The organism is Leisingera sp. G5_S3_59_S7 (genome assembly GCF_054968485.1).
In genome coordinates this window covers 1-43,681 of record NZ_JBQKUH010000038.1, presented here as the reverse complement: position 1 = coordinate 43,681, position 43,681 = coordinate 1, and the positions used below count along the sequence as shown (strand labels likewise).

Here is a 43,681-nt window from a genome sequence, read left to right as displayed (position 1 = left end):
ATTCAAACGCTGAAACCGGGTCAGTTTTGAACGCTCATTGACAGTTTACTGAAGGATTCTTTGGGAAAAAACGCCAGAACAGGTTGCCTAATCAACAGCCAATGCAGTTCGGTACTCTTCCGAGGTGATCCAGCTGCCGAGCCGGTCGAGAATTCCGTCAAGCGTTGCAAGCTCCTGGTCCGACAGAGGTTCAGTCAGAATTACCTCAAGACGGTCAGATAACTGGCGGGCGATGCGACGAATATTCTGCCCTTTGGGCGTTGTAGTCAGCAGAAACACCCGGGCATCTTCAAGAGAGTTCTCCCTTACAATCAGGCCGTCGCCCAACAGGGTTCGAATGATCCTCGACGTAAGGCTGCGCTCCAATCCCGTCGCCTTGGCTATCTCCGCAAATGTGGTGCCAGGTGTGTCGTCAATTAGCCTTAAAACCCGCAATTCCCGGATCCGGAAGCCCGTTTCGCGCAAGAATATCTCGTCATTGGCACCGATCGCTTCCTGCGCCACGAGCTCGAGCCGGTAGGTCAATCTTTCGTTTCTGAAGGCTTTTTTCATCTTCATCTGGATCCGTTATTTACTGAGCCACGGTGCAGGAAAGGTATCAAGCGATACCCTGATTTCACCAAGCAATAATCTTAAACTATAACCACTTTGCAAATTTAATCTCACATCGCAACCATCTTGCCTTGAGACATAATGGAGGCCCGTCGCATGTTCGCAGAGTGGTATAGCATCCAGAAGCCCATTTCTGAGAGCTGGCTGCACGATCTTCACAGCCATCCCGAAACTGGCTTCGAAGAAACCAAGACCGCTGCCTTCGTAGCCAGCCGTCTAACGGAATTCGGCTATGAAGTTGCCACTGGCCTCGGCGGCACTGGTGTCGTCGGAACCTTGCACGGTGCAGGCGCCAGTGATGCTGCACCGGGCCGCCGCATCGGCTTTCGCGCCGAACTGGATGCACTGCCGATGGCAGAAGAGGCGGACGTGCCTTACCGTTCAAAAGTGGAGGGGAGATTCCACGGCTGCGGCCATGACGGCCACACCGTCACCGCGCTCACTGCGGCGGCCTATCTGGCGCACAGCCCAGATTTCGACGGCACCGTGCATTTCATCTTCCAGCCTGCCGAGGAATTGCTTACCGGTGCCCGCGCAATGCTGGCCGACGGCCTGTTCGAGCGTTTTCCCTGCGACGAGATCTACGCCCTGCACAACCTGCCCGGCCTGCCGGCGGGCAAAGTCAGCATACCATCAGCTGCAGCAATGGCCTCAGCTGACAACATCGACGTCACCATTCGCGCCAATGGTGCCCACGGTTCGATGCCGCATACTGGCGAGGACGCCATCGCGGCGGCCTCTGCCTTCATCGGTTTGGTACAGCAAACGTCGACCCGGGTCATCGATGCGCGGGAAGCCGGTGTGATCTCCTTTGGCGTTCTCACGGGGGGCACGGCTCGCAATGTGTTGCCTGCTGAGGTCTCCATCGAAGGAACAATGCGCACCAACGCGCCCGAGGTACGCGACAGGCTGGCCACCTTGCTTCAGGAAGCCGCCACTGCGGCCGAGCACCTCTACGGCGTCGCGGTAGAGCTTCAGGTCACCAAAGTTGCTCCTGTGACTTTCAACAATAGTGACGCCGTCGCCGCAGTGACGGCCTCGGCCAAACGGGTCGCCGGTGCAGACAAAGTTATTGCAGATGCCCGAAATCTGATGGCCTCCGAGGATTTCTCGGAATTTCTGAACCGGGTGCCGGGCAGCTACTTCTTCATCGGACAGGACGGCCGTGCACCGCACCACCCCGAATTCGTCTTCGACCCGGCGGTCATTCCGCTGGGTGCTGCGATTTTTGCCGACCTGGCCAAATGCCGGACCCGCAAGCCTGAATAACCACGATCATACATCCAAGGGAGGAAACAGATGATCAACCCTGCCATCAAACTGCTCAAGGGCGCCGCGGCGGCTGCCGTAATTCTGACCGCTACGGTTCAAGCCGCCAGCGCGGAAAACTTGACGATGTCGTCCTGGGTGCCGCCGACCCATTTCGTGCATACCGACTTTCTCGTGCCCTTTACCGAAAAAGTAGCTGAGGTCACAGAAGGCCGTGTCACCGTGACCATCCTGCCCGCGCCGCTGGCCAGCCCGCCGCAGCACTGGGAGCTGGCTCGCAATGGCGTCGCCGACATCACTTGGGGTAATTTCACTTACGAGCCGGAGCGTTTCGTACCGCTGTGGTTCGCGGAATTCCCCAACGCCGGCACCAACGCCGAGGCACAAAGCCGGGCGCTTTGGCAAACCTACGAGAAGTTTCTGGCCGGCAATCCTGCTTTTGACGGGGTCAAGATGCTGGCCGTAGGCATGTTTGGAGGCGGCCAACTGCACCACGGCAGCGCCGCTGTGACCACACCCGAGGATGTGAGCGGCCAGAAGTTCCGCATGGGAGGCCCGATCCAGGAGCAGCTGCTGACCAAACTGGGGGCGGTTCCGGTCGCGGCGCCCGCCACCAAAGCCTACGAAATGCTGGAAAGCGGAGTCATCGATGGCTCGCTGCACACCATGGAATCCGTGGTCAACTTCAGGCTCGAGGACAGCCTCAAGCATCACACAATTTTCCCCAACGGTTTTTATGACGCGACCTTCTTCGTGATCATGAACGGCGCCAAATGGGACCGGCTCAGCGATGCCGACAAAGCGGCGATCGAAGCCGTCACCGGTGAGGCCCTGTCGGCGGCATGGGGCAAGAACTTCGATCTCCAAAACCCAGCTGCATCGGAGAAGCTGGCTGCTGAAGGTCACGAAATTGCCGAAGCCGCACCCGAGCTGATTACCGCGGTGAACAATATCTACGACGAGATGGTGTCGGAGTGGACCGAGAAGGCAAAGGCTGCCGGCGTGGAAGACCCGGCTGCGATGCTTGGCTTCTACAGAGAGACCTACACCGAATTGGCTGCGGAATAACCCTCTCCGGGCAAACCACTCGGGGACGGTGCGGCCGTCCCCCTTTCTGCAATAGGAGGCCGCAGGATGCGCTCTTTGGCTTTGAAAATCCGCCGGACAGTAGAAACGGCAATGGCACTGTTTCTGCTGGCCATGGTGGCTCTCACCTTCACCGATGTGATCGGACGCCGCCTGTTCGGCGAACCGGTTTACGGCGCAAATGACATTACCGAACACCTGATGGCGCTGACAGTCTTTGCCGGCTTGCCTTTGGTGACCGCCGCGGGGGCGCACCTGACAATCGATCTTCTCGACAAACTGCTGGACCGCCCCGGGTTGGCATGGTGGCGCGTGCTGACCGGGCTTCTGGTGGCAGCTGTGCTCGGCATGATGGCCTGGTTGTTCGTCAAGCACGGCCTCAATGCCTCGAGCATTTCTGAGGTCAGTCAAGCGCTTCGCGTGCCGCGCGCACCGCTCTATTTCTTCATGGCACTGAGCTGCGCGCTGTCTGCAGTGGCCGCCTTTGCCGTGGTCCTCGGCAGGCCGCTGGCCGACGCCGAAAACACCCATAAGGAGGAAGTGTTATGATTGCCGGTTCTCTGTCCATGGCTGCGGCCATCCTGCTTGCCTTCCTCAGGATCCCGCTGGCCTTTTCGCTGCTCGCTGTTTCGGTCATAGGTATCGGGCTGGCGATTAACTGGAACATTGCGCTGCAGCTGGTGCCGCTGACGATCTCGGACGCAGTGCTGTCCTATGACCTTGCCGTAGTGCCTATGTTCATCCTGATGGGCAATGTCATCTCCAAAACCGGCATCGCCCACGATCTGTTCCGCGCCGCATATGCCTTTGTGGGCAACGTGCGCGGCGGGCTGGCGCTTTCCGCCATGGCCGCCTGCTCCGGCTTCTCCGCCGTCTGCGGCTCCAGCTATGCCACCGCCGCCACCATGGCCAAGGTGTCCTATCCCAGCATGAAAAAATACGGCTACTCCGACGAGCTGGCGGCCGGCACCATTGCCGCCGGCGGCACACTCGGCATCCTGATCCCGCCCTCGATCATCATGGTGGTCTACGGAATTCTGACCCAGACCAACATCGGCGACTTGTTTATTGCCGGAGTGGTGCCGGGGCTGATCGGTCTGGCCGCCTACATGGTGGCAATCCGCATCATTGCGGCCCTTGACCCAAGCCATGCCCCGCGCGGGGAAAGCACCCCCTGGCCGGAAAAGCTCCTGGCGCTGTCCGGCGTCTGGCCTTTCCTGCTGTTGTTCGGGCTGATCATCGGCGGGCTTTATGCCAAGCTGTTCACCCCCACTGAGGCCGCTGGCATGGGAGCTGGTCTTGCCATCCTGATCGCGGCCTTTCACGGGCGGCTCGGCTGGAGCGTGCTGCGCACCATCATCATCGATACCGCCTATACCTCGGTATCGCTTTACACTGTGCTTTTCGGCGCACTGATGCTGTCCAAGCTGCTCACTCTGTCCGGGCTTGCCGCGGGTGTTTTGGGGCTGGTCGAGTCGACCGGGCTCGAAGGCCTCGCGCTGATCTTCGTCATCATGGCGGTGTTCCTTGTTCTGGGCTGCGTGATGGATTCTATGGCCATCATTCTGATCTTCGTGCCCCTGTTCGCACCGGTGGTGGTTTCCCAAGGCTTTGACCTGGTCTGGTTCGGCATCATTGTGATCGTGGTGACCGAAATCGCCCTTGTCACGCCACCCGTCGGTATGAACGTCTTTGTTCTCAAGGCCGTGCTGCCAGAAGTCCCGGTGGTAAAGATCTTCAGAGGGCTGGTGCCGTTCATCATCGCCGATGTAGCCAGGCTGGCTCTGCTGATCGCCTTCCCTGCCCTGACGCTTTGGCTGGGAAGTACGGTAGGGTGAACTCCGAGACCCGTTCAGGTTCTCCTTGCCTGAACGGGACTTTTACTGTGGAAACTGCCGCAGGCCGGCCGCCAGCTTTGCAGCAATGTCAGCTCGAGGCACCAAGGTCTCTGCACAGCGAGAACAGCCCCGCACGCGAATTGATCCCCAGCTTGCCATAGGCGCGCTTACGGTAGGTGATCACGGTATTGGGCGCGACCTCCAGAGCCGCTGCGATCACCTCCGCCTTCTGCCCCGCCAGAATACCCAGGCAGACCGCCCGCTCCCGCTCACTCAACGCGTCCAGAGCCGGTGGAGTGGCGCTGCCGGCGGTACTTTCGAAATGCATCAGCGCCAACCGGCCTGCAATTCGTGCTAAATCCGCGTCGCAGTCCGGCTGTGCCCCGCCCGTCTGGTACAGGCTTACGAACAGCCTCAGCCGCACTCCGGCGGCCAGCACAGTGGTCTTGGCCCGCAGCCCCGGCGTGTCAAAGAATATCCGCCGGTAGTCGCTGCCCATCGTTTCAGCAATCGTCTCCAGCCGCCTCAGCCGGACTGTGCCTGGCTGCGCCTGCACCAGTTCAGGCAAAAGCGGATCCTGCAGATACCAGCCATCCAGATATTGCGCTGACAGTTCCTCGGCTAGCGCTGCACTTCGGTAATGGCGCGAGAACAGGCAGCGCGCATTCCCTTCAGTGATCGCAAATACCATGACCTGATCGGCCCCCAACGTTTCCATGAACTCTGAAAACGCCGGCGCAAAGCCGCCGCTGCCCAGCAGCGCAAGACAAGTATCGATATGCCGGATACAGGATGCCATCGCCACAAGCTATCATGTCCCCCCTCAAGGAGGACAGACAGGACACCTGCCGGGCAGCTATGTTTTTCCCAATCAAGGAGGAACTTACCTATGAGACCGGCAGGCCGCGGCGACACCGACTCGCTCTACTTCACGTACCCGCATTTTGATCCGCCGGAATACCGCAGCAATCTATCAGATGATGTTCCGGTCGCAATCGTGGGCGCCGGTCCTGTGGGCATGACAGCAGCACTCGCCCTGGCCCGCCACGGCGTGCCATCGGTGCTGTTTGACGCTAAGTCCACCTTCAACGACGGAAGCCGCGCCATCTGTGTCGCCCGCCACAGTTTTCGCATCTTCGAGCGCATCGGCGCAGTAACGCCCTTCCTGGAAAAAGCGCTGCCCTGGACCACAGGGCGCAGTTTCTACCGCGGCCGCCAGATCCTCGAGTTCGCAATGCCTGACAGCCGGGCCGAGAAGTACCGGCCGATGTACAACATCCAGCAGCAGTACATCGAGCAGTATCTTTGGGACGCCATCGCCCGCGAGCCGCTGATCGAAACCCGCTGGCAAAGCCGGATCACCGGGGCCAGTGATACCCGCGATGGCGTCACCCTAACGGTCGAAGACCCGCACGGCATCTATACGCTCAACGCGGCTTGGGTGCTGGCCGCGGACGGCGCCCGCAGTGCCATCCGCAAACTGCGCGGCCTTCGCCTGAAAGGTGAGAACTACGAGGGCCGCTATGTCATCGCCGATGTGCAGATGAAGCACGGTTACCCAACCATCCGCCGGGCACTGTTTGACCCTGACTGCCGCCGCGGCGGTACAGTCCTGGTACACAAGCAGCCAGATGATATCTGGCGCATCGACTACCAGCTTCACGATGGCGAGGATGAGAAGAAAGCCATCCGCGAGGAGACTGTGCGCGCCTCGGTCAGCGCAGTGCTGCGGGAGATTGGCCATGACGGCGACTGGGAGCTGGAATGGTGGAGCGTCTATTCCGCCAACACGCTGGCGCTGGATGACTACCGGGACGGACGCGTGTTCTTCGTCGGCGACAGCGCCCATATCGTGCCGATCTTCGGCGTGCGCGGCCTGAACAACGGCTTGGCCGACGCCTATGACATCGCATGGAAACTGGCCTGGGTGCTGCAAGGAAAAGCCGGGACAGCGCTTTTGGACAGCTACACGCCGGAACGCCGCGGCGCGACGCTGGATGTCTTCGCCAATGCATCCAAGTCGGCCCGATTCATGACCCCGCCCAGCCCCGGCTGGCAGTTGATGCGAGACACGGCGCTAAACCTCGCGCTAAGCCATCCGTTCGCAGGCGGGCTGGCCAACCCCCGGCAGATGACTCCCTACAGTTATGCCGCCAGCCCTGCCGTCTGGGCCGACGATACGGGCTTCGAAGGTGGCCCGCAGCCTGGCACGGTGTTGCCCGACGCCCGCACTTCAGACGGGTTTCTCTCCGGCCTTCTGGGCCCCGGCTTCAGTCTCGTCACCTTCGGGGAGGCGTTGGCCGAAACTGCTGCTGAGCTGGGCCTGACACATATCGTATTGCCACCGGGTTCCGACGCCGCGCGGTTGCTTTCTGCCTCTCCGGACAGCGCCTATCTCATCCGGCCCGACACCCATATTGCCGCCCGCTGGTGCCAAGCCACACCTGGAGCGCTGCGGCAGGCTTTCGCCCGCGCCACAGCAGGAGAAATCAAATGACACCGGAAGACCTCGAATCCGTTTTTGAAACCCTGGCCCGTGCGCTGGACGCCGCAGGAGAGGAACAGCACGCTGCACTGCTGGCGAAACTGGTTCTGCTGTTGTCCCGCGATTTGGATGACCCCGGCCTGGTCTGCCGGCGCATCATGGAAGCGGGCAAGAACCTTGCCGCTTAGCGCTGCCACCTTCAGTCCGGTGCGGTGCCCCCGCAGGCTGGCTTCGTCGCGCAGCCGGCGGGCATACTGGAATTTGCGAAATCAACGGGGACTCTGATCTTAACCGCATCACCTCTCGGCCCGGTTTCTACGCTGGGGAAGAGCAACCAGTAATAACAGCATGAATGCGCTGGCCAACCGGAATGGTATGTATACATACCTTACTTGAGGGGGGCGCTGAATAGTACAATCAGTAATAACCGTTCAGAAAGCGGTGAAGCGGAGAGTTGGCCATGCAGTACTACGTTGACGGGTTCAAACCTGGTGATCCCGATATCAAACCATCAGCACCAGGCCTTGGTCGTGCCACCTCGAACGCAAACGATATCCCGCAAAAGGTCGATGTACTGATTGCCGGGTGCGGACCCGCAGGGCTGTGCCTCGCGGCACAGTTGGCGGGTTTTCCGGAAATTTCGACCATGATTGTCGAACCAAAACACGGGCCTATGGAAAAAGGGCAAGCCGATGGCGTCAGCGTCCGCTCGATGGAAATGTTTCAGGCCTTTGGCTTTGCGGAAAAGGTAAAGCGCGAAGCCTACTGGGTGAACCAGACGGCGTTCTGGAAGCCCTCCCCCGCCGATCCGAGCCATATCCACCGCGTAGGGATCGCTCAGGACGTGGCCGATGATCAGTCAGAGATGCCGCATACAATCGTGAACCAGGCGAGGATACACCAGTTGTTCCTCGACGTGATGAAGAACGCCCCAACACGTTTGGAACCCCATTACGGGCTGCGCGTCAATGACCTGGCGATTGACAGCGGCAGCGACGATCACCCCGTTACTGTTACCTTGGAACACGTAGCCGAAGATGGCAGCGCAGGTGACACTGTTACAGTGCGCGCGAATTATGTGGTCGGTTGCGACGGCGCGCGCAGCACAGTGCGCAAATCAATCGGTGGCAAGTTACACGGCGATGCGGCGCATCAGGCCTGGGGGGTTATGGATATTCTGGCGAATTCAGATTTCCCGGATCTGCGCAGGAAGTGCCTGATCCAGTCAGCGAAGGAAGGCAATATCCTGATCATCCCGCGCGAAGGCGGCTATCTATTCCGGATGTATGTCGAACTCGACAAGCTCAATCCGGATGAACGGGTGTCGAACCGCAACCTGACAGCCGGCGATATTATCGCTGCGGCGAACCGGATCATGGCCCCCTACTCCATCGACGTCAAAGAGGTGGTCTGGTGGTCGGTCTACGAGATCGGCCACAGGCTGACCGACAAGTTCGATGATGTCCCCGCGGATGAGATTGCCCACCGGACACCCCGCGTTTTCACCGCCGGGGATGCCTGCCACACCCACAGCCCCAAGGCGGGGCAAGGTATGAATGTTTCCATGGGCGACACCTTCAACCTCGGTTGGAAACTTGCCCATGTTCTGACCGGCCGGTCAGACCCGGGCCTGCTGCATAGTTACTCGGCCGAACGTCAGCTGGAAGCCAAGCGGTTAGTTGAGACCGATCACAAGTGGGCGCGCATTATGAGCGCTCCGCCGGGCGAATCCGAACTTGATGGCAGCGAAATGCCCCGGTTTCAAAAGCAGTTCATCGAGAACCTGGAATTTACCGGCGGGCTTGCCGTTCACTACGAACCTTCAAGGATTATCGCCGCGTCGGCGCACCAGTCGCTTGCCACGGGCCAAATCGCGGGCAAGCGCTTCCATTCGGCGCCGGTTCTAAGGCTATCCGATGCGAAGCCCATGCAGCTGGGCCATGTTGCCGAAGCGGACGGGCGCTGGCGCATCTACGCCTTCGCAGGACAAGATGACGATGGAACCGAAGGCGGTGCGATTCATAACCTGTGCGCCTATCTGGAAAATGACCCTTCGTCACCGATCCGGCGGTATACCCGTGCAGCTGAAGATATCGATGCCCTGATCGACCTGCGCACCATCTTCCAGCAGGATTTCAAGGCGCTGAACTTTGAGGACATGCCGGGCCTGCTTCGGCCTGGAAAGGGCCGCTACGGGCTGCGCGACTTCGAGAAGATTTTCTGCGTCGATCACAAGCGGGGTGACGACATCTACGCGATGCGCGGCATTGACTGCAAACAGGGCTGCATGATCGTCGTCCGGCCGGACCAATACGTGGCGCACATCCTGCCGCTTGACGGCTTCGCTGCACTTTCAACCTTCTTCGACGGCGTCTTCAAACCGCAAGATGAACAATAAAGGGGCCGCCGCCGCCCACCGCGCCGCGCTTTTTCAAATGCAGCGCAGGCACCTTGGTGCCAGCTCCGACTCTGCGCCCGGCAACATGCACGCGCGCCCAAGCGGCGCCTTCCAGAGTGATTCGCCATGACCGATGTCCTGCTCCTAATGCTGCCGATCTTCACGATGATCGGGATCGGCAGCCTCTTCGTGTCCCGCAGATGGTTTCCCGCAGACGGCCTGCCGGTTCTGAACCGGTTCGTGATGAATGCCTGCATTCCAGTGCTGCTGTTTTCCGCCATCGCAAACGGCGAAACGCTGGCGGATTTCTCCTGGCTCAACGCATTCGTCTTTGGCGCCGCATCGCTAGTGTCGAGCGCGGTTCTGTGGGCCGTCCTGCGCTTTGCCCTGCACGAACCGGCCCCGCAGCGCATTATCCTGGCGCTCGGCGGGGCGGCCGCCAACACCATTTTTCTCGGCTTCCCGATTGCCTCGGCCTTCATACCCGGCAGCGCGGCCAAGGTCTTTTCCTGGGTCGTGTTCGCCGAAGTTGCGATCATCATCCCGGTCGTGACTACACTGGCGCTGCTGGCCGAGAACACATCCGGTCAGAACGCCTTTGGCGCCGCTTTGAAAGCACTGGCGCACAGCCCAGTCGTCTTGGGCCTGGCCGCCGGTTTCGCCTTCCTCGCGACCGGCCTCACCCTTCCGGAATGGTTGGACCGTGTGGTCACGTCAATCGTCGCCGCCGCACCGTTCATCGCGCTGTTCGTGATCGGGGGCAGTATCCTGCAATTCCGGGTGTCGCGCAGCGGACCGCGTGTCGCGGCCGTCACCGCGGCCAAGCTGATCATCCACCCGTTTGTGGTCGGCGGTGCCTTCTGCGCTGTATTCGGCTGGCAGGACCCGGTGGCGCGGGACGCGGTCCTGTTTTCATGCATGCCGCTGTTTCTATCCTATGCGGTGTTCTGCGGCCGCCACTCAGTCGGTGAAACCGGCGCGTCGGCCATTGTTCTGTCAACGCTTTTCGGGGCCGTCACGGTGCCCGTCATCCTTGCCCAGCTGTACTGAAACCGCAAGCAAAGGGGCCGCTCACGCCGCCAGCCGGTCCATCATCCAGCGGCCAAACCGCGTCAGGAAATGAAACACGATGCCCGCCACGACTCCCCAGAATGCCGCGCCGATCCCGAAGAGCGACACGCCGGATGCGGTGAAAATGAAGGTGAGCAGCCCAGCCTGGGCATCTTCGGACGCCATCATTGCGGCGGTAAATTTCAGGATCGGTTGCAGCAGCGCCAACCCCGCCAGCAGTGCGATGACGGAGGATGGCAGCATGATCAGGATGTCGACGATGCTCCCGGCAAAGAGCCCGCCGAGGCAGAAGAACAATCCGCAGGCAACACCCGCAATGTAGCGGCGCTCCGGGTTTTCGTGACTGTCTGGCCCTGCGCAGAAAGCTGCCGTGATTGACGCAAGCGCGGTGCTGATTCCACCGAACACCGCGGCGCCCGCGGAGGCAAGTCCTCCAAAGATCATGATCGGATTGGCCGAGACCGCGTAGCCGTTGGCCCTCAGAACCGCCATTCCTGGCAGAAATTGCCCGCTGAGAGTCGTTATTAGCAACGGCACTGCAAGACTGAGCATCGCAGACGTCGAGAATTGTGGCACTATTGCTTGCGGCTGCGCCATCGACAAGCTCACCGATGTGATCGATGTTTCATAAGCGATGGAGGTGAGCATAAGAGCCAGCCCCAGCAAGGCGAGCACGGCATAGCGCGGCACGGTGGCGGTGCAAATTGCGAAGGCTGCGATGAGAACGGAGACCACCACCGGATCTGTGGCCAGCCCGCCTGCAGCCTTGAGGCCGAAACCGAACAGGATACCCGCCATCATGCCGTTTGTTACGGCGGGAGGAAGAACTTTCACGAGCCGATCGAACAGGCCGGAAATACCGATGAGGATCAAAGCCGCCGCGACGGCAATGTAGGCCCCCGCCATCTCAGCAGCAGGCAGAGTAGGACCGAACCCGATCAGAAGCACGGTTCCAGGCGCGGACCAGGCCATAGCGACAGGGGCACGGAACCACAGGCTGAGGACGATGCTCGACAGGCCTGCCGCGATCGAGATTGCGAAGACCCAAGATGTGAATGCTGACCGGGAAATTTCCATGGCCTCGGCAGCACTGAGATAGATCAGCAGAGGACCGGAATAAGATACAAGGACTGCAAGGAAACCGGCCCCGACAGCGGAGCCGGAAATGTCCCCCAGGCGCAGTCGCTGGTATCCAGCCGTATCAGACAATTGTGGCCACCGCAGTATTTTCGGTCTCACCCCGGTTCATGCTGTCGGTGGGCAGGCGAAGCCCGAGGATGCGCCGCGCTTCCTGCCAGGTCGCGACGGGGCGGTTGTTCTTTGCGCAAATTTCCGCGGTTCGTCGAACCAGAGCGGCATTGGAGGGGGCCAGCGTGTTCCGGTCGAGGCGGACATTGTCCTCAAGCCCTGTACGCGCGTGCCCGCCCGCAGCAATCGCCCATTCATTCAGCGTGAGCTGATTGGCCCCGATGCCGGCCGCGCACCATGGCGCATCGTCACCGAAAAGACGGTGAACGGTGCGGATGTAGTAGTCAAACACATCCCGATCGACCGGCATGGCGTTCTTCACCCCCATCACGAACTGAATGTAGGGTGTGCCCGCAAGCTGGCCTTCATCGGCCATCTGTCTGGCTTTCAGGATGTGACTAAGATCGAACGCTTCGATCTCTGGCTTGACGTCGTAGGCCAGCATTTCCGAAGCCAGCCAGGCCACCAGATCCGGCGGATTCTCGTAGACACGGGTTGGGAAATTGTTCGACCCGACCGAAAGCGACGCCATGTCAGGCCGCAAGGGCAGCATCCCGCCGCGTGTCTTGCCCGCACCCGACCGCCCGCCGGTCGAGAACTGGATGATCATGCCCGGGCAGTGTTTCTCGATACCTTCCTTCAGGGCCGCGAATTTCTCAGGGTCCGATGAGGGCGTCTCATCCTCATTGCGCACATGCGCATGAACGATGGTGGCACCCGCCTCAAAGGCTTCGTGGGTCGATTCCACCTGCTCCGATACGATGATTGGAACAGCCGGATTGTTGGCTTTGGTCGGCAGGCTGCCGGTAATCGCCACGCAGATGATGCAGGGGTTTGTCATTGTTTTGTTCCGGTTTTGCCGCGTCACGGGAAATGCGGCACGTCAGGTTTGGATCCGTTCAGGAGCGTGCCTTGCGCGATGCGGAGGCCTTGCCGGCCTGCCTCATACTCTCGATGGCGGCGCGTTCTTCGTCGGTGAAGAACATCCATGCGGCCTCTGCCTTTTTGTGCTTCTTGCATCCTGGACAGGGGTTGTCGGCATTCTTGCACATGGCTCCTCCTCCCGTGCTGATTTGAGTGTCAGGCCGCCTTCGCAGCTGGTTTGGGCATTTTCCCAAGAGCTTCGACGAAGAAGGGACGGAACCCGTCCGGGTGTTCGCTCATCGGGAAATGTCCGAGCTTGTCCATCACAGCGAGCGTCGCGCCAGGGATCGCCTTGGCTGTCCGCTCGGCATCCTCGGGTGTGCATGTCAGGTCGTAAGCCCCGACGATGATGTGAACAGGGGTATTTGCCGTAGCGATCGTCGGCAAACGCGGGATCAGGCTGTCGTCCTTTGTGTAAAAACTCAGATCGCCACGGAAAACGCCGGGACCACTTTGCATGAACATCCACAATGTGTTCCAGCGCTCGGCATTTGGCGCGAAGGGGGAAATGTTGGCCGAAACAAGCGCTGCGCCCATCTCGCCGCCATGGGCATCCGGGCGGTGGAACCAGTCGATATCATACCAGGCGGGCTGGAAATCAGAGGCTTCTATTGCGATAAAACCGCTGAATTTCTCGGGATGCAAAGCCGCGAGTTGCAGCGCGATGCGCCCGCCCATAGAGCAGCCAGCCAGAACCGGGCATTCCAGCCCAAGACCGTCGATGACCGCGAGAACGGTCTCGATATAGGCTTCGGTGGTCAGCAGGTATTCCTGGGTCTCAAAGCCTTCAGGCGGCAGCGATTTTCCGTGCCATGGCATGTCAAAAGCGATCAGGCGGTTCGAAGCGGTGATCTCTGTGTCGTTCATCAGATGACGCCACTGGCGGGTATCAGCCCCGGCGGTGTGCAGACAGATGACCGGACGGCCCTGCCCTGCTTCCTCGAAATAGATCCGGCGGGGCGCGCCGCCCACGGTGACGGTGACATAGCGGCCGGTGATCGGTTCGATACTCATGCGGCCAGCTCCTTTTTTGCGCGTGCCAGCGTCAGCACTTCCTTGAAGAAGCGCAGGTTTTTGACGAGGCTCAGGATGTCGCCATCAATCCGGCCCCGGCCGATCTTCACCAGCCCGAAAATGTCGTGAAACCCCGGCTCGGGACGGGCCTGCCAGAACTTTTCCAGTGCTTCGGCATCTGTGCGCAGGGCAAATCGCCAGGGTGTCTTGCGGCTCGGACCTTCTACGACGGACACGATGAGCCCTTTATCGAAAGACAGGTAGTACTCGCTGCCGTCGATCTCGATCAGCACCGTTTCGGAAAACAGACAGCCGAGGCGCAGCAAGTGCGGCGTCGCCTCAAGGCTTTGCTGAATATGCTTGAAGGTATCGATCACCTCAGCCTCCCATGCGATAATTTACTGAAGCGTTGGTGCCACGAGCCAATACAGTGAAGCCATACCATCCCGGGTATGAGGCAATACTCTCAGGCCGGGCGCATCTTGAATGCCCTTATAACTGCTTGATTTAAAGGACACTCCGAGGGCTACAGCCGTTTGCGGTATTGCCCGATACCGCCCCAGGCATTGGGATGAGGAGCGATTGGGGGGAAGTTCGATCGCAGACGAGGGACGGTGGAGCGTCCTGTTTTCGAACCCCCAGACAGCCAGGAGGAGGAATTATCCATGGGCATCGTCAACCAAGAAAACATTACGGAGGTTGTGATCGGCAGCCTCGGCCAGCACGGCGATATCACCGACCGTGAACGCGAGATCGCGACAGGTATCATCAAGCACATGCATGCTTTCATCAAAGACGTGAAACTTCAGCATCACGAATTTCTGGCCGCCTGTGATTACCTTGCCCGCGCTGGACAGCTTTGCAACGACAATCGCCAGGAATTCATCCTGCTGGCCGATATCCTGGGCATCGAAGTCCTGGTCGACATGATGACCAACCCGGTCGAAGGCAACGAGAGTGAATCGACCGTGCTCGGACCGTTCTACCGCGAAAACCCGCCAGTCCTGCCCAAGGGCGCTTCGACCATTCAAAAGCACTTCGACAACGAAGAAACAGCCTACTACGAAGGTTACATCCGCGACGAGAACGGCAACGGCATTCCTGGTGTGACGCTCGATGTCTGGGAGGATGCACCGAACGGCATCTACGAGAACCTCGATCCTGACCAGCCCGAATACAACCTCCGCGGCCGGTTCGAAACTGACGATAACGGGCACTACGCCTTTGTTGCCGTCCGGCCTGTCCCCTACCCGATCCCCGACGACGAGACCGCAGGGGAACTGCTGCGCTTTATGGGCCACCACCCGAACCGCCCTGGCCACATGCATTTCATTATCTCCAAAGACGGTTACCGCCCGTTGATTAGCCAGATCTACGATGCCGACAGCGAATGGCTGGAGAACGACAGCGTGTTTGCCGTCAAAGAAAGCTTGATCGGCAAGTTCAAGCCGGCCCCCAAGGAACTGGGCACTGATCTGCACTTCGAGTTCGACTTTGTGCTTAAGACCGGTGCCGCCGAGCAGGCCGTAGCCGCCGAGTAAACCACTTCACCTCCCACCAAACTGACCCCCGATTTTCGGGGGTCTTTTTTCACTTGGAAGGATCGCCTAACGTGAAGACTTGGGGGAGTGCCTGAAAATGAACTTCAAACAGCTGTCCTATTTCATTGCGGTGGCAGAGGAATTGCATTTTGGGCGGGCAGCTGAGCGTCTCGACATGGCGCAACCACCACTCAGCCGCCAGATCAAGCAGTTGGAAGAAGAGCTTGGTGCGATCCTATTCAATCGCGGCCGCAGCGCGATAACGATGACCCAAGCAGGGGAAAGACTGCTTGAGCGCGGGAAATCAATCTTGGCCCAGATTGAAGATACCCAGCTGGAAGTGCGCCGCTTGGGCCAGGGAGCCGAGGGACGTCTGCGCATCGGCTTCGTTGGATCTGCAACCTTTGGCATTCTTCCGAACATCATTCGGTCATACCGGGCAAATTACCCGGAAGTGAACCTTAGCCTTATCCCCATGAACAATGCCGATCTGCATAGGGCTTTGGTATCGCGTGAACTCGACGCGGTTTTCGCCCGCCCAACGCTTAAGGATCCTGAGTTCCTTTCGAAACACCTGGTCGAAGAACGGCTAATCCTGGCCCTACCCGATATCGTGGACACGGGGGCACGCTCGGTCGCGAAGCTTGAGCGTCTGAAAACGCATCATCTGATCCTCTATCCCGAGAAACCCCGCCCGAGCTATGCGGACATGGTTCTAAAAGCTATCGAAGACGCCGGTTTCGAAGCGCCGCTACGCATCTGGTGCATGGATCTGCAAACCGCACTCGGCCTGGTTGCCGTCGGCGAGGGCGTTTGCATCGTGCCGGAGTCAGTTGCAAACGCCCCGCGGAAGGGCATGAAATTCCTCAGGATCGAACCCGAGTTCGCGCGCACCGAACTGTCTGTCAACTACCGGCTGGACGAGCAAGGCCTGCATGTGAAGAACTTCGTCAACATCGCGCAAAAGGTGGCCCGCAAGGTTTTCTAGTTGGACGGCCGGTGTACCAGGCGGCCCAATTACACACCAAGCCAGGTATGCTGCGCGTCCTCGTCTGCCTTGATCTCTTCTGCACTGCCAGTCCAGACGACCTGGCCTTTGCCAACCACCACCACGTCATCGGCAAGCGAGGTTGCAAAACCAAAGTTTTGCTCCACGATGATCATCGAAAGCCCGGCTGCCTTCAGGTCCTGGAGCTTGTCGTGGATCAGTTTCACAATGATCGGCGCCAGGCCCTCGGTCGGTTCATCGAGGATCAGGAGGCGGGGATTCATCAGCAAACCGCGTGCAATCGCCAGCATTTGCTGCTCGCCGCCTGACAGTTGGGTGCCGCCGTTGTCCATCCGCTCCCCAAGACGGGGAAAAAGATCCAGAACCCGTTCCATCGTCCATTCGGTCTTGGTTCCGCCAAATCGCTTAGCCGCTATCTCCAGGTTTTCGCGCACTGTCAAAGACGGGAAAATGTCACGCGTTTCAGGAACGTAAGCGATACCACTCTTGGCGATGTCGAATGGTTGCCTCGCGATCGGTTTACCCTCGAAGGCGATCTCACCGGACTTGATCGGAAGGAGACCCATGATGGTTTTCAGCGTGGTGGATTTTCCTGCGCCATTGCGGCCCAGGATGGCCAGCACCCTGCCCTTTTGCGCTTCCAGCGAAAGGCCATAGAGAACTTGCGTTTCGCCATAACCGGATTCGATTGCCCTCAGTTCAAGCATCTTCCCAGCTCCCCAAATAGATTTCCTTTAGCAGGCTTGACCCGCGGGCCTCCTCCGGCAAGCCGTCAAAGACAACTTCGCCGTAGTTGAGCACAGTGATCGTGTCCGCCACGTCGAAGGCGAGGTCCATGTCGTGCTCGATGATGAGCATTGTCAGGTCACGCGGCAGATTGTTCAGCAAGTCGTGAAACCCCTTCGACATCTCTGGCCCGACACCGCTAGTGGGTTCGTCCATCAGCAGAACAAGCGGCCTTGTGGCGAGCGCGACGCCAACTTCGAGCTGGCGGCGCACGCCGTAGCTGATCTCAGATACTTTGGCGTGAATGAACGGCATCAGGTTCACCTGTTCCGCCACCTCCTCGACGATCTCGCGAACGTCGGGCTTTGCCAGGCTATCTGCCCAAAGCTGCGTCGCGTTGCCGGTATGCACGGCAGCGGCAAGCCCAAGATTTTCCTCAACCGTCAGACCGTCGAACAGAGTATTCTTCTGGTAGCTGCGCGACAGGCCGCGGCGGGCGCGTTTAGCAACAGGCAAGGCGGTGACATCTTCGCCAGCGAGATGAACCGATCCGTTGTCGGGTGTGAGTTCACCCACCAGTTGGTTGAACAGCGTTGTCTTGCCTGCGCCATTGGGGCCCAGGATCACGCGGCGTTCTCCCCGCTCCAATTTCAGCGATACATCGCGGGTGACGTGGACGGCACCGAAGCTCTTGTCCAGATTACGCGTCTCAAGCATCGGTCAACACCTCCTCGGACTCCTGTTTGCGCGTTGCATCAGCCACACGGCGTTCGACCCGGGCACCCCAGCGGGCTTCGATCCAGCCGAAGATACCGTTTGCGCGGCTCATCACCACGGCGATCAGAATTACGCCGACAACAAGATGCCAGTGTGCCGTAAGCGAACTCAGTTCATGCTTGAGCAGCACAAAGGCGGCAGCGCCCACGAGCGGACCAACCAAAGTTCCTAAGCCGCCAAGGATAACGACAACCAGTGCCTCGCCGGACACAGTCCAGCTGAGAAGCCCGGGCGAGATATACATGATGTGCTGCGCAGCAAGCGCGCCGGCGAGGCCGGCAATCATGCCCGACAACCCAAACACATCCGCCTTGATCCGCCAGATCGTCAATCCAAGCGCGCGCATCCGCTGTTCGTTGTGCATGACGCCCGTCAGCGAACGGCCAAGCCCTGAACGCAGAATGAGAACAGATGCGCCATAGACCGCGCCAAGGATGGCTAGGCAGAAGAACGCAAAGCTGCGGCTGTCATTCAGATCAACTCCGATAAAGCTCAGATCCAACCGGGAAATACCACCTAACCCATCGTCTCCGCCAAAGATTGGGGCTTCGAACACGTAGGAATAGGCCATTTGGCCGAAGGCGAGTGTCGCCATGATGAAATAGATTCCATGGCTGCGTGAACAGATTGCGCCGATGATCCAGGCGGCGGAACCGGTCAAAGCGATGGCGCCAGCCATGGCCACGGGCGGCGCGAGGCCCGCCTTAGCAGACAGGATGGCGTAGGCATAAGCGCCAACACCCATCAGTGCGCCGTGGCAAAGCGATACCATGCCCCCAAAGCCCGCAACGATGTCGAGAGCCAGCACAAGCATGGCCAGGATCAAGATTTCGGTCAGGATTTCCAGCCCGAAGTACTCGGCGGTAAAGGCCTGAAAGAGGGCACCTGCGGCCAAAAGCACGAGGGCCATGTAGCGAAGAGCATTGTGACGAAACATCGGCTTATCCTTTCGCAGGAAACAGGCCCACGGGCTTGATCACGAGGACAGCAGCCAACAGGGCATAGATGAGGATAGAAGCGAGCTGCGGAGCCAAAACCGCGCCGAAGGTCTGAACGAAACCATAGATCAGCGACCCGGCGATTGCGCCTTTAAGCGAGCCCAGACCGCCTATGACAATCACGATCAAAGTCGGGATCAGGATCTGTAGACCCATATCCGGCGTAACGCTCAAGAGCGGCGCCGCGACGACCCCCGCAAGACCTGCCAGCGCACATCCGACGCAGAAAACGATGAAGAACAACCGTTCAACATTGATACCGAGACAAGACGCCATGGCATCGTTGTCGACACCGGCCCGGATCATCGCGCCGATTTGCGTACGGCTCAGCACAAATGCGAGCGCTGCGAAGATGGAAAGTCCGAGAACGATGATGAACAGCCGGTAGGCCGGATACTCGATGCCCAGGAACGTCAGCCGACCAGAAAGCAGCGCAGGCGCGTCGATAGCCAACGCCAGATCGCCCCAGAAAATCCGTGTCAGATCGAGCAGCACAAAGATAAGCCCAAAGGTCACGAGCACCTGGGCCATAGGACCGGACTTGCGCATCCGTTTGATAAGTCCGGAATAAAGCAAAATGCCAACCCCGGCCACGGCGACAGGCGCAAGAAAGAACCCCATCCAATATCCACCGATGGCGGCCAGAGAGGCGGCAAAGTATGCCCCCAGCGCATAGAGCGATCCATGAGCAAGATTGACGAAGTGCATCAGCCCGAAGATGACCGTCAGGCCGATGGAAAGCAGAAAGAGCAGCATGGACAGTTGCAGCGCATTCAGCGCCTGAAGCGTCCAGAAACCAAGATCATGTGCCATGAGAGGCCCTCCTCGGAATATGGGCCCGGCCACACGGGGGGCGGCCGGGCAGCATTGTCAGTTGGAGACAGGGGCCATCTCGCAGCCGTTGGCTGGGTCGGCCTCGGCGGGCAGCTCGGCCAGCACCTTCTGGGTCAGCCCGTTTTCACCAGCCACGGTTTCGTAGACGTAGACCGGCTGGACGATATTGTTGGTGGCCGGGTCGATCGACAGCTTGCCGCGCGGCCCGTCAAAGCTGACCTGGCGCAGGGCTTCAGCCAGCGATGCCCGGTCGTGAGCACCGGTTTTGGCCGCCTCGACCAGCGCCCGGGCCGCATCATACCCCTGCACGGCGAACTCCGACGGCAGACGACCGGTCTTGGCCTGGAATGCCGCGACAAAGGCGGCATTGGCCGCGTTGTCTAGCGTCGGCACGTAATGCAGCGCGGTGATTACACCCTCGGCGGCCGGGCCTTCGGCGTTGACATACAGCGGCGAGGTCAGGAAGCCGGAGCCATATAGCGGCAGATCCGCCTTCAGCCCGAAGCTATCGTACTGCTTGACGAAGGAGATCGCCTCGCCGCCAGCATAGAACACATAGACCGCATCGGCGCCGCTTGCTTTGGCTTGCGCCAGATAGGGACCGAAATCCTGGGTTTTCTGAAACGGGGTGAATTCCTGCCCGGCGATCTCTCCACCCGCGGCGGTGAAAGTCTCAACGAAGCCCCCGATCATCTGGCGGCCCGCCGCATAGTCCGGGGCCAGCGTATAGACTTTGCGGATGCCCTGATCGTACATCCATTGCCCCATCGGGCGGTTCACCTGGCCATTGGAAAATGACATGCGGGTGATATAGGGCGAGCAGCTTGCCCCGGTGGCATCATCATTACCGGCATTGGCCACGATCAGCGGCACACCGGCGCCATGCACCATGTCGCGCACGGCGCCCAGAACACCTGAGCTGACGATGCCCGCCACAACATCAACCTTGTCTTGCAGGATCAGCTTCTTGGCCTTGCCAAGCGCTACGGGCGGCTTCACTTCGGTGTCCTCGCGGACAATTTCGAAACCCGTGCCGGCTTCGCTGCCGAACTGTTCAAGGGCCACGGTAAAGCCCGCTTCGATATCATTGCCGAGCGCGGCATAGACGCCTGAAAACGGCAGCAGCAAGCCGACCTTGATGTCCTCTTCGGCGGCTGCGGGCACAGCAAGGCTGGTGGCGAGCCCGAGGGCCGCCAGGATTGCGCGTTTCATTGTAGTTTCCTCCTGTTGGTTCTTCCGGCCCCTCCTCAGGGCCTGTCCAGCTCGGCGCTAACCGAGATCACCGCCCCCCACCGGCACCGTTACACCGGTGATGTAGGATGCGTCATCCGACGCCAAGAACAGGATCGGACCGGCCTGTTCGTCGAGTGTTCCATAACGTTTCATCAGCGATGACTGCACCGTCTGGTCGACGATGGTCTTGTACCAGTCATCGCGCTGTTCTTCCTCGGCATTGGGATTGCGTGGCACTATGCGCGGCGGCGCCTCGGTGCCGCCGGGGGCGGCGGCAACCACACGGATGCCGCGCTCGGCCACTTCCCAGGCCAGGCTCGCCGTGATCGCATTCACACCGCCCTTGGCCGCCGCGTAAGGCACGCGGTTCAACCCGCGCGTGGCGATGGACGACACGTTGACGATCACGCCCGAGCCTTGCGGGAGCATGTGCTCAATCGCGGCCCGGCAGCAGTACAGCGTCGGGAAAAGCGACCGGCGCACCTCGGCGTCGATCTGCCCGGGCTCGTATTGCTCAAACGGCTTGGCCCAGATCGTTCCGCCTACATTGTTGACCAGGATGTCAATCCGGCCCCACAGGTCCATAGCGGCCTGCATCGCCTCCGCGCAGCCCTCCCAAGTCTCAAGGTCAACCGAGACTGCCTGCGCCGCACCACCCCCTCCGCGGATCGACTCCGCGGCCTCCTCGCGCGCGGGGGAACGGTCCACGATCAGCACCCGGGCGCCCTCGGCAGCTGCCCGTTCGGCAACCCGGCGGCCAATGCCCTGGGCCGCGCCGGTCACGACCATGACTTTTTCATCAAACCGGCGGCTCATGCGGCTTCCGCCTCTGCTTCGGTCGGGTTGAACTTCTCAAAGTAGAAATTCGCAGGCTCGACCCCCAGCTTGCTGAAGTGGCCCCGCACCGCATCGACCATCGGTGGCGGACCGCAGAGGTACACATCGCAATCGCCGCCGTTCAGATCGCCGGCAGTGACATGATCGGTGACAAAGCCCTTACGCTCATGTGCTTCTTCTTCGGCGGCCAGAATGGTAATGACGGTGACATTGCCGATCTTTGCAGCCAGGTCCTGCACGCGGTCCAGCTCCACCAGATCGGCAGCGCGGGTCACCGCGTAGTACAGCACAATGGGATGATCCGTCCCCTGTTCCGCCGCCTGCTCCAGCATCGACAGGAATGGTGCCAGGCCGGTGCCGCCGGCCAACCACAGCTGCGCGCGCTCCATGGGGCGCAAGTAAAACGCGCCCATCGGTCCGGTCAGCGTGACGCTGTCGCCGGCCTTGGCCTGTTCGCCCAGGTAGCTGCTCATCACGCCGCCGGGTAGATTGCGGATCAGGAACGTGGCCTCATCGGCACCGGGTGCGGAGGAGAAGGAATAAGAGCGGTGCTTGCCGGTCCCCGGAACGGTGACGTTCACATACTGGCCGGGTAGAAAGCTGACTGGTTTGGCCAGTTTCACTCGCAGCCCGAAGGAGGTCTCCGATAGGGTGTCGACGCCCAGCACCTCGCCTTCGACAGATTCCGGTGCGGTCTTGCAGGCAGCGGAGGGCACCGGGACGCGCACCACGCAGTCACTTTCCGGCGTCATCTGGCAGGTCAGCGCAAAGCCCTGTTCCGCCTCTTCGTCGCTCATGGACTCGTCCATATAGAATTCCAGCTCGTATTCGCCCTTTTCGACGAAGCACTTGCAGGTGCCACAGACGCCATCCCGGCAATCCATCGGCAGGTTGATCTTTTGACGGAAGGCCGCATCGGTCACCTTCTCGTCGTCATCGCACTGGATGACGCGGGTGACGCCATCCTCGAAATTCAGGGCAACGTTATAGGTCGTCATGGCATGCTCCTCCCTTGGCCGCGCACCCTGACGTGGATGCGCGGAGCTCTCTAAGTTCCCGAATTTCCCGGGATCAGATGTGGTAGACGTCGATCACGTGGTGAATGTGATCGTTCTTAAGGACCACCTTCTTGTCGGTGATAAGCGGATTTGGGCCGCTGCTGTCGATCGCGTAGAACGACGTGCCCCAGTGCTGGTCGGTTTTGCCGTAGCGATAGCTCAGCGTTTGCCAATTGAAGCGCACCTTGATCTGCGTGCCCTCCCGGCTCAGCACTTCAATCCCCGAAAGGTAATGGTTGGTACGCGGTTCAGGCAGCGATGTTGCAGAAGACCGGTCAGTCTTGATACGGAACACGCGGTCCTCAATGCCCTGTTTGTTGGGATAGTACATCAGCGACATCTCATTCTGCGGATCTTCCGTCAGATTGTCGTAGTCATCCCAGGCGGGCATCCAGAACGGGCAGTCCGCGTCATAGAATGTCAGCCAGGTGTCCCAGTCGCGGTCATCCAGCGCACGGGCCTCGGCATAGAGGAAGGCCTGGATGTCTTCAAAGCTCATCCCCGGGCTGGTGTTGGTGCGTTCAAGTGTTTCAGTGCTCATGTCTTTTCCTCCTCACTCAGCCGCGGTGCGTGCATCAGGCGCAGTGGCGCGTTCCTTGGCGATGGCTTCGCCCATGCGCTCGGACCAGTTGGTATGCTGAATGACAAATAGACCTTCGTCTTCGGTGCGGGCCCCGGAAAGAACCGGGTTGATCCCGAGGGCCTTGGCATCGTCATCAGGGCCCTCGATCCACTGGGTGGCGCCACGGGTCAAGTCATTCCATTTGGCATGTGCCGCGCCCGCGTAACCGCGCTGAGTGGCCCGGAATTCCTCGGTATCGTCCGGGGTCGCCATGCCGGAGGCGTTGAAGAAATCCTCGTACTGGCGAATACGGCGGCTGCGGGCCTCTTGGCTCTCGCCCTTGGGTGCAATGCAGTAGATCGTCACTTCAGTCTGATCGACACTGATCGGGCGGAAAACGCGGATCTGCGAGCTGAATTGATCCATCAGGAAGACATTCGGGTACAGGCAGAGGTTACGCAGAACGCCCACCATCCACTCTGCCTTGGTCTTCCCGTATTTCTCGGTCCATTCCTCGAGGCGCGGATAGTTCGGGCGGTTGGTCGGGTCCGCCCATTCGGTCCAAAGCAGGATATGGCCGTTCTCATATGCGTGGAAACCGCCGCGCTGCTTAGCCCATTTCGAGGCATCTGTCGCCTTGATGTTGTCTTCCTTGCCATCGTCGGTACGGTGCGCGGTGGTAGCGACGTAGTTCCAGTGGACAGCGGATACGTGATAGCCATCGGCGCCGTTCTCGGCCTGCAGCTTCCAGTTGCCGTCATAGGTATAGGTCGAGGACCCGCGCAGCACCTCAAGCCCTTCGTCAGCCTGGTCAACGATCACGTCGATCATCTTGCGCGCCTCGCCGAGATAGTCCTCAAGCGGCTGCACATCGGCGTTCAGCGAGCCGAACAGGAAGCCACGGTAGTTCTCGAACCGAGCAACCTTTGTCAGGTCGTGGCTTCCGTCCTTGTTGAACTGCTCGGGGTAACCCGCGCCCTTGGGGTCCTTGACCTTCAGAAGCTTGCCGGTGTTCGAGAACGTCCAGCCGTGGAAAGGACAGGTGAACGTTTTCTGGTTGCGGCGCTTAAACCGGCAGAGCTGCGCGCCACGGTGCGAACATGCATTGACCAGTGCGTGCAGTTCACCGTCCTTGTCGCGGGTGATAACGACGGGTGTGCGGCCCATGGTAAGTGTAAAGTAATCGCCCGGCTCTGGGATCTGGCTTTCATGGGCCATGTAGATCCAGTTGCCTTCAAAGATGTGCTTGATTTCAAGCTCGAACAGTTCTTCGTCGGTGAAGATATCCCGACGGCAGCGGAAGACGCCGTTTTCGGGATCATCTTGGATCGCACCGTCGAGGCGGGCCTCGAATTCCTCGAGATTGGATTGTGTGAACATCAGTCGTCCTCCTCCTGACAGCCGCAACGCTTTGGCAGCGTTTTGACTGGCTTTGATGTCATGCCGCTGGTTATTGCCCGGCGGCGGCTTTCATGTTCCGGCCGCCTTCACGGCGGAAAAATGCGACCTTGTCGGGGTCAAGCGTTGCGCCGATGCCGTTGCCTTTCGGGATTTCAACGCAAAAGTCGCGGTAAGTGATCGGTTCAGCCAGAACCTCGTCGGTCAGCAGCAAGGGGCCAAAGAATTCAGTGCCCCAGTGCAGGGTCTCAATGGTGGAAAAGAGCTGGAGAGCGGCTGCTGTCCCCAACCCGGTTTCCAGCATCGTGCCGCCATAGAGGCCGCGCCCTGCCGCCTGCGCGATGGCAATCACCTCAGACGCCCGCTTCAGTCCTCCGGACTGCGCCACTTTCACGGCAAACACATCCGCAGCATTCGCCTCGGCTACCGCCAGGGCATCCTCCGGACCATTCAGGGCCTCGTCTGCCATAACGGCAATCTCGTAGCCGCTGGTCAGTTCCGCCAAGGCGCGACGGTACCGGGCCGGAACAGGCTGTTCGACCAACTCGCAACCCGCGTCCTGAAGACCCTTCAGGCCCCATCGGGCGTCCTGCAGTGACCACGCAGTGTTCACATCGACGCGGATACTGGCGGCATCGCCAACGGCTTTCTTGATCCTGGCCACATGAGCCACGTCTTCCCGCACGGAGCGTTTGCCGATCTTCAGCTTGAAGATGTTGTGGCGGCGGGTCTCGATCATCTCCTGAGCTTCCGCGATATCCGTTTCGGAATTGCCGGAAGCAAGTGTCCATGCCACTGGGAGTTTGCCATGCACTGCACCCCCGAAGAGCTGCGAGACCGGGACGCCGAGACGCTTACCAAGCCCGTCCCAAAGCGCAATTTCCACCGCCGTCCTGGCGATGCGGTTGCCCTTGACAAATTTTTCGATCCGCTGCACCGCTCCGTTCACGTTGTCACCGTCGCAGCCCAGCAGCACGGGTGAGATATATGTGTCGATGGCAGACTGGATGCCCTCGGGGCTTTCGGCTCCATAGCTCAGACCGCCGATGGTGGTGCCTTCGCCAATTCCCTCGGAGCCGTCAGAGAACTTGATCTTAACCAGAACCGCCGTTTGGACCCGCATTGTAGCCATGGACAGCACGTGCCCCCGGATGGTCGGTATATCGAGGATCATCGTCTCGATCTGGTCGATCTTGGTCACGGGTTTCACCACATCTGCAAGTTACGTTGAGATGCAGGTTGCCCGCTGCGGCAAGATTCTGTCGATGATGAGTGGGGTCTCGAGTGATACCCTTCCGGCGACATTCATGTTTCGCAGCACGCTCGGTTGCAACTGCTGGTTTTGTCCAGCGCAGATTTCGCCAGTCGATCTCTTCCAGCAGGTATCCAAGATGGGCAGCGGAGATTTGCACCGCTTCGCCGGTCCCGCTGGCCGGCCAGTTTAACTTCCCCGCTTCCAGCCGTTTCGTGTAGAGCGACATGCCGACGCCATCGTGCCAAAGCAGTTTGACCAAGTCGCCCTAGCGCCCTCGGAAGTAGAAGATTTCACCCGCATGCGGGTCGCGTCCAGGACCCTGCTGCACTGTCAAAGCTAAGGTGTTCATGCCGCGCCTAATCTCGGTCACGGTGCCCCAGAAAGCTCTCCTCCACATTCCGGACCTTGTCGGCATCGCTCCAGTGCCGCCGACGCAGCGTGTTCGCGGCAGAAAGGACTTCGATCTTAGGCCTGAACTTATGGTCGGCCATAAGGTCGAATTTATCATCAGCGCCAAGATCTCGTCAGACGGCCTCCGCCGGAGGCATACGACAAGCGAGCTGCGCCGTCGCATCAAACTTCATAAGTCCTTGGCGCCTGAACTGAACGATCGCGCAGATCAGTGCTCAATAACCCGCATTTTCAAGTTCGCTCAACCTGGCCTTGGCGCGTAAGCGGCGATAAAGATCTCTACTGCAAGTTCCGCCCGCTTTACTGCCTCGTCGGCATTGGGTTTGCCTGCAGTGGCAAGCAGCCTGTCAACCATCAACCCGGAAAAGCTGAGCTGGATGAACTGCTCTGCCGCTGCGGCCGCGCAGTCGAGCAATAGCGCACCGCATAAAGTCTGCCGCTTCAAATAACGTTCAATTAAGCCGCGGGCAAAGCCTGGGCCTGCGGCATGAAACGCTCGGGCGATCTTTGGCTGGCGATGTGCTTCAGAAATGCAGATTCGATAAAGTGACAGAAAATCTTCATCGCAAGTAAAGTTGACTAAGCGGGTAGCCAGTTTTGTCAGGGTCAGCCGCAAGTCGTCGCAATCGGCAACGATACCTTCAACATCACTCATTAATTTTTTACAGTCTCGTTCAACAATCGCCGTAAACAAAGCTTCCTTACTGTCGTGATAGGCATAGATTGTAGCCTTGGACACTCTTGCGGTTTTTGCAATCTCGTCCATGCTAGCCCCAGCATAACCGCACGCAAAGAAAACCGCGCGCGCCCCATCGAGAACGGCTTTCCGCTTTCTTAATGCCATTTTGCTTGTCTCCACTTGAAATCAACAACCCAAGGGGATGGCGGGTCGCCTGGCCAAACAAATCGGGTAGTGCTTCACTTTCACAACCATCTGAAAACACAAAAAGTTTCCAGTACCGGCTGGAAGCTGGGCGCAAGCTCAACTGTCAGCAAGGCAAATTCCTTGCACTTAAAGCAGCAAATTATGCTGTTGTTGTTGCTGATTAGCATCTGCAGGATCACCGCTTCACATACTCACAGGCACTCTTGAGTACCTCCAGTTTGTTCTTGGCATGCCCAGCGTCAATGCTTTCAGCTGCCAGCGCCACACCGCCCTCCAGATCCTCGACTTTGCCAGAAATTTTCAGAGCAGCGGCGGCGTTCAAAAGCACTGCATCTCGGTAGCCCCCGCGCTCTCCACCAAGCAAGTCGGAAAGTTTTCTCGCATTGTGGATCGGGTTTCCGCCCTGGACCTCAGTAAAATCATGCACCGGAAGCCCGGCATCTTCCGGGTGTACCTCGAACTCAGATATTTCGCCGCCGTCAAAAGCGACGACGTGGCTCAGTCCGGCAATGGAAAGCTCATCCGTCCCGTCGCCTCCATGGACGAGCCAAGCGGCGTCCGAACCCAAATCGCGCAGCACCTCTGCCATTGGCCTAAGCCACTCGCTTGAAAAAGCACCCGTTAATTGCCGCTTGACCCCTGCAGGATTAGTCAGTGGCCCGACGATGTTAAAAATCGTTCGAGCACCGAGTTCCACGCGAACTGGTGACACATGATGCATCGCTGCGTGATGGAGTGGCGCCATCAAGAACGATATCCCGTGTTCTTCAAGCAGACGCTCTGAGACTTCTGCGCTCTGCATGAGGTCAATCCCCAAAGACGAGAGCGCGTCCGCCGCTCCGGATTTCGAGGAGAGCTTGCGATTTCCGTGCTTGGCGACGGGGACACCTGCCCCAGCCACTACGAAGGCCGTCGCTGTGGAAATGTTGAGGGTCCCTTTTCCATCTCCGCCAGTCCCGACAATGTCAATTGCACCGTCTGGTGCCCGAACGCGTTGCATTTTCGCACGCATAACGGATGCAGCGGCGGCAATCTCGGTGACTGTCTCGCCACGCGTTCGCAGGGCGATGAGAAAGCCGGCGATCTGCGCCGGTGAGGCCGCTCCTTCAAACAATGTAAGGAAAGCTTGTTCCGCCTCTCCTTTCGTCAACCCTCGCATAATTGCAGCGTCGATAAGTCCTTTGATTTCCGCCAATACTTGTTCCTTTTCGACAGATGTTTTTCCAGTCAGGAGCCCTGCTCGAGCGCGCGGGCTTCCAAAGCTTGCAGGCGCAGAGACCCGAGGTGAAAAACCACACCAACGTGCTGGCACGTGTTCTATGCTGCGCCGTCAACTCCTTGCCTGTCAGCGTTCATGTCGCCCTTTCGAGTAGCGCACTCATGTGCGCAGGGGCCTTGGGGACTACTCCGAGGGGATTGAGCGCCTTGATCGAGTAATAGCCCTGCAAGATGTGGTCCATATCCACCGTTTGGCGAACGCCTGGGATCTGCAGAATACGCTCTAAATACTCAAATAGACGCGAATAATCCCGAATCTCTCGGCGATTGGTCTTAAAGAGGCCATGATATGCCGCGTCGAAACGGATCAAGGTCACGAAAGCCCGAATGTCCGTCTCCGTCAGTGTGTCTCCGAACAGGAAATCGCCAGTCAGCCGGTCCTCGAGCTCGTCGAGCGTTGCGAAGATCCCGTCCATCGCTTCGTCATAGGCCGCCTGCGACGTCGCAAAACCCGCTTTGTAGACCCCGTTGTTCAACTGGTCGTAGATGCGCGGGTTGAGTTCGTCGATCTCCGCCGCGTGCGCCTCGGGATACAGACGGATATCCGATGGCACGAGATGCTCGAAGGCGGTGTCCAGCATACGCAGGATGTCGGCGCTTTCGTTGTTCACCATCACGCCGCGCTTCATGTCCCAGAGCACCGGTACGGTCGCGCGCCCGGTGAACTGCGGATCGGCACGGGTGTAGAGCTCATGCATGTAGCGCGCGCCGTAGAGCGGGTCCTCGTCCGCTCCGGGGTAGCCGCCGAAACTCCAGCCCTGATCGGTCAGGGTCGGGTTCACCACTGTCACCTCGATCATGTCCTCAAGGCCCTTAAGCTTGCGGGCGATCAGCGTGCGCGACGCCCAGGGACAGATCAGCGCGACATAGAGCCTATAGCGGTCGGGCTCGGCCTCGAAACCGCCCTCGCCCGTCAAGCCTGGCTGGCCGTCGGCCGTGATCCAGTTGCGGAAGCTAGACACTTGGCGCACGAAGCGGCCTCTCTCGTCGGCCTTCTGCACCGGCTGCCAGTTCTCCATCCATTTTCCGTCGATAAGCATGGTGCTTTCTCCTCAGTTCGCGTGAAAGATGAAGGACCGCATCGACACCGACCCGAGATCGATGGCATCGGTCATGAAGGTCAGATCGTCGCCATTGTCTGAGGCCCCGGCGATGGTGAGCGCGGGAAGGTAGTGATCCACCGTCGGATGCGCCATAGGCAGAAGCGCCCCCAGCCCCTTGGCATCGGCCAGCGCGGCGAAGTCGCGCTCCACGAGACGGTCAGCGAAGAGCGCGTCGAATTCCAACGCGAAGTCCTGCGGTCGACCGCCCCACTGCATGGTGCGCAGGTTGTGCACGACGTTGCCCGATCCGAGGATCAGGACACCGCGGTCACGCAGCTCCGACAGGGCCCGGCCGATCTCAAGCTGATGCTCGAGTCCGCGGCTCATGTCGATAGAGACCTGGAACACCGGCACGTCGGCCTCGGGGTAGAGGAATCTCAGCACCGCCCAGGCGCCGTGGTCGAGCCCCCAGCGGTCGTCTTCCTGCGCCCGGTGGCTTTTGAGCAGGGTCACCACCTCGCGGGCAAGCTCCGGCTGTCCGGCGGCAGGGTATTGCTGCTTAAACAGCGCTTTGGGGAAGCCGTAGAAATCATGGATCGTCTTCGGCATCTCCGAGACGTCGACCAAAGTGGTGCCCCGCGTCATCCAATGGGCTGAAACCACGAGAATGGCCCGGGGCCGCGGCAGGCTCTGGCCCAGGCGGGTCCAGGCGCGGCTGAAGGCGGTATCCTCGATCGCGTTCATCGGACTGCCATGGCCAAGAAAGACCACTGGCATCCGGTCGGAGGGGGCGAAGCGGTCGCGAAGGTCCTGAAGGCTGTGCGTTTGCATGAGACGTCTCCCGAGTTGGGCCGAACCGCCTTCTGGCGATCCGGCGTTTAAGTTACGCTCCGGCGAATTTGCCGAGGGTGCGGTCGAGAACCGGCAGGTGCAGCGCGTAGGCTCCGGCGCCGAGCAGCAGGATCACACCCTGTGCGATGGCCCAGAACAGCGGGAATTCCCAGCCGCCGCCTTCGTTCGAAAAAGCCCAGCCGAAGCCCGAGTGGGCCCAGACCGAGCCGAGCAGGATCGCCAGGAGCGGGATCGAGACAGTGCGGACGCCCACGCCCAGAATTAGCGCCATGCCGCCGCCCAGTTCGCCAAGGATGGTCAGGTAGGCGAAGACCTCCGGCAGGCCGAGGCTTTCGAAGAAGGCCACAGTGCCGGGGATGGTGAAGAGGCTCACCTTCATCCAGCCGTGGGCGAGGAAGGCCACGCCACTGGTGACACGAAGGATGAAGGCCGCATAGTCGGCGTTGTTGTTTGCAGAATTGATGGACATGTCAGTCACTCCTTGGACTTTGGTCGCGCCACTTGCCTCCATAAGTGGTGGCTTGTTTCCGATGCCCGCAACCTAAGCCTTGCAGCTAGTCAACAAAATGGAGATGTTAGAGAATGACTATCTTCGTTTTGTTCCGAATTTAGGAACGGGCCTATTCAACCAAATCATGCCGTTCGGTAACGTGGGTGCTCTGGCGTTCAGTTGCATAACACCAAGACATCAGAACCAGAGCGCTGGCCTATAAGTTCCACGGTGAAAATGCTCCCGCCCTCCCTGAAACCAGATAGGGCCGAAACTGGCCGATTTTTACGCCGCCCGCAGGAGGTTCATCCCGCCGCTGCCGTGGCTGACTTTCGCACCGCCGCTTACACTCGAGGCGGCCACTCAAACCTTTGTCAATCATTACAATAACCATCGCGGCTACGAGCACCCCGGCAGCGTCACGCCCGACGACGCCTGTTTTGGCCTGGCGCTCGCCATCCTGAAGCAAAAAAGTAGGATCAAGGTAAATGACCATCCGTCAGCACTGCTTGCTCAACCTGGGCCAGTCAGATGAGGTTGCTCACTTCCGCGTTTGATATAGGAGGCCATTACCGCTTGCAAACATTCCACAAAATAGAGATATCTTGAAGTAACTATCCACAAATTATTCCACACAGTTATCCATGGATATTGTTGACCAACTCAAGGCCTTCGTGGCCACCGCTCAGACCGGCTCGTTCACTGCGGCCGCAGGTCAACTGGGTGTCTCGAACCGGTTGACCTCAAAATACGTTGCCGAGCTGGAGCGCCGCCTCGGCACTCGGCTCCTTCAGAGAACCACCCGCAAGGTGGGTCTTACTCCTGCCGGTGACGAGCTTCTCGCACGGGCGCCTGCCCTGCTCGATGATCTCGATGACCTACTCGGCGAAGTTTCGGAAGGCTCACGCGGCCTCACCGGCGTCATCCGAATTTCGGCACCAGTGACTTTCGGAGAAGTCTATGCAGCAGGAATGCTCGCGCGATTTGCCAAACAAAACTTGGCCCTGACGATCGATCTGAGATTGAACGACCGCCATGTCGACCTGGCGAGCGAGGGCATCGATCTGGCCTTCCGCATGGGGCATTCTGAGATGTTATCTCTCAAGACGCGCAAGCTGGGCACGTTCGGCAGTCTCCTGGTTGCCAGCCCATCCTACATTGAACGGTGCGGATCACCTAAGTCTCCCGAGGATCTTGTAAACCACACCTGTATTGTCGACACCAACCGCCGTACGCCAAACAGGTGGCTGTTCAATCGGGACGGCACCGAAACGGTTGCGCATGTACGCGGACGTTTCCATGTCAATTCAGCGCGCGCCGCGGCCGCCCTTGCAGCTGATGGCGTAGGGATCGCCTATGCCCCGCGCTTTGTGCTGCACGACACGCTCCAAACAGGATCATTGATGCCATTACTTGATGACTACACTGGAGAAACCGGGCCCGTCAGCGCAGTCTACCTTGAAGGACGCTCCCTGCCCAGAAAGGTCCGTGCACTCATAGAGTTCGCAATCGAGGACATCAAATTGACATCAATCCTTTGAGCCGCCGCGTTCCGGACCAGCGACCGCAGCACCATGCCCGCCAAGGAGGCGGGTCACCTTCGGTGCCGAAATAACCGCCGGAATGCAACCGTCCGGCGGCTCAGTTCACGATGATAATCCCGCCGGCATCAACGCGGTGGCGGATTTGCGCAGCATGGATTGGTCCGATCCGCAAACAAACAGAGTAACACCCTTGGCATGCCAGGACGGGATTTGATTTGCGTCACCTACGAACAGGCCAATGGCTTTCCTAGCCCTTTTCCCGGCCTCGACGATGCGCATGATGGCGGCATCCAGCTCAGCCGAGGGCATCCCGGCCCCCATGGACTGGGACAAATCTGCCGGACCTATGAACAGCATGTCGACATCGTCAATCGCGGCAATCGCGTCCAAGTGATCCAACGCGCTTGCGTCCTCGATCTGTACCATGACGACACTGGCGGCATCGCTGGCGGATTGATACTCAGGGATGCTCAGGCCGCCGTAGTTACCTGCACGCGGAGAGGGGGACAAGCCGCGTTTCCTGCGCGAAAACTTCACTGCGTCGCAAACGGCTTCTGCAGCCTCTTGGTCCATGACATGCGGCACCATGACCCCGGACAAGCCCAGATCCAGAAGCGGCGCAATCCAGTCAGTATCCGCACCCCAGCGCCGGGACAAAAGCGGCAGGCCGGCGGCGCGAGAGGCCAGCGCCATCATGTCCATCTGACTGATGTCTATCGGTGCGTGCTCCTGATCAAGCACCGCAAAATCCAGCCCCGCATGCCCAAGGATTTCGACATTGTGCGGTGCAGGGGTTTTGATGAAGGTCCCGATCAATAGTTCGCCGGCCTTAATGCGCGATCTCAGATCCTGTGCCATTCAAGAGTTCCTATTTTGGTCTGTACGTATCGCATTTCGGATCCATTAAGCGGCCAACCCGATAACATCGGCAGCATTGGTGGACACCATGGCGCGGATCTGGGCGTCGGAATAGCCAAGCTCAATGCAGGTGGCGACACCGCGCTGGAACCCTTCCAAGGGGCTGAGTGTGCCGGTCTGTCCAAGATCTGAGCACAGGATCGTGCGTTCCGCACCAACCAGGTCGATGAAGGCTTTCAGATCCTCGTTCTTGCGGGTTCGGAATTTCGACCCTTCCAGGAAGAATGCCAGCGAATGCTCCACATAAGCGCCCATATCCGCGATTTCCCTGGTATCGTCCATAGAGGCGCCGACGATATCTTCAGGGTGGGTAAAGATCAGCCGCTCTACCCCGCGCTTGCGGGCCTCGGCAAAGACAATCTTGGTTTCCGAGACATGGATATGCCCGCTGGCCAGTGCCATGCCGGTGGCCGCCATCACGTCCAGTAGATCCACAACCTCGGGGCGCAGCTTGCCGCCATCGAACAGCGGCACGGCCTTGGCGGCACGGATTTTTTGTGTCGAAGCGGGGTGCGCCCAGCCGGAGCTTTTCTCCCATTTCAGATGGTTTTCCGCCGCCAGCGTAGGCAGCCACACGATCCGCCCGTCCATCGCGGCGGTGTGCTCCACTGCATAGGGGTTGATACCGCCAACCACGTTGTTCAACACGATGCCCGAAAGGACCTGTGTAGATAGGTCCGCATAGTGATCGCGGATCATGCGGGCGCACATCACACCGGAGTAATCGTGGTCCTTGGTCACCATAGCCGCGAAGCCGGCCTTGGAATAGATCTGGGCCAGTTCCAGATGGTCTACCGCCCGGGGTGCAATGGACGGACCACTGTGAACATGCGGGTCAACCGCGCCTTGCAGGATCCCGGCAATCCGTTCTTTTTGTTCGGTTTCGATCGTCTTGACTTCGCTCATGGCTGACCTCCTGGTCGTGGTTAGTTCAATATCTCCGATGCCTTGACTGCTGCGACAGTCACTTCTTGAGGCTCCAGGCACCGTCCGGCACTTCATCCAGCGCGTTGCGCCAGGCGCTGGTCCGCTGGATAGGATGTGCTGCCATTTCCAGAGCCGCCTTAGCGGCCGCGGCCATATATGCCTGGCGCTCGGCGTCGCTGGCGCGCGGAACTCCATAGCTGACGACAGGGCTTTGCACTTCGAAGCCCATGTATTCCAGGGCCAGCCTACGGATCGGCATCAAGAGCGGGCCAATCGGGCCATAGGCGCCGTCGCTGGAAAACCGTTCCGGCATGCCGCCGGTGGTGACACTGAGCATCGCGCGGCGTCCCCTGAATAGCCCGGTGCCGAAGCGCCGCCCATCCACATAGGCAAAGCCATAGCTCATCACCCGGTCGATCCAGCCTTTCATGAGTGCCGGGGGCCCACCCCACCACAGGGGGAATTGCAGAATCAGGTTGTCGGCCTCTGCCACCCGCGCCTGTTCCCGCGCGATTTCCCCGGCATAGTTGTGATGGCGTGCGGCATGCGCCTGCTCGGCCTGCAGGTGAAACCGGTCGGGATTTACCGCGCCTTGCATGTCGTGCCGCCCGGCATCCGCCCGGAACCCATCTGCCGCCAGATCCGAGACGGTCACGCAGTGACCTGCCTCTGCCAGCGCGCGTCCCATGGCAGCCGCAAGGGCATGGTTGAAAGACGACGGTTCGGGATGGGCGACGACGATCAGAATGTTGCGCTGTTCAGCCATCGGCCGGAACTCCGCCTTGCTGCCGCTCTTGCAGGAGCAGCAAAGAGGGGGTGATACCCGCAGTCATGGCACAGGTGGTGAGGAATTTGCGATTGGCCATGGAGCGTCCCTCAGAACAATGCGCGCGGTATGAAGAGTGTGAGCTGCGGGATCAGCGCGATCAGCGCCAGGACACCCAGGCAGATCCCGACCAGCGGCAGCGCCTCGCGGATCACCCGCGTGAGCGGCTCGCCAGAAATAGCCGAGGCAATGAAGAGAAGGATGCCCACCGGTGGCGTGGCCATACCAATCACCACGTTCAGAACCACGACAGTTCCGAACTGAACCGGATCCATCCCGATGATCGCCTGGATCTTGAGCAGAATGGGCATGGTCAGGATCAGGATGGAAATCGGTTCGAGGAACATGCCCAAAATCAGCAGGAAAAGATTCAACAGCAGCAGGATCACCCAGGGGTTCTCGGTAATCTCAAGCATCGCATTTGCGATAAGTGTCGGAACCTGCTCCAGAGTGAATACAAAGGACACAATGCTGGCCATCGAAGTGATGAACAGGATCGAGGCGGATACCAATGCGGTGGCGATTAGCGCATTCCATACCCGTTCTGCGGTTAAGTCCCTGTAGATGAACCCGATGACCAGCGCATAGGCAACCGCCACGGCCGCAGCTTCTGTCGGTGTAAAGATCCCGGCCTTGATGCCGACCAGAATGATCAACGGCAGGATCAGCGCCGGAAGCGTGCGTCTGGTGGCAGTCATCCGTTCCCTGAACATCATTTTTTCGGTCACGGGGAACCCCTCGTGACGGGCCCGCCAAGTGGCGTAGGCCAGCAGCCCGGCGGCGATACCGATCCCTGGTGCCACACCGGCCAGGAACAGCTGACCAATCGACGCTCCTGACAAAACACCATAGATGATCATGGTGATCGACGGAGGGATGATCGGCCCCATGACCGAACTCACGGCAATCAGCGCTGCGGCGTAGGCAGCAGGCATTCCCTGCCGTGACATTGTCGGGATCAGGATGGTGCCGAGCGCCGATGCCTCGGCCGTTGCGCTTCCTGAGATGCCGGCAAAAAAACCTGACGACAGAATAGAAACGGAGGACATGCCGCCGCGCCGGTGGCCAACCATGGCACGGGCAAAGCTGACGATCCGGTCTGTTACCCCCCCCACGTTCATCAGAGATCCAGCCAGCAGGAACAGCGGAATGGTCAGCAGCACGAACTGATCGATCCCGGCAATCATCCGCTGCGGCAGCATCAGCGCCATCATCCCGTTTCCGGACAGGTAGAGGTAGATCGTTCCGCCGATTCCCAATGCCAGTGCGATGGGAATGCCGCTGGCCAGAAGCCCTGCGAAGACAAGGAAAAAACTGCCCATCAGACCGAATCTCCTGTTTTTGCCGAATGCATGTCCGGCGTTTCTGTATTGCCGAGGAACTCACACCGGAAACGGGCTGCCAGATCCGCCAGCACATGCAGTGACATAAGAGACAGTCCGACGGTTACCGAGACATAGACCCAGCGAATTGACAGCCCCAAGGGCGCACCAGTTAGGGTTTCCCAAATGAAATCGAGTGCCGGGATAGTCTGACGGTCAAAGCGGGAGGCGAAATCATAGCCATGCCAGGCCATCAGGCCTAGAAAGAACAGGACTGGAATGGCCGTCAGCGCACTAAGTATCCATTTCGCGCGCGGCGGCAGCCTCGCGGGCAAGAAATCCAGCGCGACGAACTCGCCTTGTGTATAGGCAAGACCCAATACCAGGAATGTCTGCCAGATCAACAGGTAGCGGCACAGCTCTTCTGCCCAGATAAGTGAATCACCAACCACATAGCGGGCGATGACCTGCGCAATCATTATGCCAACGATCATCGCCATGAAGACCCCGGCCAAGGTGCGCACCGCCAGAACATATCCTCGCACGATGGCCGGGGGTTTGGTGATGGAAGCGGGTGTCATGAGTTATCTTTCCGGGTTCCCCACCGCGCGGCTTTGATCGCGCGGTGGGGAAAACCTCACTTTGCCTGGCCAGTCTGGACTGCGGCGGCGGCAAGTTCTGCGATCAGCGGGTCTTTGGCGGCCCATTCCGCAGTCACACCCGTCACCTTGGCCCGCATTGCGTCCAGATCCGCCAGTTCCAAAACTTCGACGCCTTTCTGCGTCAAGGTATCGCGGCCCTCGGCATCCTGTGACTTTGCATAGGCCAGCGTCGCTGTAACCGACCGGCGACCGGCCTCTGTGACAGCGGCTTTTTCCTCGTCGCTGAGCGTGTCCCAGTAGCGTTCCGACATGAGAGTCGTCATATGCCAAGGATAGTGGCCGGTCAGCGTGAGATGCTTGCCGACTTCCCAAAGATTTTCGCCCAGCATAGAGGAGATATTGATTTCCACTGCGTCAATCACGCCGGTTTCCAGTCCCCCGTACACTTCGCCATAAGGCATACCCACCGGCGACGTTCCCAGCGTTTCCCAAATCTGTTTGTGCAGCGGCACGGGAACGATCCGCGTCTTCAGCCCTGCCAAATGGTCAAGAGATGTAACCGGGTCTTTGACCGATAGAAAATGCCGCTGGCCGGTATCGGCCGTGGCCAGCCCGATCAGCCCGGCCTCGCGCAGGTCGTTCTGAATCTTTTGTCCCACATCACCTAGCGCCAGTTCGCCAAAGTGATCATAGTCGCGCACAAGGAACGGCAACTGCCAGCCGTTCATCGCCAGCCGGCCAGTGACCAGCGGGATCAGCACGCCAGACACGGCGGTGACATCCATCGTCCCAGCTACCGCGCCTTCCAGAAGCTGCTTGTCGTCGCCCAACTGGCGGTTCGGAAAGATTAGCACGTTGAAGGCGCCCGGCATAAGTTCTTCCAGAGCCTCTGCGAAACTGGTGGCCAGCTTGTGGCCAGGGTGCAGCTCGTTGGCGGCATGGGCAATCTTCATGGGCTTGCCTGAAGCACGTGCAACGTGTGGCATGGCCAGAGTTGCAGTCAAGGCTGCGCCTGTCTGCAAAAGGGTTCGTCTGGTGATCATCGGTTTCTCCTCCCGAAATCCTAGTGGGTATGTGCTGCGCGCCAGCGCGGATACCGCGGTGACTGGCTGTTGCTTTTGTTCTGGCATCTAGACCGGGCCTTCCGCAGGATCTTCCGGCATCGGATAGTCCTCGGCGTTCAGCACCCATCGCGCCTTTTGTGAGAAGTCCTTGCGCGGTGGGCTGAAAACATCGACCAACTGATTTCTTCCTGCCCCGCTCGCCCGTGTTGTGTGGATAACGGGCGGCGGAATGACCAGCATGGAGGGCGAGGCCATCTCTATTGCCTCGTCGTCTCGCCAATCTGCCATGTCAGTGGTCCAGGGCCAGCGCAGGTAGTGGGTGAACTCCCCGCTCAAGGCCAAAGAGCCCTGTTCGAAGTCATCGTGATGATGCGGCGACATTTTCGCGGCATCGCGCGGACCGTCGAAGGGGTCCAGCACATTTATCATCAACGTGGTGCAGCGGAAGATCCGGCCGAATCGCCCGTCTTCCTTCGGCACGTTCAGCGAATAGGACCGGATTTTCCAACCGTCCTTGGGTTCAGGCCAGGGCTGAAAAGCAGGGATGTGAGTGCGTGGTGTATCATAGCTGCGTGCATTGCTGCAGGCTTCGGCCAGATCGGTGCTTTGGGTGGAAAACAGGCGCACCAGTTCGCCGCCGCCGGGCATTTCAACGCGGCTGTCGCCTGGCGGGACAAAGGCGATGGAGTACCCCGGAACCGTCTCGCGGGTTCCCTCCCATTCGATGACCGCTCCGGCTTTTGGCAGCAGCACCGCATATTCATCCACTTGACCGCTGCGTTCGAAGACGGCGCCAGACACGGTCTGGGAAAAACTGATCAGGAAATTTTGCCCCCTCATGAGCCAGGTCTTGCCAGTACCATCTTCAAGCTGGGGAACTGCGGTGTAAAACCGCCCCTCCTGCTGTTCGGTTACCAGTCCGGTTTGCCCCGTCATGTCGTTTGCCCCAGCCGGGGCAAGCGACGCCCGCGGATCCGATTTGTCATACATCCTTGAACCCTTTCCCGCCTGTGTATCCGCCCGCCAAGCATCGGGACGGTTGTGAGATGATAGCTGTCATTTCCGCTCCCTTTCCCTTGATATGTTTCGCCTGACGATACATGATGTTCTTGCAAGCAAAACATAAATACAGACATCCGGCGCTGTCAAGCATTGCGAAACCAGAGCGGTTTGAGCAGGTTTACGCGGCCGAAACAAAAAGGAGCCTGATCCATGGTGGCGGAAAGCGCGGAAAATAAAGACGTGATTCAGAGCGTCGCACTTGCATTGCAAGTCCTTGAAACTCTTGCGAATGCGGATGCGGATATGGGTGTCACCGCCTTGGCCTCGGCGCTTGGCACAACCAAGAGCCGGATCCACCGCCATCTGCGCACTCTGGTTTCGCTTGGATACATTTCCCAATCCGGAACAACCGAAAGGTACCGAATCGGATCCCGGCTGATTGCCCTGGGTCAAGCGGCTTCCGGTACGGTGGATCTGCCCTCAGTGGCAATGCCCCATATGCGAACGCTTCGTGACCGTACCGGGCACGCCGTCAGCTTGGGAAAGATTGAAGAGGATGGCATCCGGATCCTAAACACACTGCATGGCAACATGCAGATCGACGTTGGTGTCCGCCCTGGATCGCTGCTTGGGTTTGCAAATTCGGCCCAAGGCAAAGTTGCCCTAGCGTCGATGCCGGAACATGCGCGCCAAGATGTGATTCCGGAAACGCTTGCCGCAGGCACCAAATTCACTATCACGGACAGAGCAGAGCTTCTTGCCCACATTGACAACATCGCCGGCCAGGGTTGGGCAACCGCGCCAAATGAAACCATGCTGGGCCTGAATGCACTTGCGTGTCCGATCTTCAACTCAGAGCGGGCGCCCATCGCTACGATTGCCATCGTCAGCCTGACCGAATTTATTAAAACCCCGCCAGAGCAGAGCCAGATTGAAGCCGTATCCGTGGCGGCGGCTCGTATTTCAGCCGAGATTGGTTTCGATAAGCAGCAATTGAGTCGGGTACAAGACCAATAATCCCACCGCATTTGTACGGTCACACTTCCCCCACTCATCCGAACGGTTATCAGAAGGATTTACTACATCGGCGTGCTGTTTATCGCCGTTATGATCGGCAGCATCGTGGGCACCTACCCCGGGAAACGGGTGGAGGTCAGCCGTGAGACTTTCCGGCGGCGGGTGATCGCGCTGGAACGCGCCCGCCACGAAAAGGGCTAGGCCGGCATCCACATTACAACTTCGATGTCTCCGCGGCGCCCCCGGATCTTGACCGGCTTCGTCACATCCGGCCGGGGCAGGTCTGCCGCCGTCCGGCCTGCACGCGACAGCAGGCGGGACGACGCGGTGATCGCCGCCCCATGCGCTTTTCCAACCTCCATGAGGCGGCTGGCCACATTCACGCAATCGCCGGAGGCCGAAATCTGCTGCTGCCGTTCATGACCCAGCCGCGACAGGATGATCGGGCCGCAATGCACCCCCACCCGCATTCCCTTCAGGCTTTGGCATTCCGGCGAGCCCGCAATCCAGGACCGGATACGACTTGCCAGGCCGAAGCTTGCCCGCAGCGCCTGCTCCGCATCCTCCGCCCCCGGGTCCGGAATGCCAAAGCCGATCATGGCGCCGTCGCCCATGAAATCAAGCACAACGCCGCCCAGCTGTTCGGCTTCCTCCACGACAAGCTGGTGAAACACCTTCAGCAGGTCGCGGGTCGCGGCCGGCCCGAGGCGCTCGGAGGTGCCGGTAAACCCGCCCAGATCGACGAACAGGATCGCGGCGTCTTGCGCGCGCGGCGATTTGAGAAAAGCCGGATCATCCGCAATCCGGCGGGACAGAGCCGGAGCGTGAAACAGGCCCAAGGCCTGCCGGGCCATAACCTGCAGCTTGGCCTGCCTGCGGTCGAACATCTGGCGCACCAGCATCAGGCACAAAACCGGCGGCACCGCACCTGCCAGCGGTAGCGCCAGGCTGAACCAGTAACCATTGCCGAAGAGGAGCGCGGCCGCAGCAGCCCACCCCGCCAGCAGGCCCAGGAAAACCGTGCTCCCCGCCGCCAGCGGCAGCAGCGATACCGCCAGAACGCCGCAGGCCGCAAGGGCCAGCGTCACCGCCGCATCCAGCCGCCGCACCCGGCCGCCGCGCACCAGCTGAGAGCCGTGCAGCAAATTGGCGATCCCGGTGGCCAGCACCTCGACTCCCGGCATGACCTGGTCAAAGGGAACGCTAAAACGGTCTCCGACCGCCGTTGCCGTCGCCCCCAGCAGCACCAGCTGCCCGTCCAGGCCGGCCTCCGCCCCGTCCAAAAGCGACTGCGCGCTGATTGTCCTGAGGGTGCCGTGCGCCCCGTAGTAGCGCAGCGGCAGGTGCCAGGCGATGTCCATCGGCCGCACCTCGCCCGCCACCCGTGCGCCTCCCGGCACCAGAGGCACGGCATCACCGAGGAACAGCGACACCGCCTGCAGGACAAAGGACGGGGCAAGGCCTTCGGTTGTCTCGAACACCAATGGCAGGTGCCGCGGCGTGCCGCCTGCATCTGCCGCGATATTGGCAAGTCCGACCGAGGCGGCGGCGGCAAACTCCGGCCGCGGGCCGATTTCGCCGGAAGTCTTCGGGACCGCTGGCCGACCGGTTTCGTCCGGGCCGAACAGCCCGGCTGACGCGATCACCACCGGCAGCGACTCCAATGCCCGCGCCAGCTCGCGGTCCGCTTCGGTGCTGTCGACCAGCAGCAGGTCCAGCGCCACCACCCTGGCACCGCCCGCTGCAATCGCGCGGATCAGCTCCGCCAGCGACCTGCGGCTGACCGGATACCCGCCGGCCGCCGCCACGGTGGCATCATCCAGCGCAACAATTGTCACGTCCGGGGGCGCGGGGCGCGGCCCGGCGATCAGCAGCCGCCAGTCGGCGAACACCGCCTCGGCCCGGTCCAGGGCGCTGGCGCGCCCCGCGATATGGTAAACCCCCAGTAGGCCGGCCCAGGCCCAGGCCGCGATCACCGCCGCCGCTGCAGCCCAAAGCGGCAGCCGCGACTTCATCGCCCAAAGCGCATCAGGAGTGCCGAAACCTTCTCAGCGGGCCATTGCTTCACCTCCATCGGCGTTCCCGCCGACACCGTGACCCCGTCGCCCCCGCCCAGCTCCACCGGATCGCTGCCATCCAGGCGGCGCACTTCGACCAGCCCTTCAACGACGAAAACCGCCGTGCCGACTGCAGTGACGTCTACAACGAACAGAGTGCCGCGCACCGAAACGATGGCGTGCGGGGTCATGATCTGAAATGGCCCCTTGCCGGGCGGCAGCGTGACCAGCACGCCCTGGCTGGTCACATCGACCGACACGGGCGGCGCCTGCAAGGCCGGCAGCCGGAACCCCGATGCGCTTACGTCCGGGGCTTCCGCCTCAATGACCAGCCCGTTCGCGCAGCTCAGAATGACCCGCGGCGGATCGCTCGCTTCGGTTGTTTGGCAGGACCCGCCCTGCTGGCCCACAGCTGCGCTGCTCACCGCAACGGCAGCAGCCAGAACACTGGTAAAAATCAGAAACGCTTTCCTCAACAAGCACCCCCCGCGTTTTCGCCAAGACCGCTTCAGCATGATGATCAGATGCCCATAATGGCCTAGTTTTAGGGGATGACCAAATGAAATGCGGAATCGCCGGATTTCCGGCGCCAAACGCGGATTGTGACGACCATGACGGAGGAAAGCCTCGCCGCCAAAGCTGCGCTGCTGGCACAAAGCGCCCTGTTTGCCGGGCTCGACAGGACGGTGCTGCACGGCCTGGCCGCCCGCGCGCATCTGCGCCGGCATGAGGCCGGCGCGCAGATCTTCCGCTGCGGCTCGCCAGGCGACAGCATGATGGCGATCGCCCGCGGCACCGTGCGGATCAGCGCGATGGCGCCCACCGCACGCGATGTCGTCCTGACCGATCTCAACCAGGGCGACGTCTTCGGCGAAATCGCCCTGCTGGACGGCGGCGGGCGCAGCGCAGACGCGCATGCCCTGACCAATTGCACGCTGCTCATTCTCGAACGGCACGCCTTTCTGCAAGTCCTGCAGACCGCTCCGGACCTGGCCGTCAGGCTGATCGAACTGCTGTGCGCGCGGATGCGCCGCTCGGACGAACGGATGATGGAAATCGCCTTTCTTCAGCTGCCGCCCCGGCTGGCCCGGACCCTGCTGCGCCTGGCGTCCGGCGGCGGCGCCAGGCCGGCAAAACGGCTGGCCCAGTCGCAATCCGAGATCGCAGACATGATCGGCGGATCGCGGGAGAACGTGAACCGCTGCCTGCGCAAATGGCAGAAGGCGGGATTGATCGGCCTGGCTGACGGCTGGATCATCCTTCTGGACC

General features: G+C 60.1%; 46 protein-coding genes. 14 read left to right on the top strand and 32 right to left on the bottom strand.

What is annotated here, in order from left to right:
• Window positions 1-87: 87 nt before the first annotated feature.
• Entirely contained in the window at window positions 88-558 is a 471-nt protein-coding gene (locus tag ACTRWG_RS16030) for a MarR family winged helix-turn-helix transcriptional regulator (RefSeq protein ID WP_084299285.1), read from the bottom strand.
• A 150-nt stretch (window positions 559-708) separates the two neighbouring features.
• On the opposite strand from ACTRWG_RS16030, the gene ACTRWG_RS16025 reads away from it, so the two are divergent.
• From ACTRWG_RS16025 to ACTRWG_RS16010, 4 genes are all read left to right on the top strand, one after another.
• The gene (locus tag ACTRWG_RS16025) at window positions 709-1,881 is read left to right on the top strand and encodes an amidohydrolase (RefSeq protein ID WP_051357602.1); all 1,173 of its coding nucleotides are present in this window, start codon (window positions 709-711) and stop codon (window positions 1,879-1,881) included.
• A gap of 30 nt (window positions 1,882-1,911) precedes the next feature.
• Window positions 1,912-2,949: a TRAP transporter substrate-binding protein gene (locus ACTRWG_RS16020; RefSeq protein WP_051357601.1), complete on the top strand. Its 1,038-nt coding sequence runs from the start codon at window positions 1,912-1,914 to the stop codon at window positions 2,947-2,949.
• 111 nt (window positions 2,950-3,060) lie between these two features.
• Entirely contained in the window at window positions 3,061-3,516 is a 456-nt protein-coding gene (locus ACTRWG_RS16015; protein ID WP_245597298.1) for a TRAP transporter small permease, read from the top strand.
• Window positions 3,513-4,805: a TRAP transporter large permease gene (locus ACTRWG_RS16010; protein ID WP_027233533.1), complete on the top strand. Its 1,293-nt coding sequence runs from the start codon at window positions 3,513-3,515 to the stop codon at window positions 4,803-4,805. Before ACTRWG_RS16015 ends, ACTRWG_RS16010 begins: the two co-directional genes overlap by 4 nt.
• An 88-nt stretch (window positions 4,806-4,893) precedes the next feature.
• Here ACTRWG_RS16010 and ACTRWG_RS16005 read toward each other — a convergent pair whose 3' ends face one another.
• Window positions 4,894-5,604: a helix-turn-helix transcriptional regulator gene (locus tag ACTRWG_RS16005; protein ID WP_027233532.1), complete on the bottom strand. Its 711-nt coding sequence runs from the start codon at window positions 5,602-5,604 to the stop codon at window positions 4,894-4,896.
• 90 nt (window positions 5,605-5,694) lie between these two features.
• Between ACTRWG_RS16005 and ACTRWG_RS16000 the strand changes: the two genes are divergently transcribed.
• The 4 genes from ACTRWG_RS16000 (at window position 5,695) to ACTRWG_RS15985 (ending at window position 10,738) form a co-directional block, all read left to right on the top strand.
• On the top strand, window positions 5,695-7,302 hold the full coding sequence (locus ACTRWG_RS16000) for an FAD-dependent monooxygenase (RefSeq protein ID WP_027233531.1): 1,608 nt from the start codon (window positions 5,695-5,697) through the stop codon (window positions 7,300-7,302).
• Window positions 7,299-7,478, top strand: coding sequence for a hypothetical protein (locus ACTRWG_RS15995; RefSeq protein ID WP_027233530.1), 180 nt, complete (start codon window positions 7,299-7,301; stop codon window positions 7,476-7,478). Before ACTRWG_RS16000 ends, ACTRWG_RS15995 begins: the two co-directional genes overlap by 4 nt.
• A gap of 272 nt (window positions 7,479-7,750) precedes the next feature.
• Entirely contained in the window at window positions 7,751-9,688 is a 1,938-nt protein-coding gene (locus ACTRWG_RS15990; RefSeq protein WP_027233529.1) for an FAD-binding monooxygenase, read from the top strand.
• A 126-nt stretch (window positions 9,689-9,814) separates the two neighbouring features.
• Window positions 9,815-10,738, top strand: a complete 924-nt coding sequence (locus tag ACTRWG_RS15985) for an AEC family transporter (protein WP_027233528.1) — start codon at window positions 9,815-9,817, stop codon at window positions 10,736-10,738.
• Window positions 10,739-10,759: 21 nt separating this feature from the next.
• Here ACTRWG_RS15985 and ACTRWG_RS15980 read toward each other — a convergent pair whose 3' ends face one another.
• Genes ACTRWG_RS15980 through ACTRWG_RS15960 form a run of 5 tightly spaced genes read right to left on the bottom strand, consistent with a single transcriptional unit; the run spans window position 10,760 to window position 14,322 of the window.
• Window positions 10,760-11,968: a benzoate/H(+) symporter BenE family transporter gene (locus ACTRWG_RS15980; protein ID WP_051357600.1), complete on the bottom strand. Its 1,209-nt coding sequence runs from the start codon at window positions 11,966-11,968 to the stop codon at window positions 10,760-10,762.
• Window positions 11,961-12,848, bottom strand: a complete 888-nt coding sequence (locus tag ACTRWG_RS15975; RefSeq protein WP_027233527.1) for a 3-oxoadipate:acetyl-CoA acetyltransferase — start codon at window positions 12,846-12,848, stop codon at window positions 11,961-11,963. The genes ACTRWG_RS15980 and ACTRWG_RS15975 overlap by 8 nt, the downstream gene beginning before the upstream one ends.
• Before the next feature lie 58 nt (window positions 12,849-12,906).
• Entirely contained in the window at window positions 12,907-13,059 is a 153-nt protein-coding gene (locus tag ACTRWG_RS15970; RefSeq protein ID WP_152612168.1) for a DUF1289 domain-containing protein, read from the bottom strand.
• Between the two features lie 28 nt (window positions 13,060-13,087).
• Window positions 13,088-13,945, bottom strand: a complete 858-nt coding sequence (locus ACTRWG_RS15965; protein WP_027233526.1) for an alpha/beta fold hydrolase — start codon at window positions 13,943-13,945, stop codon at window positions 13,088-13,090.
• The gene (locus ACTRWG_RS15960) at window positions 13,942-14,322 is read right to left on the bottom strand and encodes a hypothetical protein (protein ID WP_036796608.1); all 381 of its coding nucleotides are present in this window, start codon (window positions 14,320-14,322) and stop codon (window positions 13,942-13,944) included. The genes ACTRWG_RS15965 and ACTRWG_RS15960 overlap by 4 nt, the downstream gene beginning before the upstream one ends.
• 288 nt (window positions 14,323-14,610) lie before the next feature.
• Here ACTRWG_RS15960 and ACTRWG_RS15955 point away from each other — a divergent pair, with 288 nt between their 5' ends.
• Both ACTRWG_RS15955 and ACTRWG_RS15950 read left to right on the top strand, forming a co-directional pair.
• Window positions 14,611-15,486, top strand: a complete 876-nt coding sequence (locus ACTRWG_RS15955) for a dioxygenase family protein (RefSeq protein ID WP_027233524.1) — start codon at window positions 14,611-14,613, stop codon at window positions 15,484-15,486.
• 97 nt (window positions 15,487-15,583) lie between these two features.
• Window positions 15,584-16,474 carry a LysR family transcriptional regulator gene (locus ACTRWG_RS15950; protein ID WP_027233523.1) on the top strand — a complete coding sequence of 297 codons (891 nt, stop codon included), beginning with the start codon at window positions 15,584-15,586 and terminating at the stop codon, window positions 16,472-16,474.
• 29 nt (window positions 16,475-16,503) lie between these two features.
• Here ACTRWG_RS15950 and ACTRWG_RS15945 read toward each other — a convergent pair whose 3' ends face one another.
• The 16 genes from ACTRWG_RS15945 to ACTRWG_RS15870 all read right to left on the bottom strand — a co-directional run bounded on the left by ACTRWG_RS15945 (window position 16,504) and on the right by ACTRWG_RS15870 (window position 31,112).
• Window positions 16,504-17,202: an ABC transporter ATP-binding protein gene (locus tag ACTRWG_RS15945; RefSeq protein ID WP_027233522.1), complete on the bottom strand. Its 699-nt coding sequence runs from the start codon at window positions 17,200-17,202 to the stop codon at window positions 16,504-16,506.
• Window positions 17,195-17,938 carry an ABC transporter ATP-binding protein gene (locus tag ACTRWG_RS15940; protein ID WP_027233521.1) on the bottom strand — a complete coding sequence of 248 codons (744 nt, stop codon included), beginning with the start codon at window positions 17,936-17,938 and terminating at the stop codon, window positions 17,195-17,197. Before ACTRWG_RS15940 ends, ACTRWG_RS15945 begins: the two co-directional genes overlap by 8 nt.
• Complete coding sequence (locus ACTRWG_RS15935) at window positions 17,931-18,935, bottom strand: branched-chain amino acid ABC transporter permease (protein ID WP_027233520.1); 1,005 nt, start codon at window positions 18,933-18,935, stop codon at window positions 17,931-17,933. The genes ACTRWG_RS15940 and ACTRWG_RS15935 overlap by 8 nt, the downstream gene beginning before the upstream one ends.
• A gap of 4 nt (window positions 18,936-18,939) precedes the next feature.
• Window positions 18,940-19,809: a branched-chain amino acid ABC transporter permease gene (locus ACTRWG_RS15930; RefSeq protein WP_027233519.1), complete on the bottom strand. Its 870-nt coding sequence runs from the start codon at window positions 19,807-19,809 to the stop codon at window positions 18,940-18,942.
• 57 nt (window positions 19,810-19,866) lie between these two features.
• On the bottom strand, window positions 19,867-21,042 hold the full coding sequence (locus tag ACTRWG_RS15925) for an ABC transporter substrate-binding protein (RefSeq protein WP_027233518.1): 1,176 nt from the start codon (window positions 21,040-21,042) through the stop codon (window positions 19,867-19,869).
• Window positions 21,043-21,099: 57 nt separating this feature from the next.
• Entirely contained in the window at window positions 21,100-21,879 is a 780-nt protein-coding gene (benD, locus tag ACTRWG_RS15920; RefSeq protein ID WP_027233517.1) for a benzoate diol dehydrogenase BenD, read from the bottom strand.
• Window positions 21,876-22,898: a benzoate 1,2-dioxygenase electron transfer component BenC gene (benC, locus tag ACTRWG_RS15915; RefSeq protein WP_027233516.1), complete on the bottom strand. Its 1,023-nt coding sequence runs from the start codon at window positions 22,896-22,898 to the stop codon at window positions 21,876-21,878. The genes benD and benC overlap by 4 nt, the downstream gene beginning before the upstream one ends.
• Window positions 22,899-22,971: 73 nt before the next feature.
• Complete coding sequence (gene benB, locus ACTRWG_RS15910; RefSeq protein ID WP_027233515.1) at window positions 22,972-23,499, bottom strand: benzoate 1,2-dioxygenase small subunit; 528 nt, start codon at window positions 23,497-23,499, stop codon at window positions 22,972-22,974.
• A 12-nt stretch (window positions 23,500-23,511) separates the two neighbouring features.
• The gene (gene benA, locus ACTRWG_RS15905; RefSeq protein WP_027233514.1) at window positions 23,512-24,900 is read right to left on the bottom strand and encodes a benzoate 1,2-dioxygenase large subunit; all 1,389 of its coding nucleotides are present in this window, start codon (window positions 24,898-24,900) and stop codon (window positions 23,512-23,514) included.
• A gap of 70 nt (window positions 24,901-24,970) precedes the next feature.
• Window positions 24,971-26,119 carry a muconate/chloromuconate family cycloisomerase gene (locus ACTRWG_RS15900; protein ID WP_281172245.1) on the bottom strand — a complete coding sequence of 383 codons (1,149 nt, stop codon included), beginning with the start codon at window positions 26,117-26,119 and terminating at the stop codon, window positions 24,971-24,973.
• Window positions 26,013-26,432, bottom strand: coding sequence for an IS66 family insertion sequence element accessory protein TnpB (gene tnpB, locus ACTRWG_RS15895; protein WP_209320164.1), 420 nt, complete (start codon window positions 26,430-26,432; stop codon window positions 26,013-26,015). Before tnpB ends, ACTRWG_RS15900 begins: the two co-directional genes overlap by 107 nt.
• Before the next feature lie 393 nt (window positions 26,433-26,825).
• The gene (locus ACTRWG_RS15890) at window positions 26,826-27,428 is read right to left on the bottom strand and encodes a TetR/AcrR family transcriptional regulator (protein WP_051357599.1); all 603 of its coding nucleotides are present in this window, start codon (window positions 27,426-27,428) and stop codon (window positions 26,826-26,828) included.
• A 217-nt stretch (window positions 27,429-27,645) separates the two neighbouring features.
• Window positions 27,646-28,629, bottom strand: coding sequence for an anthranilate phosphoribosyltransferase (gene trpD / locus ACTRWG_RS15885; RefSeq protein ID WP_051357635.1), 984 nt, complete (start codon window positions 28,627-28,629; stop codon window positions 27,646-27,648).
• A 193-nt stretch (window positions 28,630-28,822) separates the two neighbouring features.
• Window positions 28,823-29,788: a glutathione S-transferase family protein gene (locus tag ACTRWG_RS15880; protein ID WP_036796647.1), complete on the bottom strand. Its 966-nt coding sequence runs from the start codon at window positions 29,786-29,788 to the stop codon at window positions 28,823-28,825.
• Between the two features lie 12 nt (window positions 29,789-29,800).
• Window positions 29,801-30,622 carry a 4,5-DOPA-extradiol-dioxygenase gene (gene ygiD / locus ACTRWG_RS15875; protein ID WP_027233726.1) on the bottom strand — a complete coding sequence of 274 codons (822 nt, stop codon included), beginning with the start codon at window positions 30,620-30,622 and terminating at the stop codon, window positions 29,801-29,803.
• Window positions 30,623-30,674: 52 nt separating this feature from the next.
• Complete coding sequence (locus ACTRWG_RS15870; protein WP_027233725.1) at window positions 30,675-31,112, bottom strand: DoxX family protein; 438 nt, start codon at window positions 31,110-31,112, stop codon at window positions 30,675-30,677.
• Window positions 31,113-31,777: 665 nt separating this feature from the next.
• On the opposite strand from ACTRWG_RS15870, the gene ACTRWG_RS15865 reads away from it, so the two are divergent.
• Complete coding sequence (locus ACTRWG_RS15865) at window positions 31,778-32,674, top strand: LysR family transcriptional regulator (protein WP_027233724.1); 897 nt, start codon at window positions 31,778-31,780, stop codon at window positions 32,672-32,674.
• Between the two features lie 105 nt (window positions 32,675-32,779).
• On the opposite strand, the gene ACTRWG_RS15860 is transcribed toward ACTRWG_RS15865, so the two are convergent.
• The 7 genes from ACTRWG_RS15860 to ACTRWG_RS15830 all read right to left on the bottom strand — a co-directional run bounded on the left by ACTRWG_RS15860 (window position 32,780) and on the right by ACTRWG_RS15830 (window position 39,326).
• Window positions 32,780-33,535 carry an HpcH/HpaI aldolase family protein gene (locus ACTRWG_RS15860; protein ID WP_027233723.1) on the bottom strand — a complete coding sequence of 252 codons (756 nt, stop codon included), beginning with the start codon at window positions 33,533-33,535 and terminating at the stop codon, window positions 32,780-32,782.
• 45 nt (window positions 33,536-33,580) lie between these two features.
• On the bottom strand, window positions 33,581-34,501 hold the full coding sequence (locus tag ACTRWG_RS15855; protein ID WP_027233722.1) for a DUF6282 family protein: 921 nt from the start codon (window positions 34,499-34,501) through the stop codon (window positions 33,581-33,583).
• Between the two features lie 58 nt (window positions 34,502-34,559).
• The gene (locus ACTRWG_RS15850) at window positions 34,560-35,288 is read right to left on the bottom strand and encodes an NAD(P)H-dependent oxidoreductase (protein WP_462829579.1); all 729 of its coding nucleotides are present in this window, start codon (window positions 35,286-35,288) and stop codon (window positions 34,560-34,562) included.
• Between the two features lie 110 nt (window positions 35,289-35,398).
• A complete protein-coding gene (locus ACTRWG_RS15845; RefSeq protein ID WP_051357631.1) occupies window positions 35,399-36,670 on the bottom strand; it encodes a TRAP transporter large permease in 1,272 nt (423 codons plus the stop codon).
• Window positions 36,670-37,251 (bottom strand): TRAP transporter small permease, encoded by a 582-nt coding sequence (locus ACTRWG_RS15840; protein WP_051357630.1) that lies wholly within the window; start codon window positions 37,249-37,251, stop codon window positions 36,670-36,672. The genes ACTRWG_RS15845 and ACTRWG_RS15840 overlap by 1 nt, the downstream gene beginning before the upstream one ends.
• 56 nt (window positions 37,252-37,307) lie before the next feature.
• Complete coding sequence (locus ACTRWG_RS15835) at window positions 37,308-38,315, bottom strand: TRAP transporter substrate-binding protein (protein ID WP_260033383.1); 1,008 nt, start codon at window positions 38,313-38,315, stop codon at window positions 37,308-37,310.
• Between the two features lie 87 nt (window positions 38,316-38,402).
• The gene (locus ACTRWG_RS15830) at window positions 38,403-39,326 is read right to left on the bottom strand and encodes a cupin domain-containing protein (RefSeq protein WP_027233719.1); all 924 of its coding nucleotides are present in this window, start codon (window positions 39,324-39,326) and stop codon (window positions 38,403-38,405) included.
• Between the two features lie 222 nt (window positions 39,327-39,548).
• On the opposite strand from ACTRWG_RS15830, the gene ACTRWG_RS15825 reads away from it, so the two are divergent.
• Both ACTRWG_RS15825 and ACTRWG_RS15820 read left to right on the top strand, forming a co-directional pair.
• Window positions 39,549-40,355, top strand: a complete 807-nt coding sequence (locus ACTRWG_RS15825) for an IclR family transcriptional regulator (protein ID WP_027233718.1) — start codon at window positions 39,549-39,551, stop codon at window positions 40,353-40,355.
• A 72-nt stretch (window positions 40,356-40,427) separates the two neighbouring features.
• Window positions 40,428-40,556: a hypothetical protein gene (locus tag ACTRWG_RS15820; protein ID WP_260033388.1), complete on the top strand. Its 129-nt coding sequence runs from the start codon at window positions 40,428-40,430 to the stop codon at window positions 40,554-40,556.
• Here the strand turns inward: ACTRWG_RS15820 and ACTRWG_RS15815 are convergent.
• Together ACTRWG_RS15815 and ACTRWG_RS15810 are read right to left on the bottom strand one after the other, a co-directional pair.
• A complete protein-coding gene (locus tag ACTRWG_RS15815) occupies window positions 40,553-42,370 on the bottom strand; it encodes a CHASE2 domain-containing protein (protein WP_462829577.1) in 1,818 nt (605 codons plus the stop codon). The genes ACTRWG_RS15820 and ACTRWG_RS15815 overlap by 4 nt on opposite strands.
• The gene (locus ACTRWG_RS15810) at window positions 42,367-42,837 is read right to left on the bottom strand and encodes a FecR domain-containing protein (protein WP_161631048.1); all 471 of its coding nucleotides are present in this window, start codon (window positions 42,835-42,837) and stop codon (window positions 42,367-42,369) included. The genes ACTRWG_RS15815 and ACTRWG_RS15810 overlap by 4 nt, the downstream gene beginning before the upstream one ends.
• 186 nt (window positions 42,838-43,023) lie before the next feature.
• On the opposite strand from ACTRWG_RS15810, the gene ACTRWG_RS15805 reads away from it, so the two are divergent.
• A partial coding sequence (locus ACTRWG_RS15805) for a Crp/Fnr family transcriptional regulator (RefSeq protein ID WP_462829582.1) occupies window positions 43,024-43,681 on the top strand: 658 nt, incomplete at its 3' end.

What these genes read in the sequence shown, in the direction of transcription:
- ACTRWG_RS16030 (WP_084299285.1), bottom strand. Translation starts at nt 558, where the DNA reads ATGAAGATGAAAAAAGCCTTCAGAAACGAAAGATTGACCTACCGGCTC.
- ACTRWG_RS16025 (WP_051357602.1), top strand. Translation starts at nt 709, where the DNA reads ATGTTCGCAGAGTGGTATAGCATCCAGAAGCCCATTTCTGAGAGCTGG.
- ACTRWG_RS16020 (WP_051357601.1), top strand. Translation starts at nt 1,912, where the DNA reads ATGATCAACCCTGCCATCAAACTGCTCAAGGGCGCCGCGGCGGCTGCC.
- ACTRWG_RS16015 (WP_245597298.1), top strand. Translation starts at nt 3,061, where the DNA reads ATGGCACTGTTTCTGCTGGCCATGGTGGCTCTCACCTTCACCGATGTG.
- ACTRWG_RS16010 (WP_027233533.1), top strand. Translation starts at nt 3,513, where the DNA reads ATGATTGCCGGTTCTCTGTCCATGGCTGCGGCCATCCTGCTTGCCTTC.
- ACTRWG_RS16005 (WP_027233532.1), bottom strand. Translation starts at nt 5,604, where the DNA reads ATGGCATCCTGTATCCGGCATATCGATACTTGTCTTGCGCTGCTGGGC.
- ACTRWG_RS16000 (WP_027233531.1), top strand. Translation starts at nt 5,695, where the DNA reads ATGAGACCGGCAGGCCGCGGCGACACCGACTCGCTCTACTTCACGTAC.
- ACTRWG_RS15995 (WP_027233530.1), top strand. Translation starts at nt 7,299, where the DNA reads ATGACACCGGAAGACCTCGAATCCGTTTTTGAAACCCTGGCCCGTGCG.
- ACTRWG_RS15990 (WP_027233529.1), top strand. Translation starts at nt 7,751, where the DNA reads ATGCAGTACTACGTTGACGGGTTCAAACCTGGTGATCCCGATATCAAA.
- ACTRWG_RS15985 (WP_027233528.1), top strand. Translation starts at nt 9,815, where the DNA reads ATGACCGATGTCCTGCTCCTAATGCTGCCGATCTTCACGATGATCGGG.
- ACTRWG_RS15975 (WP_027233527.1), bottom strand. Translation starts at nt 12,848, where the DNA reads ATGACAAACCCCTGCATCATCTGCGTGGCGATTACCGGCAGCCTGCCG.
- ACTRWG_RS15970 (WP_152612168.1), bottom strand. Translation starts at nt 13,059, where the DNA reads ATGTGCAAGAATGCCGACAACCCCTGTCCAGGATGCAAGAAGCACAAA.
- ACTRWG_RS15965 (WP_027233526.1), bottom strand. Translation starts at nt 13,945, where the DNA reads ATGAGTATCGAACCGATCACCGGCCGCTATGTCACCGTCACCGTGGGC.
- ACTRWG_RS15955 (WP_027233524.1), top strand. Translation starts at nt 14,611, where the DNA reads ATGGGCATCGTCAACCAAGAAAACATTACGGAGGTTGTGATCGGCAGC.
- ACTRWG_RS15950 (WP_027233523.1), top strand. Translation starts at nt 15,584, where the DNA reads ATGAACTTCAAACAGCTGTCCTATTTCATTGCGGTGGCAGAGGAATTG.
- ACTRWG_RS15945 (WP_027233522.1), bottom strand. Translation starts at nt 17,202, where the DNA reads ATGCTTGAACTGAGGGCAATCGAATCCGGTTATGGCGAAACGCAAGTT.
- ACTRWG_RS15940 (WP_027233521.1), bottom strand. Translation starts at nt 17,938, where the DNA reads ATGCTTGAGACGCGTAATCTGGACAAGAGCTTCGGTGCCGTCCACGTC.
- ACTRWG_RS15935 (WP_027233520.1), bottom strand. Translation starts at nt 18,935, where the DNA reads ATGTTTCGTCACAATGCTCTTCGCTACATGGCCCTCGTGCTTTTGGCC.
- ACTRWG_RS15930 (WP_027233519.1), bottom strand. Translation starts at nt 19,809, where the DNA reads ATGGCACATGATCTTGGTTTCTGGACGCTTCAGGCGCTGAATGCGCTG.
- ACTRWG_RS15925 (WP_027233518.1), bottom strand. Translation starts at nt 21,042, where the DNA reads ATGAAACGCGCAATCCTGGCGGCCCTCGGGCTCGCCACCAGCCTTGCT.
- benD (WP_027233517.1), bottom strand. Translation starts at nt 21,879, where the DNA reads ATGAGCCGCCGGTTTGATGAAAAAGTCATGGTCGTGACCGGCGCGGCC.
- benC (WP_027233516.1), bottom strand. Translation starts at nt 22,898, where the DNA reads ATGACGACCTATAACGTTGCCCTGAATTTCGAGGATGGCGTCACCCGC.
- benB (WP_027233515.1), bottom strand. Translation starts at nt 23,499, where the DNA reads ATGAGCACTGAAACACTTGAACGCACCAACACCAGCCCGGGGATGAGC.
- benA (WP_027233514.1), bottom strand. Translation starts at nt 24,900, where the DNA reads ATGTTCACACAATCCAATCTCGAGGAATTCGAGGCCCGCCTCGACGGT.
- ACTRWG_RS15890 (WP_051357599.1), bottom strand. Translation starts at nt 27,428, where the DNA reads ATGGCATTAAGAAAGCGGAAAGCCGTTCTCGATGGGGCGCGCGCGGTT.
- trpD (WP_051357635.1), bottom strand. Translation starts at nt 28,629, where the DNA reads ATGCGAGGGTTGACGAAAGGAGAGGCGGAACAAGCTTTCCTTACATTG.
- ACTRWG_RS15880 (WP_036796647.1), bottom strand. Translation starts at nt 29,788, where the DNA reads ATGCTTATCGACGGAAAATGGATGGAGAACTGGCAGCCGGTGCAGAAG.
- ygiD (WP_027233726.1), bottom strand. Translation starts at nt 30,622, where the DNA reads ATGCAAACGCACAGCCTTCAGGACCTTCGCGACCGCTTCGCCCCCTCC.
- ACTRWG_RS15870 (WP_027233725.1), bottom strand. Translation starts at nt 31,112, where the DNA reads ATGTCCATCAATTCTGCAAACAACAACGCCGACTATGCGGCCTTCATC.
- ACTRWG_RS15865 (WP_027233724.1), top strand. Translation starts at nt 31,778, where the DNA reads ATGGATATTGTTGACCAACTCAAGGCCTTCGTGGCCACCGCTCAGACC.
- ACTRWG_RS15860 (WP_027233723.1), bottom strand. Translation starts at nt 33,535, where the DNA reads ATGGCACAGGATCTGAGATCGCGCATTAAGGCCGGCGAACTATTGATC.
- ACTRWG_RS15855 (WP_027233722.1), bottom strand. Translation starts at nt 34,501, where the DNA reads ATGAGCGAAGTCAAGACGATCGAAACCGAACAAAAAGAACGGATTGCC.
- ACTRWG_RS15850 (WP_462829579.1), bottom strand. Translation starts at nt 35,288, where the DNA reads ATGGCTGAACAGCGCAACATTCTGATCGTCGTCGCCCATCCCGAACCG.
- ACTRWG_RS15845 (WP_051357631.1), bottom strand. Translation starts at nt 36,670, where the DNA reads ATGGGCAGTTTTTTCCTTGTCTTCGCAGGGCTTCTGGCCAGCGGCATT.
- ACTRWG_RS15840 (WP_051357630.1), bottom strand. Translation starts at nt 37,251, where the DNA reads ATGACACCCGCTTCCATCACCAAACCCCCGGCCATCGTGCGAGGATAT.
- ACTRWG_RS15835 (WP_260033383.1), bottom strand. Translation starts at nt 38,315, where the DNA reads ATGATCACCAGACGAACCCTTTTGCAGACAGGCGCAGCCTTGACTGCA.
- ACTRWG_RS15830 (WP_027233719.1), bottom strand. Translation starts at nt 39,326, where the DNA reads ATGTATGACAAATCGGATCCGCGGGCGTCGCTTGCCCCGGCTGGGGCA.
- ACTRWG_RS15825 (WP_027233718.1), top strand. Translation starts at nt 39,549, where the DNA reads ATGGTGGCGGAAAGCGCGGAAAATAAAGACGTGATTCAGAGCGTCGCA.
- ACTRWG_RS15815 (WP_462829577.1), bottom strand. Translation starts at nt 42,370, where the DNA reads ATGAAGTCGCGGCTGCCGCTTTGGGCTGCAGCGGCGGCGGTGATCGCG.